Origin of the sequence: Streptomyces sp. NPDC101132, from assembly GCF_044759225.1 — a bacterium.
Lineage (GTDB): Bacteria > Actinomycetota > Actinomycetes > Streptomycetales > Streptomycetaceae > Streptomyces.
On record NZ_JBIVYX010000007.1, the window covers coordinates 57,672 to 112,809 of the forward strand.

At 74.8% G+C, this 55,138-nt stretch carries 50 protein-coding genes, 1 tRNA gene and 2 pseudogenes (2 of these 53 only partly in view); 18 read left to right on the forward strand and 35 right to left on the reverse strand.

What is annotated here, in order from left to right; genetic code table 11:
• From ACIQUR_RS17655 to ACIQUR_RS17665, 3 genes are all read left to right on the forward strand, one after another.
• On the forward strand, positions 1–33 hold the 3' end of the coding sequence (locus ACIQUR_RS17655; protein ID WP_403664965.1) for an ABC transporter ATP-binding protein. It extends 762 nt beyond the left edge of the window; the window shows 33 of its 795 coding nt (coding positions 763–795); the start codon falls outside the window, past its left edge; its stop codon occupies positions 31–33.
• Entirely contained in the window at positions 20–913 is an 894-nt protein-coding gene (locus ACIQUR_RS17660) for an ABC transporter permease (protein WP_403664967.1), read from the forward strand. Before ACIQUR_RS17655 ends, ACIQUR_RS17660 begins: the two co-directional genes overlap by 14 nt.
• A 148-nt stretch (positions 914–1,061) precedes the next feature.
• Positions 1,062–1,808: a sirohydrochlorin chelatase gene (locus ACIQUR_RS17665; RefSeq protein WP_403664969.1), complete on the forward strand. Its 747-nt coding sequence runs from the start codon at positions 1,062–1,064 to the stop codon at positions 1,806–1,808.
• 323 nt (positions 1,809–2,131) lie between these two features.
• On the opposite strand, the gene ACIQUR_RS17670 is transcribed toward ACIQUR_RS17665, so the two are convergent.
• Positions 2,132–3,133 carry a ketopantoate reductase family protein gene (locus tag ACIQUR_RS17670; RefSeq protein WP_403664971.1) on the reverse strand — a complete coding sequence of 334 codons (1,002 nt, stop codon included), beginning with the start codon at positions 3,131–3,133 and terminating at the stop codon, positions 2,132–2,134.
• Positions 3,134–3,177: 44 nt separating this feature from the next.
• Here ACIQUR_RS17670 and ACIQUR_RS17675 point away from each other — a divergent pair, with 44 nt between their 5' ends.
• Complete coding sequence (locus tag ACIQUR_RS17675; protein ID WP_403664973.1) at positions 3,178–4,023, forward strand: aldo/keto reductase; 846 nt, start codon at positions 3,178–3,180, stop codon at positions 4,021–4,023.
• Positions 4,024–4,119: 96 nt separating this feature from the next.
• Here the strand turns inward: ACIQUR_RS17675 and ACIQUR_RS17680 are convergent, their stop codons facing one another.
• Positions 4,120–4,665, reverse strand: coding sequence for a DUF1697 domain-containing protein (locus ACIQUR_RS17680; RefSeq protein WP_403664975.1), 546 nt, complete (start codon positions 4,663–4,665; stop codon positions 4,120–4,122).
• Positions 4,666–4,740: 75 nt separating this feature from the next.
• Here ACIQUR_RS17680 and ACIQUR_RS17685 point away from each other — a divergent pair, with 75 nt between their 5' ends.
• Entirely contained in the window at positions 4,741–5,592 is an 852-nt protein-coding gene (locus ACIQUR_RS17685; RefSeq protein WP_403664977.1) for a phosphotransferase, read from the forward strand.
• Between the two features lie 33 nt (positions 5,593–5,625).
• Here ACIQUR_RS17685 and ACIQUR_RS17690 read toward each other — a convergent pair.
• Positions 5,626–5,892: pseudogene (locus ACIQUR_RS17690) on the reverse strand (3'-5' exonuclease); the annotation flags it as partial.
• A 328-nt stretch (positions 5,893–6,220) separates the two neighbouring features.
• Here ACIQUR_RS17690 and ACIQUR_RS17695 point away from each other — a divergent pair.
• Positions 6,221–7,720: a S1 RNA-binding domain-containing protein gene (locus tag ACIQUR_RS17695; RefSeq protein ID WP_403664979.1), complete on the forward strand. Its 1,500-nt coding sequence runs from the start codon at positions 6,221–6,223 to the stop codon at positions 7,718–7,720.
• A gap of 9 nt (positions 7,721–7,729) precedes the next feature.
• Here the strand turns inward: ACIQUR_RS17695 and ACIQUR_RS17700 are convergent, their stop codons facing one another.
• The 5 genes and pseudogenes from ACIQUR_RS17700 to ACIQUR_RS17720 all read right to left on the reverse strand — a co-directional run bounded on the left by ACIQUR_RS17700 (position 7,730) and on the right by ACIQUR_RS17720 (position 12,688).
• On the reverse strand, positions 7,730–8,443 hold the full coding sequence (locus tag ACIQUR_RS17700; protein WP_403664981.1) for a 3'-5' exonuclease: 714 nt from the start codon (positions 8,441–8,443) through the stop codon (positions 7,730–7,732).
• A gap of 85 nt (positions 8,444–8,528) precedes the next feature.
• Positions 8,529–8,835, reverse strand: a pseudogene (locus ACIQUR_RS17705) (exonuclease domain-containing protein); the annotation flags it as partial.
• Between the two features lie 177 nt (positions 8,836–9,012).
• Positions 9,013–10,275, reverse strand: a complete 1,263-nt coding sequence (locus tag ACIQUR_RS17710; RefSeq protein ID WP_403664983.1) for an SAV2148 family HEPN domain-containing protein — start codon at positions 10,273–10,275, stop codon at positions 9,013–9,015.
• 107 nt (positions 10,276–10,382) lie between these two features.
• On the reverse strand, positions 10,383–11,711 hold the full coding sequence (locus ACIQUR_RS17715; protein ID WP_403664985.1) for a copper amine oxidase: 1,329 nt from the start codon (positions 11,709–11,711) through the stop codon (positions 10,383–10,385).
• Positions 11,712–11,863: 152 nt separating this feature from the next.
• Entirely contained in the window at positions 11,864–12,688 is an 825-nt protein-coding gene (locus ACIQUR_RS17720) for a Tat pathway signal sequence domain protein (protein WP_403664987.1), read from the reverse strand.
• A 137-nt stretch (positions 12,689–12,825) separates the two neighbouring features.
• Here ACIQUR_RS17720 and glgX point away from each other — a divergent pair, with 137 nt between their 5' ends.
• Positions 12,826–14,943: a glycogen debranching protein GlgX gene (glgX, locus tag ACIQUR_RS17725; protein WP_403664989.1), complete on the forward strand. Its 2,118-nt coding sequence runs from the start codon at positions 12,826–12,828 to the stop codon at positions 14,941–14,943.
• Here glgX and ACIQUR_RS17730 read toward each other — a convergent pair.
• Positions 14,928–16,382 (reverse strand): MFS transporter, encoded by a 1,455-nt coding sequence (locus ACIQUR_RS17730; RefSeq protein WP_403664991.1) that lies wholly within the window; start codon positions 16,380–16,382, stop codon positions 14,928–14,930. The two genes, glgX and ACIQUR_RS17730, sit on opposite strands and share 16 nt — an antisense overlap.
• 81 nt (positions 16,383–16,463) lie before the next feature.
• On the opposite strand from ACIQUR_RS17730, the gene treY reads away from it, so the two are divergent.
• Positions 16,464–18,752, forward strand: coding sequence for a malto-oligosyltrehalose synthase (gene treY / locus ACIQUR_RS17735; protein ID WP_403664993.1), 2,289 nt, complete (start codon positions 16,464–16,466; stop codon positions 18,750–18,752).
• A 385-nt stretch (positions 18,753–19,137) separates the two neighbouring features.
• On the opposite strand, the gene ACIQUR_RS17740 is transcribed toward treY, so the two are convergent.
• Positions 19,138–19,932 (reverse strand): nucleotidyltransferase domain-containing protein, encoded by a 795-nt coding sequence (locus tag ACIQUR_RS17740; RefSeq protein WP_403664995.1) that lies wholly within the window; start codon positions 19,930–19,932, stop codon positions 19,138–19,140.
• A gap of 151 nt (positions 19,933–20,083) precedes the next feature.
• On the opposite strand from ACIQUR_RS17740, the gene ACIQUR_RS17745 reads away from it, so the two are divergent.
• Positions 20,084–21,340 carry a M14 family zinc carboxypeptidase gene (locus ACIQUR_RS17745; protein ID WP_403664997.1) on the forward strand — a complete coding sequence of 419 codons (1,257 nt, stop codon included), beginning with the start codon at positions 20,084–20,086 and terminating at the stop codon, positions 21,338–21,340.
• An 8-nt stretch (positions 21,341–21,348) separates the two neighbouring features.
• Here the strand turns inward: ACIQUR_RS17745 and ACIQUR_RS17750 are convergent, their stop codons facing one another.
• Both ACIQUR_RS17750 and ACIQUR_RS17755 read right to left on the reverse strand, forming a co-directional pair.
• Entirely contained in the window at positions 21,349–21,921 is a 573-nt protein-coding gene (locus ACIQUR_RS17750; RefSeq protein WP_403664999.1) for a GNAT family N-acetyltransferase, read from the reverse strand.
• A 95-nt stretch (positions 21,922–22,016) separates the two neighbouring features.
• Positions 22,017–22,565 carry a DUF1707 and FHA domain-containing protein gene (locus ACIQUR_RS17755; RefSeq protein WP_403665000.1) on the reverse strand — a complete coding sequence of 183 codons (549 nt, stop codon included), beginning with the start codon at positions 22,563–22,565 and terminating at the stop codon, positions 22,017–22,019.
• A 108-nt stretch (positions 22,566–22,673) separates the two neighbouring features.
• Here ACIQUR_RS17755 and treZ point away from each other — a divergent pair, with 108 nt between their 5' ends.
• Entirely contained in the window at positions 22,674–24,419 is a 1,746-nt protein-coding gene (gene treZ, locus ACIQUR_RS17760; RefSeq protein WP_403665002.1) for a malto-oligosyltrehalose trehalohydrolase, read from the forward strand.
• 121 nt (positions 24,420–24,540) lie between these two features.
• Here treZ and ACIQUR_RS17765 read toward each other — a convergent pair whose 3' ends face one another.
• The 3 genes from ACIQUR_RS17765 to ACIQUR_RS17775 all read right to left on the reverse strand — a co-directional run bounded on the left by ACIQUR_RS17765 (position 24,541) and on the right by ACIQUR_RS17775 (position 27,221).
• A complete protein-coding gene (locus ACIQUR_RS17765) occupies positions 24,541–25,098 on the reverse strand; it encodes a GNAT family N-acetyltransferase (RefSeq protein WP_403665004.1) in 558 nt (185 codons plus the stop codon).
• A 103-nt stretch (positions 25,099–25,201) separates the two neighbouring features.
• A complete protein-coding gene (locus ACIQUR_RS17770; protein WP_403665006.1) occupies positions 25,202–26,341 on the reverse strand; it encodes a M24 family metallopeptidase in 1,140 nt (379 codons plus the stop codon).
• Positions 26,322–27,221 carry a LysR family transcriptional regulator gene (locus ACIQUR_RS17775; RefSeq protein ID WP_403665008.1) on the reverse strand — a complete coding sequence of 300 codons (900 nt, stop codon included), beginning with the start codon at positions 27,219–27,221 and terminating at the stop codon, positions 26,322–26,324. Before ACIQUR_RS17775 ends, ACIQUR_RS17770 begins: the two co-directional genes overlap by 20 nt.
• 99 nt (positions 27,222–27,320) lie before the next feature.
• Between ACIQUR_RS17775 and ACIQUR_RS17780 the strand changes: the two genes are divergently transcribed.
• Positions 27,321–28,052 (forward strand): hypothetical protein, encoded by a 732-nt coding sequence (locus tag ACIQUR_RS17780; protein ID WP_403665010.1) that lies wholly within the window; start codon positions 27,321–27,323, stop codon positions 28,050–28,052.
• 189 nt (positions 28,053–28,241) lie between these two features.
• A tRNA-His gene (locus tag ACIQUR_RS17785) sits at positions 28,242–28,314 on the forward strand.
• 55 nt (positions 28,315–28,369) lie between these two features.
• On the opposite strand, the gene ACIQUR_RS17790 is transcribed toward ACIQUR_RS17785, so the two are convergent.
• The 10 genes from ACIQUR_RS17790 to ACIQUR_RS17835 all read right to left on the reverse strand — a co-directional run bounded on the left by ACIQUR_RS17790 (position 28,370) and on the right by ACIQUR_RS17835 (position 38,925).
• A complete protein-coding gene (locus ACIQUR_RS17790; protein WP_403665012.1) occupies positions 28,370–29,128 on the reverse strand; it encodes an alpha/beta fold hydrolase in 759 nt (252 codons plus the stop codon).
• 157 nt (positions 29,129–29,285) lie between these two features.
• The gene (locus ACIQUR_RS17795) at positions 29,286–31,343 is read right to left on the reverse strand and encodes a phosphocholine-specific phospholipase C (RefSeq protein WP_403665014.1); all 2,058 of its coding nucleotides are present in this window, start codon (positions 31,341–31,343) and stop codon (positions 29,286–29,288) included.
• 387 nt (positions 31,344–31,730) lie between these two features.
• A complete protein-coding gene (locus ACIQUR_RS17800; protein ID WP_403665016.1) occupies positions 31,731–32,219 on the reverse strand; it encodes a S26 family signal peptidase in 489 nt (162 codons plus the stop codon).
• 587 nt (positions 32,220–32,806) lie between these two features.
• Positions 32,807–34,891: an ABC transporter ATP-binding protein gene (locus tag ACIQUR_RS17805; protein ID WP_403665018.1), complete on the reverse strand. Its 2,085-nt coding sequence runs from the start codon at positions 34,889–34,891 to the stop codon at positions 32,807–32,809.
• Positions 34,888–35,430, reverse strand: coding sequence for a TlpA family protein disulfide reductase (locus ACIQUR_RS17810; protein WP_403665020.1), 543 nt, complete (start codon positions 35,428–35,430; stop codon positions 34,888–34,890). The genes ACIQUR_RS17805 and ACIQUR_RS17810 overlap by 4 nt, the downstream gene beginning before the upstream one ends.
• A complete protein-coding gene (locus tag ACIQUR_RS17815) occupies positions 35,339–35,977 on the reverse strand; it encodes a MauE/DoxX family redox-associated membrane protein (protein ID WP_403665022.1) in 639 nt (212 codons plus the stop codon). Before ACIQUR_RS17815 ends, ACIQUR_RS17810 begins: the two co-directional genes overlap by 92 nt.
• 158 nt (positions 35,978–36,135) lie before the next feature.
• The gene (locus ACIQUR_RS17820) at positions 36,136–36,297 is read right to left on the reverse strand and encodes a hypothetical protein (protein ID WP_403665024.1); all 162 of its coding nucleotides are present in this window, start codon (positions 36,295–36,297) and stop codon (positions 36,136–36,138) included.
• Positions 36,298–36,380: 83 nt separating this feature from the next.
• Entirely contained in the window at positions 36,381–37,277 is an 897-nt protein-coding gene (locus ACIQUR_RS17825) for a helix-turn-helix domain-containing protein (RefSeq protein WP_403665026.1), read from the reverse strand.
• 591 nt (positions 37,278–37,868) lie between these two features.
• Positions 37,869–38,696 carry an SDR family NAD(P)-dependent oxidoreductase gene (locus ACIQUR_RS17830; protein WP_403665028.1) on the reverse strand — a complete coding sequence of 276 codons (828 nt, stop codon included), beginning with the start codon at positions 38,694–38,696 and terminating at the stop codon, positions 37,869–37,871.
• The gene (locus tag ACIQUR_RS17835) at positions 38,689–38,925 is read right to left on the reverse strand and encodes a hypothetical protein (RefSeq protein WP_403665030.1); all 237 of its coding nucleotides are present in this window, start codon (positions 38,923–38,925) and stop codon (positions 38,689–38,691) included. The genes ACIQUR_RS17830 and ACIQUR_RS17835 overlap by 8 nt, the downstream gene beginning before the upstream one ends.
• A gap of 341 nt (positions 38,926–39,266) precedes the next feature.
• On the opposite strand from ACIQUR_RS17835, the gene ACIQUR_RS17840 reads away from it, so the two are divergent.
• Positions 39,267–40,250, forward strand: coding sequence for a LuxR C-terminal-related transcriptional regulator (locus ACIQUR_RS17840; RefSeq protein WP_403665032.1), 984 nt, complete (start codon positions 39,267–39,269; stop codon positions 40,248–40,250).
• A gap of 256 nt (positions 40,251–40,506) precedes the next feature.
• Here ACIQUR_RS17840 and ACIQUR_RS17845 read toward each other — a convergent pair whose 3' ends face one another.
• Positions 40,507–42,078 carry a DUF2207 family protein gene (locus ACIQUR_RS17845; RefSeq protein WP_403665034.1) on the reverse strand — a complete coding sequence of 524 codons (1,572 nt, stop codon included), beginning with the start codon at positions 42,076–42,078 and terminating at the stop codon, positions 40,507–40,509.
• Positions 42,075–42,644, reverse strand: coding sequence for a LemA family protein (locus tag ACIQUR_RS17850; RefSeq protein WP_403665036.1), 570 nt, complete (start codon positions 42,642–42,644; stop codon positions 42,075–42,077). Before ACIQUR_RS17850 ends, ACIQUR_RS17845 begins: the two co-directional genes overlap by 4 nt.
• 217 nt (positions 42,645–42,861) lie before the next feature.
• On the opposite strand from ACIQUR_RS17850, the gene ACIQUR_RS17855 reads away from it, so the two are divergent.
• Positions 42,862–44,115, forward strand: a complete 1,254-nt coding sequence (locus ACIQUR_RS17855) for an ABC transporter substrate-binding protein (RefSeq protein ID WP_403665038.1) — start codon at positions 42,862–42,864, stop codon at positions 44,113–44,115.
• 73 nt (positions 44,116–44,188) lie between these two features.
• Here ACIQUR_RS17855 and ACIQUR_RS17860 read toward each other — a convergent pair whose 3' ends face one another.
• From ACIQUR_RS17860 to ACIQUR_RS17875, 4 genes are read right to left on the reverse strand one after another with little or no spacing between them, the layout of a single operon-like run.
• Positions 44,189–44,929: an ABC transporter ATP-binding protein gene (locus ACIQUR_RS17860; protein WP_403665040.1), complete on the reverse strand. Its 741-nt coding sequence runs from the start codon at positions 44,927–44,929 to the stop codon at positions 44,189–44,191.
• Positions 44,926–45,894 carry an ABC transporter ATP-binding protein gene (locus tag ACIQUR_RS17865; RefSeq protein ID WP_403665042.1) on the reverse strand — a complete coding sequence of 323 codons (969 nt, stop codon included), beginning with the start codon at positions 45,892–45,894 and terminating at the stop codon, positions 44,926–44,928. The genes ACIQUR_RS17860 and ACIQUR_RS17865 overlap by 4 nt, the downstream gene beginning before the upstream one ends.
• On the reverse strand, positions 45,884–46,876 hold the full coding sequence (locus tag ACIQUR_RS17870; RefSeq protein WP_403665044.1) for a branched-chain amino acid ABC transporter permease: 993 nt from the start codon (positions 46,874–46,876) through the stop codon (positions 45,884–45,886). The genes ACIQUR_RS17865 and ACIQUR_RS17870 overlap by 11 nt, the downstream gene beginning before the upstream one ends.
• A gap of 15 nt (positions 46,877–46,891) precedes the next feature.
• Positions 46,892–47,887 (reverse strand): branched-chain amino acid ABC transporter permease, encoded by a 996-nt coding sequence (locus ACIQUR_RS17875; protein ID WP_403665046.1) that lies wholly within the window; start codon positions 47,885–47,887, stop codon positions 46,892–46,894.
• Positions 47,888–48,007: 120 nt separating this feature from the next.
• Here ACIQUR_RS17875 and ACIQUR_RS17880 point away from each other — a divergent pair, with 120 nt between their 5' ends.
• On the forward strand, positions 48,008–49,291 hold the full coding sequence (locus tag ACIQUR_RS17880) for a VWA domain-containing protein (RefSeq protein ID WP_403665048.1): 1,284 nt from the start codon (positions 48,008–48,010) through the stop codon (positions 49,289–49,291).
• Positions 49,291–50,097 (forward strand): hypothetical protein, encoded by an 807-nt coding sequence (locus ACIQUR_RS17885; protein WP_403665050.1) that lies wholly within the window; start codon positions 49,291–49,293, stop codon positions 50,095–50,097. The genes ACIQUR_RS17880 and ACIQUR_RS17885 overlap by 1 nt, the downstream gene beginning before the upstream one ends.
• Before the next feature lie 87 nt (positions 50,098–50,184).
• On the opposite strand, the gene msrB is transcribed toward ACIQUR_RS17885, so the two are convergent.
• The 4 genes from msrB to ACIQUR_RS17905 form a co-directional block, all read right to left on the reverse strand.
• Positions 50,185–50,598 carry a peptide-methionine (R)-S-oxide reductase MsrB gene (gene msrB / locus ACIQUR_RS17890; RefSeq protein WP_403665051.1) on the reverse strand — a complete coding sequence of 138 codons (414 nt, stop codon included), beginning with the start codon at positions 50,596–50,598 and terminating at the stop codon, positions 50,185–50,187.
• A gap of 13 nt (positions 50,599–50,611) precedes the next feature.
• Positions 50,612–52,018, reverse strand: a complete 1,407-nt coding sequence (gene murC / locus ACIQUR_RS17895) for a UDP-N-acetylmuramate--L-alanine ligase (protein ID WP_403665053.1) — start codon at positions 52,016–52,018, stop codon at positions 50,612–50,614.
• 70 nt (positions 52,019–52,088) lie between these two features.
• Positions 52,089–52,556, reverse strand: a complete 468-nt coding sequence (locus ACIQUR_RS17900; protein ID WP_399952436.1) for an indole-3-glycerol phosphate synthase — start codon at positions 52,554–52,556, stop codon at positions 52,089–52,091.
• A 125-nt stretch (positions 52,557–52,681) separates the two neighbouring features.
• Complete coding sequence (locus tag ACIQUR_RS17905) at positions 52,682–53,509, reverse strand: pyrimidine reductase family protein (protein WP_403665055.1); 828 nt, start codon at positions 53,507–53,509, stop codon at positions 52,682–52,684.
• Positions 53,510–53,582: 73 nt separating this feature from the next.
• Here ACIQUR_RS17905 and zapE point away from each other — a divergent pair, with 73 nt between their 5' ends.
• Complete coding sequence (gene zapE, locus ACIQUR_RS17910) at positions 53,583–54,638, forward strand: cell division protein ZapE (RefSeq protein ID WP_403665550.1); 1,056 nt, start codon at positions 53,583–53,585, stop codon at positions 54,636–54,638.
• Between the two features lie 88 nt (positions 54,639–54,726).
• Positions 54,727–55,138, forward strand: the 5' portion of a protein-coding gene (locus ACIQUR_RS17915) for an OsmC family peroxiredoxin (protein WP_403665057.1). 17 nt of this gene lie beyond the right edge of the window; only the first 412 of its 429 coding nucleotides appear in the window; the start codon lies at positions 54,727–54,729; its stop codon lies beyond the right edge, outside the window.

The following is a 55,138-nucleotide window of genomic DNA, read 5'->3' on the forward strand; positions in this document are numbered from 1 at the left end:
CGTGGGGAGATCCGCCGCCATGGCCAGCACTGAGACCACCGAGAAGGCCCCGGCCAAGGCGGACGACCTGGCCGGCCTGGAGGCCGGCCTCGACGCCCTCGACGCCGTCGAGATCCGCCGCGCGCCGGTGCGCGAGGTGCTCGTCAAGAAGGTCCTGCCGCCGCTCGTCGCCGTCACCCTGGTCCTCGTCGTGTGGCAGGTCCTGGTCTCGGCGAAGGTCACCGACGAGACCAAGCTGCCCGCGCCGTCCGCGGTCTGGGACAGCCTGTCCGAGCTGTGGATCCAGGGCACCCTGCTGGAGGTCGTCTGGACCTCCGTCTCCCGTGGCCTGCTGGGCTTCCTGCTCGCCCTGGCCATCGGCACCCCGCTCGGCCTGCTGGTCGCCCGGGTGAAGGCCGTCCGCGCCGCGATCGGCCCGATCCTGTCCGGCCTGCAGTCCCTGCCGTCGGTGGCCTGGGTGCCGCCGGCCGTCCTCTGGTTCGGCCTCAACGACGCGATGATGTACACCGTCATCCTGCTGGGTGCCGTGCCGTCCATCGCCAACGGGCTGGTCTCGGGCGTGGACCAGGTGCCGCCGCTGTTCCTGCGGGCCGGCCGGACCCTGGGCGCCACCGGCTTCAAGGGCGTCTGGCACGTGGTCATGCCGGCCGCGCTGCCGGGCTACCTGGCGGGCCTGAAGCAGGGCTGGGCCTTCTCCTGGCGTTCGCTGATGGCGGCCGAGATCATCGCGTCCTCCCCCGACCTGGGCCTCGGCCTCGGCCAGCTGCTGGAGAACGGCCGCAACAACATCGACCTGCCCGGCGTGTTCCTGGCCATCCTGCTGATCCTGGTCGTCGGCATCGCCATCGACCTGCTGATCTTCAGCCCGGCCGAGCGGTACGTGCTGCGCAGCCGCGGCCTGCTGGTGAGGTGAACCCGCGGTGTACGACGTCTCCACCCTGCCCACGACACCGGGCGCGGCCGCCGCGTCCGTCGCTTCCGTCGCGTCAGCCGCGGCCCGGCCGGCGCCCGGTCCGACTCCGGGCCCGGCGGCCGTCGGTGCGGCGGCGGGCGGTCCTGCGGTGAGCGGTCCTGCGCTGCTGGTCATCGCCCACGGCAGCCGCGACCCGCGGCACGCGGCGACCGTGCACGCCCTCACCGGGCTCGTGCGGGAACTGCGGCCGGGGCTGCGGGTGGAGACGGCGTACCTGGACTTCAACGCGCCGTCCGTCCCCGGGGTGCTCGCCGCGCTGCACGCCTCGGGGGTACGGGAGGTCGTCGCCCTCCCGCTCCTCCTCACCCGCGCCTTCCACGCGAAGGCCGACATCCCGGCGGTGCTGGCCGAGGCCACGTCCCGGCTGCCGGGACTGGAGGTCCGGGTGGCGGACGTCCTGGGCCCCGACCCCCTGCTGCACGCCGCGCTCGAACGGCGGCTGTGGGAGGCGGGCCTCTCGCTGGCGGACCGCGCGACGACCGGTGTCGTCCTCGCGTCCGCCGGTTCCTCAGACCCGGAGGCGATCGCAGCGATCGCTGAAACCGCGCGGGAGTGGCGGCTCACCGGTTGGTGCGCCGTGCGGCCTGCGTTCGCCTCCGCGGCCCTGCCGACCACGGCGGAGGCCGTACGTGCGCTCCGCGCCGAGGGGGTACGGCGGGTCGTCGTCGCCCCGTACGTGATCGCCCCCGGCAAGCTGCCGGACCGGATCGCGGCGGGCGCCGCCGACGCGGACCTCCTGGCCCCGGTCCTGGGCGCCGCGCCGGAGCTGGCGGCGCTGATCCTCACCCGCCGTGACGCGTGCGCGGCCGCACCCCGAACAGCCCTCTCCGCCTGACCGAGCCCATACCGGGTACCGGCCCGTGCCGGTGCCGGTCCCATGCCGGGTGCGGGTCCCGTGCCGGGTGCGGGCCGTTGCCCTGCGGGGCTGTCCCCCGTACCCTCCCCCGGCTACCGCTGGGGGGACCCCCAGCCCCTCGAACGCCGGAGGGGCTTGATATGCCCCCGGGGCTGCTGCCAGCCTCGCCGGCGTTTGAGGCGCGGGGGCCGGGGCGGAGCGCCGCTTCGGGAAGGGGCGGGGTGGGGAAGCGGCTCCGCGCAGCGGCAACGACCCGCACCACCCCGGCGCCGCACCCGGCACGGGACCGGCACCCCCAACCGCTAGCGCCGCGCCGCGGCCTCGTCGGCCAGGGCCGTCAGGTCAGCGATCGGCATCGCCCCCGGCGGGAGCCCCTCGCGGGCGAAGATGTTCGCCGCGTGCCGCAACGTGTCGTTGACCGGCGTCGGCACCCCGTGCAGCCGGCCCAGCAGCGAGATCTCACCGTTCAGGTAGTCGGCCTCCACCGAGCCCGTCCCCCGCCGCAGGCTCTGCCAGGACGACCCGCCCCGCACGCCCGGCGGCGGCACGACCTTCCCCTCCCGCGCGGCGGTCTGCTCCGCGTCGCTCACCACCGGGATGCCCGCCGCGGCGAAGACGGCCCGCGCCTCCGCCACCGCCCGCGCGGCCAGCAGCGCCTTCGCCGGGTGCGGCTCCGGCCCGGCGGTGGCCTGGATGGCGTTGGCGACGTTGTGCAGCAGCTTGCCGTACTTCCAGCGCATCACGTCCTCGACGACCGGCGCCTCGAAGCCGGCCTTCTCCAGGTCCTCGGCGATCCGCCGGGCCCGCGCGTCGGCACCGGCCGGGTAGCGGCCCACGTGCAGCATCCCGGTGAGCGGCGCGCACAGCGCGTCCACCGCGCCCGGCTCCAGGAAGGAGGACGGCAGCCACACGCACACCCCGTACACCCGGTCGAAGCGGCGCAGTGCCAGCCGTTCGGCCTCGACGCCGTTCTGGGTGCACACCACCGGCAGCCGCTGCGCGGCGGTCCCGCCCCCGGCGACCTCGGCGGCCGCCCAGGTGTCCAGCGCGGCCACCGCGTCCTGCGTCTTCACCGCCAGCACCAGCACGTCGTCCGGCCGCAGCTCCCCCAGGTCGGCGGGCCCCTCGGCGACCGGCAGCCGGTGCACCACGGTGCCGTCGGCGGTGGTCAGCCGCAGGCCGTTGGCGCGCAGGGCCGCCGCGTGCGGGCCGCGCGCCACCAGCACGCTCTCGGTCCCGCTCTCCGCGAGCCGTCCGCCGATGGTGGCGCCGATCGCGCCCGCTCCGATGATGATGTAGCGCATGTGCCGAGCCTGGCACACGGAGGCCCCTGGGTTACGGTCGGGGCATGGTCGAGGCGACGTACTCCATCGGTGGCGACTTCACCGTCCGGCGGCTGGGTTTCGGTACGGGCGGGCTGGTCGGCCCCGGCTACTGGGGCCCGCGCGGTGAGCGGGCGGCGGCCCGCGCGCTGCTGCACACCGCGCTGGACCGGGGCGTGAACCTGATCGACACGGCGGACAACTACGGTCCCGACCTGGCCGAGGAGCTGATCGCGGAGGCCCTCCACCCCTACCCGGACGACCTGCTGGTCGCGACGAAGGGCGGGGTGGTGCGCACCGGTCCGGACACCTGGCACGTCGCCGGCCGGCCGGAGCAGCTGCGGGCGATGTGCGAGGCGAGCCTGCGGCGGCTGCGGACGGACCGGATCGGCCTGTACCAGCTGCACCGGCTGGACCCGGCCGTGCCGATGGCCGAACAGCTGGGCGCGCTGCTGGAGTTGCGGGCGGAGGGCAAGATCCGGCACATCGGCCTGGACACGGTCACCGCCGAGCAGCTGGAGGAGGCGCTGAAGTACGTGCCGGTGGCCTCCGTGCAGAACCGGTACAACCTGCTCGACCGTTCCTCGGAGGCGGTGCTGGAGCTGTGCGGGGAGCGCGGGATCGCCTTCCTGCCGTGGTTCCCGCTGGGCAACGGGGCGCTGACCCGGCGCGGCGCGGCGGCACTGTCGACGGTGGCGGCGGAGCACGGGGCGAGCACCGGGCAGATCGCGCTGGCCTGGCTGCTGCACCGGTCGCCGGTGCTGTGCCCGACGCCGGGGACCGGCTCCGCGGAGCACCTGGCGGAGAACCTGGACGCGGGGACGGTACGGCTCTCCGCGCGCGAGACGGAGCTGCTGGAGGCCCTGGTCTGAGCCCGCGGCGGGCCGGCTGCGGCCCGGCGGCGGTTCCGCGAGGCCGTCGGCCCCGCAGGCCCGTCAGCCCTTCGGCCCCGCGGGCCCGTCGCCCCGTCAGCCCTCCACCATCTCCAAGAGCTTGAGGACCGTGTTCCAGTTACGGGTGGTGACGTCGAGGCCCTTGAGCCGGGAGGGGCGCAGCACGGTCTCGGCCAGCTTGGAGCGGCCGAGGCCGTCCGGGGTGTGGAGGTAGATCACCCGGTCGCCGAGGGCGTACTCCTCCGGCAGCAGGGCGTCGGCGTCGATGTCGGCGAAGCGCGCCGGGTCGGGGTCGCCGGACAGCAGGGTGGCGTGCAGCTGCCTGCCCTCCAGCTCCGCGGCGGGGAAGGGGCAGGCGTCGGCGACGGCCCGCAGGCGGGCTCCGTCGAGGACGAGGCAGGGCACCGCGAAGCCGAACTCGGCCTCGATGGCCTCCTCCAGACCCCGTGCCACGGCCCCGGGATCGGCGAGGGTGCTGTCGAAGACGGCGTTGCCGCTCTGCACGTAGGTGCGGACCCCGGTGTGGCCGAGCTCCTCGATGAGGCCGCGCAGCCGGGCCATGGGCACCTTCCTGGCGCCGCCCACGTTGATGCCGCGCAGCAGCGCCACGTACGTCGTCATGCCCCGCACTCTAGCGAGGCGGCGCGGTGCGAGACTTGCCCGGTTCGACGGCGGTCATGGCGAAGGGGTACCCGGATGGACGAGGCGCGGGCCAGGGAGGTCCTCGGAGCGGCCGGCTTCGGCGGCGGCGCGGAGCTGCTGGCGCTCGGCGAGAACGCGGTGTTCGGCACCGGGGAGCTGGTGGTCAGGGTGGGCCGCGACCCCGGGCTGCTGCCGCGCGCCGAGCGGGAGCTGGCCGTCGCCGCGTGGCTGGCGGCCGCCGGGGTGCCGGCGGTACGGGCGGCCGAGCCGGCGGCGCGGCTGGTGGACGGCCATCCGCTGACCGTCTGGCACCGGCTGCCGGCGGCGGTGCGCCCGGCCGGCCCGGAGGACCTGGCGGCGCTGCTCCGCCGGGTGCACGCCCTGCCCGCCCCGGCCTTCACGCTGCCGGGCCGGGACCTGCTGGGCGGGGTGGAGCGGTGGCTGCGGCTGGCGGGCGACGCGGTGGACCCGGCGGACGCGGCCTTCCTGCGGGCACGGCGGGACGCGTTCGCCGCGGAGGCCGCCGCCCTGGTGCCGCACCTGCCGCGGGGCCCGATCCACGGCGACGCCCTGCCGCGCAACGTCCACGTGGGGCCGGACGGCCCGGTCCTGGTGGACCTGGAGACGTTCTCCCTGGACCTGCGCGAGCACGACCTGGTGGTGATGGCCCTGTCCCGCGACCGGTACGGGCTGCCGCCGGAGGCGTACGACGCGTTCTGCGCGGCCTACGGCTGGGACGTGCGCGACTGGCCGGGCTGCGCGGTGCTCCGGGGCGCCCGCGAGACGGCGAGCTGCGCGTGGGTGGCCCAGCACGCCCCGGCCAACCCGGCGGCCCTGGCGGAGTTCCGCCGCCGCGTCACCTCCCTCCGCGAAGCCGACCCCCACCTGCGCTGGCACCCCTTCTGACCGCCGGCGCCGGGCGGCGGCCGCCCGTCCCGCCTACGCCGGCACCGCGGCCCGGAGGGGCCAGGTGCCGTCGACCACCGCGTCCGGGGTGCCCTGGCGGCGGAGGTAGGCCTGGAAGTTGGCGGCCCAGGAGGCGTGCCAGGTGATCTGGCGGGCGTGCAGACCCTCCGGCGCGAGTTCCGCCACCCCCGGGTGGCGGGCGGCTATCGCGCGGGCCACCTCGACCGCGGCCAGGGCGTCGGCCGACGCGTCGTGGGCGCCGCGCAGGGTGACGCCGTAGACCGCGCAGACCGCCTCCAGCGTGCCCCTGAAAGCTGCCGAGCGCCGACTCCGCCAGGAGCACGCGCGCGAGGTGCGGGAGCTACGCTCCTCGATCAACGTCCTCGCACAGCAGGTACAGCTCCTCACACTGGAGAACCAGCGTCTCTTCGAGGCAGCCAACCGAAACGATCGCGTTACTCGCATCGATAGCCGCTGATCGATTCGGCCTGATGGAGCACGCTATCCCGCTTGCAGAAGGTGATCTCGATGGCCATCCTCGAAGGCGGCGATGCGCCGGCCCCGCCCTACGCTCCCGATCACGAGATCGGCCGCTGAGCGAGCATCGTCAACAACCACGGGGAGCAGCGTGCCGCCTTTCGTCTACCGGATCACGAAGTACGACCCTGCCGACCGCGACGAGCACGGCAGGTACATCGGCGCTGAGGACACAGCCAGCGACCACGGACCGGTCGAGGCTGCATATCTGCAAGCGGTTGCCGCCTTCGCTGAGGACACCGGCATCGACCACCTGGCCATTCGCGAGCCCGGGATCTCCGGCCTTGCCCACTTCGGCCTGGAGCCGACGATCGACGGCCACGGCCTTTCCGGGCTCTTCCCACCAGACCTGAGCGGGTTCCACGACGGTGCGGAGGTGCCCCTCTCCGTCGGCCTGGAGCTGGTCCGTGTCATGCTCCGCGACAACGGTGCCTGGTGCCGCCTGGCGGTGGAGGACAAGTTCGACGTGCAGGTCGGCTGGGACCAGTACGTCTACGTCAGCAGCGACAAGCCCTGCGAGCGCGCCGTTGCCCACGCCCAGGCTCTCGGTCTCTTCCCGGATCGGCTGGAGGCCTCGCCCTACGACACGGACTCCGAAGAGCCCGGCGTGCAGCGGCCCGCCGACGACGACTTCTGGGCCCGTCTGCGCTGGTCCATCGCCATGCGGCACGCAGCGATATTGGAGGAGGGGTACCTCCACAACGCCTCCCGCTGGCACCGCCTCACCGAAGACACACTCGATGCCATACGCGCCCGACTCACCCCGCGTGCCCAGTTGACCGTCTGGCCTGACCTGTCCACCGATGTTGACGCGGTCCTCGCCTCGCTTCTCGGCGAAGGTCCGGTGGAGTTCGTATGGGAGGACGAGAACGGGGCTCTCTCCAGCACCATGGTCGACGAGACTGACTACAAGGAACTAGCCGCCTGGGTGGCAGGCGCCCGTGCCGCCACGGCCCTGTCTTTGACCCTCGACGAACGCCACCCGCTGTTCACCGCGGTCCTGCCCGACAGCGACGGCGTCTTGCGCGCCCGGTGGAGGACCGAGCCGACGCCAAGTGACCGGAACTGGGCCTTTCTGAAGACTCTCCACCGCGGGCAGATCTGCACCGGCACGGTCACGGAGATCGCCAGCTTCGGTGTGACCTTTGTGGATATCGGCGGCTTCACCGCGATGATCAACATTCCCGAGCTGTCCTGGCGCCGTTTCGATCACCCCTCCGACGTCGTCAGTGTCGGCCAGGAGATCTCGGCCGAGATCCTCGACGTCGACCTCGTGAGGGAGCGCGTGTCGCTGTCCCTGAAGGCGTTGCAAGAGGACCCGATGCCGCAGTTCATTCAGCAGGTCGGCCAGATCACGAGCGGCGTCGTGACGAAACTCGTCCCGTTCGGAGCCTTCGTCCGTGTCGAAGACAGAGAGGACGGCCTCGAAGGCCTGGTGCACCTTTCCGAGCTGGCAGAAGGAGACGTGAACCGGCCCGAGGACGTAGTACAGGTCGGGGACACCCTCACCGTGAAGATTGTGGACGTCGACCTTCCACGGCGTCGGATCACCCTCTCCCACCTCCAGGCTCTCGCACCCGGAGAGGGCTGAACCGCGTGGTCATCGCCTCCGGGGAATGAGCGGCCAGGCCGGCTCGACGACTGCCTTCGGATCTGCAGTCCGTCGCAGATAGGCCTGCAAAGAGACCGACTGTTCAGCCGCCGCGCGCACCTGAAGGTCATGCAGGTCCGCCAATGGCATCAGGCCGACGGGCTGGTGCTTCTCACCCATGCGTCGCACCACGCGGGCGGCAGCCACAGCATCGGCCCTCGCGTTGTGCGCGTCGCCGAGCAACACACCGTAGTGAGCACACAACGCGTGGAGGGCTCGCTTGCCCTTCCGGTACTTGTCGACGTGCTTGTCGATCACCAGCGGATCGATGACGGGCGCAGGCACACTGCCCAGCCGCTCGCTGACCGACGCGACCCCGTAGCGCCGACACTCTCGGTCCAGCAGTGACAGGTCGTAGCGTGCGTTCATCACCACCAGCGGCGTCCCAAGACGCAGCCCCTTGGCGACGGCCTGCGCGATCTCCTCAACGGCGGAGGCAGCAGGTACCCCGTGCTCGCGAGCATGGGCCGTCGAGATGCCATGGATGCCCGATGCCTCTTCTGGTATCGCCACTCCTGGATTGAGCAGCCAGGTTCGTTCCTCTGCGACGGCTCCGTCCGGATCCAGCTGCACGACCGCCGCCGTCACGATGCGGTCGGTCTCGACGTCGGTGCCCGTGGTCTCCAGGTCGAAGGCCATCAACGGCCCACTGATCCAGCTCATCACGCGGCCCTCATTCCGGCGTGGACTGCCGGCCGGCGTCGCACCTCGCCGTGAGACGCCTGAGACGCGCCTGGCGTGCGGGGATAAAAGGCCGCGTTGTACGCGACCACCACCGCGCCGCGCCGCCACAGGTCCACCAGCGCGTCGGCGACCTCGTCGGCCACCTCGCGCGCCGGGCGCCCCTCGGCCGCGGCCCGCTCGGTGCTGATGCCGTGGATGGCCGCGGCCTGTTCGGGGATCGGTATCCCCGGGTCCGCCAGCCAGTTCCGCCGGCGCGTGACCGTGCCGTCCGTCACCTCGACCACCGCGGCCGTCACGATCCGCGCGTGCTGCGGATCCGTACCCGTCGTCTCCAGGTCGAATCCGGCCAGAACTCCCCCGTGCCAGGTCATCGTCCCCCCTCACTCATCGTGGCTCCACCCTGCCACGGGCCTCTGACACCGCCGACGAGGGGGCCGGGGGACGGGCCCGGGACGTGGCCGGGACAGGGGCGGGGACGGGGCCGGGACACGACCGGGGCGGGGCCGAGGGGCGGCGCACGTGCGGGCGGCCGGGCCCGCGCCGCCCGCTCAGGAGACCGGCCGGGAGTCCTGCCAGACCGACTCGAACTCCTCGCGGTACGTGGGGAACAGCCCGTGCTCCGCGTCCCGCGGCACCCCGCCCCGGGGGCCGCCGCGCAGCACCAGGACCGGCGCCTCCATGCCCCGGGCCCGCCGCAGGTAGGACTGGACGACCGCTATTCCGCCGGTGCCGCCCTCCCCGTCGACCAGGTAGGCGGTGAAGCGCGGGGTCTCGTCGAAGACGTGGATGGCGAAGTTCGAGGGGTCGCCGAGCCGGGCCCGCACCCGGCGGACGTGCAGGATGTTCATCTCGACGGAACGGCTCAGCTCGCCCTTGCGCAGGCCCAGCTCCCGCTCCCGCCGCTTGACCGCGCTGCTCGCCGGGTTCAGGAAGAGCAGCCGCACCCGGCAGCCCGCCTCCGCGAGCCGCACCAGCCGCCGGCCGGAGTAGTTCTGCACCAGCAGGTTCAGGCCTATCCCGATCGCGTCCAGCCGGCGCGCCCCGCCGAACAGGTCCTCCGCCGGCAGCTGCCGCTGGAGCCGGACGCGGTCGGGGTGGACGGAGACCACGTCGGCGTACCGGTCGCCGACCAGGTCCTCCACGGCGTCGATCGGCAGCCGGTCCGCGGAGGGGCTGCCCGCGCCGCCGCCGAGCACCTCCAGGAGCCGGGCGGAGGCGCGCTCGGCCTGGGACAGCACGGCCTGGGACAGCGCCCGGTTGCGGGACACGACGTTCCGCGTGACCTCCAGCTCGTCCAGGGCCAGCTCGACCTCGCGCCGGTCGTCGAAGTACGGCTCGAAGCACGGCCAGTGCTGCACCATCAGCTCGCGCAGCTGCGGGAGCGTCAGGAAGCTCAGCACGTTGTCGTCGGCCGGGTCCAGCAGGTATCCCTTGCGCCGGCTGACCTCGCGGACGGCCACCGCCCGGTGCACCCACTCCTGCCCGGCGGGCCCGGCCGCGGCGACGACCCAGTCGTCCTCCCCGTGGACGGGCTCGTAGATCGGGCGCAGCACGGCGCCGACGACCGCCCGCAGCCGCTGCTCGATCAGGTTGAGCCAGATGTAGGCCCGGCCCGCGCGCTGCGCGCGGGTCCGGACCTCGCTCCAGGCCTCGGCGCTCCAGTCCAGTTCGGCCCCGGTCCCCGGCCCCGGTCCGGCCTCCGCCGGTCTGGCCAGGGAGACCGCGGCGGACGGCACGCCTCCGGGGTCGTCCGTGGGGCCGCCCTCGTGACCCGCGTCACCAGGGGGAAGCTCCAGCCCTCCCGAGCTCACCCGTGCACCGCCTTCTGCTTCCGCCAAGCCGCTCCAACGATCAAGGAAGGGTACTCCCCGAGCGGCGGGCGGTGCAGCCGGATGGCCCCGGACCTTTCCCAACTCTCCTACTGGGGCCGTCCGTTCTGTCCGGTCAGGGCGGACGGAGTGAGCGGATTCATAGCGGTCACGTCACGCGGGCTGAGCTGGAAGCCCTGCCAGTGGACGGGCATCGGCTGCTGGTCCTCGTCGCGGGCGACGTGGTGGAAGCCGATGTTGACCCACGCGATGGGGTTCTTCAGCGTCTCGCCGTTGACCCAGGTGTCCACGCTCTTGCCCGCGCCGGGACCGCAGTTGCGGATGTTGTGGGTGGCGAACTGCTCGCAGGCCTTGTACTCGGTGAAGTAGACGTCGTGGCGGGTGTAGGGCCGTCCGGGGTACTTCGCGGTCGCGCCCGGCACGATCTCGTAGGAGCGGGCGTGCCCGTCCTTGTTCTTCCCGGTGGCGCTGACCATCCGCCACCAGCGCATGGCCTTGGCGTCGCCGGCGAGCTCCTTGGTGACCTGCTTGCGGGTGGTGCGGGTCTTGGGGGTGCTGCCGTCGGCGCTCGGAGTGACCTCGGAGTCGTACTGCTCGACCTTGCCGCCGGGGGTGCCGTCGAGGGCGAAGTTCAGCCGCCAGAAGATGTTGTGGCTGTGGCTGGTGGCGTAGGCCTTGGCGCCCTCCCCGATGGGCCAGCCGCGGCCGTCGCCGGCGTCGTAGTCGGCCGGGGAGAGGCTGCCGGTGGCGCCGACGTTGGCGCTGATCATGCCGTCGTCCTGGAAGCGCCACTCGGTGATGTACTCGTACCAGCCGACCTTGTTGACGGTGTAGACGAGCAGGTCCTTGCTCTGGGCCTGCCAGACCTGGCCGGGGGTGTCGCCCGCCATCCGGTACGCGTGCCCGCGGGCCCGGGTGGTGGCGCACAGGCCCCTCACGTCGGTCTGGGACTGGTCCCAGGAGTTGACGACCTTGACGGTCTTGATGCTGCCGCCGGGACACTCGTCCGGGGCCATCTCCTGGAGGCCGCCGCCGAAGCCGGCGCCGGTGAGGTCGTCGTACTCGGCCTTGCCGTCGTCGTACGGGACGTGGATCTGGCCGAGCTTGGCGGAGGTCAGCACCATGATCGGGTTCGGCTCGCCCTGGGGCTGGTACGAGATCTGGTCCAGGACGAGGCCCGCCTCGCTCTCGTACCGCCAGCACATCCGCCAGGTGGTGCCGCCGGTGAGGGTCTGTTCGATGCGGTAGGCCTCGCTGCAGTCGGGGGTCGCGGCGGCCCGGGCCGCGGGGGCCTTCGGGTTCGCGGGGGCCTTCGGGGCCGCGGCGACGGGTGCGGCGGCCGCGCCGCCGAGGAGGGCCGAGACGGCCAGGGCCACCGCGGCGCGCCGGCGGGCGCGGTGGGCTCGGTTCACGTGCATGGTGTGGAACTCCTGTGGCAGGAAAGAGCTGAAGGGCGGGTACGACTCACCGGGGCGGTGCCACCGGGAGGCGGGATCCGTCACGAGAACGCGGAAGGCCCGGGGTGACCCGGGACGGCGGGCCGGAGTCCGGCCGGTGGAGCGAAGGGGCCTCAGAGCTTGTGGACGGTGCGCGCGCTGAGGTCGACGACGAGGGACCGCACGTCGATCCAGGGGCCGTTCTTCACCTTGAGGAACAGCCGGACGCAGCGGTGCCTGCCGCACTCGCGGAGCTCCGCGGGGCCCGGGTTCTCCGCGTTGACGCGGTAGATCAGGGCGTTCTGGAGGGCGAGCTGCTCCGGCTTGGTCAGCGCCTTGCCGGTGGCGTCCCGGTAGTCCTTGCGCAGCCCGTCGCCCGCGGGGGCGGCGATCATCAGCCGGGTGGCCTCCACGGCCTCCTCGCGGGCCAGCGGCGGCTGGACCTCGCGCTGCTTCTCGGTGGCCTCGACCTTCCCCGTGTCGAGGTTGACCGTGTACGTGGTCAGCGTGTCGGTCTTGTAGTCGTACGAACTGAGCTGGGCGCGGCGCGGCGCCCCCTTGCGCCCGACGTCCTCGGGGCGGGTCTCGGCCAGGTCCGCGGTGAGCCACTGCGGGCCCCGGCCGCCCCGGGCGTCCTCACTCTGCTGCCCGGCGCCGCCGGCCGCGAGCGTGCGCAGCCGCGCGAGCTCGCCGTCGGTCAGCGGGTCGCGGCCGACGCCCTTCGCCCCCTCGCGCGCGGGTGCCTCGACGGTGCCCGGCCGGGCGCCGGGCTGCAGGCCGCCGTCCTTCCCGGACTCCCCCGCGGCCCCTGCCCCCACGGCGTTCCGCCCGCCCTCGGCGGTGTCCGCGGCCCCGGCCGCGCCCGGCAGGGTGATGCCGATCATCACGGCCGTCCCGGTGACCGCGACGGCCGCTCCCGCCACGAGCTTCCCCAGATGGCGGCGTACTGTTATGGGCACATTTCCCCCTTACATGCATACCTGGTATGCGTGGTCACCCGGTAGGACGGTCACAAGTCCCCGCGGGTTGCCCTGGTTTCGGGGAAGATCTGGCAGGGGCCATCCGGTCGCCGGATCAGAGTGGAAGAGTCGCATTGATGCAGGTCTGGCCAGGACAGGCGTATCCCCTGGGCGCGACGTACGACGGCGCCGGAACCAACTTCGCGGTGTACTCGGAGGCCGCCAGACGCATCGAGCTGTGCCTGCTGCACGACGACGGCTCGGAGACCGCGGTGGAGCTGCGCGAGACGGACGCCTTCGTCCGCCACGCCTACCTGCCCGGGATCATGCCGGGGCAGCGGTACGGCTTCCGGGTGCACGGCCCGTACGAGCCCGAGCGCGGACAGCGCTGCAACCCCTCGAAGCTGCTGCTGGACCCGTACGCGCGGGCCATCAGCGGCCGGATCGACTGGAACGAGGCGGTGTACGGCTACCACTTCGGCAAGCCGGACTCCCGCAACGACCTCGACTCCGCCCCGCACACCATGAGCTCCGTGGTGGTCAACCCCTACTTCGACTGGGGGAACGACCGGCCGCCGCGCATCGACTACCACCACACGGTGCTCTACGAGGCGCACGTGAAGGGCCTCACGATGCGCCACCCGGAGCTGCCGGACGAGCTGCGGGGCACGTACGCGGCGCTGGCGCACCCGGCGGTCATCGGGCACCTGACCAAGCTGGGCGTGACCGCGCTGGAGCTGATGCCGGTCCACCAGTTCGTCAACGACCACCGGCTGGTCGACGACGGGCTGAGCAACTACTGGGGCTACAACACCATCGGCTTCTTCGCCCCGCACAACGCCTACGCGTCCTGGGGCGACCGCGGGCAGCAGGTGCTGGAGTTCAAGTCGGCGGTCCGGGCCCTGCACGAGGCGGGCATCGAGGTGATCCTCGACGTGGTCTACAACCACACCGCCGAGGGCAACCACCTGGGGCCGACCCTGTCCTTCCGGGGGCTCGACAACGCCTCGTACTACCGACTGACCGGCGACGCCCGCTACTACATGGACACCACCGGGACCGGGAACTCGCTGCTGATGCGGTCCCCCCACGTGCTCCAGCTGATCATGGACTCGCTGCGGTACTGGGTGACCGAGATGCACGTGGACGGCTTCCGCTTCGACCTGGCGGCCACCCTGGCCCGCCAGTTCCACGAGGTGGACCGGCTGTCCTCGTTCTTCGACCTGGTGCAGCAGGACCCGGTGGTGAGCCAGGTGAAACTGATCGCCGAGCCCTGGGACCTGGGCGAGGGCGGCTACCAGGTGGGGAACTTCCCGCCGCTGTGGACCGAGTGGAACGGCAAGTACCGGGACACCGTGCGGGACCTCTGGCGCGGGCAGCCGCGCACCCTCGCCGAGTTCGCGGGAAGGCTCACCGGCTCGTCCGACCTGTACCAGGACGACGGGCGGCGCCCGCTGGCGTCGATCAACTTCCACACCTGCCACGACGGCTTCACCCTGCACGACCTGGTGTCGTACAACGACAAGCACAACGAGGCCAACCGCGAGGGGAACCGGGACGGCGAGGCGTACAACCGGTCCTGGAACTGCGGGGCGGAGGGGCCGACCGAGGACCCGGTGGTGCTGGAGCTGCGGGCCCGCCAGATGCGGAACTTCACCGCCACCCTGATGCTCTCCCAGGGCGTGCCGATGCTCAGCCACGGTGACGAGTTCGCGCGCTCCCAGGGCGGCAACAACAACACGTACTGCCAGGACAACGAGGTGTCCTGGGTGGCCTGGCCCGAGCCGGGCAAGCCGGCGCCGGGGCTGCTGGACTTCACCCGGGCCATGGTGCGGCTGCGGCGCGAGCACCCGGTGTTCCGGCGGCGCCGCTTCTTCCACGGCCGCCCGGTGGAGGGCACCCACGACGAGCTGTCGGACATCGCCTGGTTCACACCGGAGGGCGAGCAGATGAAGGCGCGGGACTGGCAGTCCCAGCACGCGCGGGCGATGGCGGTGTTCCTCAACGGAGAGGCGATCTCGGAGCCGGGGCCGCGCGGCGAGCGCATCACCGACGACTCGTTCCTGCTGCTGTTCAACGCGAGCCCGGACGAGCTGGAGTTCACCGTGCCGGCCGGGCACGGGGCCGAATGGTGGCTCATCGTCGACACCGCGCGCGAGGACGTGCTGTCACCCGGTACCGGCCCCAGCCTGGCGGCCGGCGACCGGGTGACGCTGACGGGACGGTCCCTCGCCGTGCTTCAGCGGCCGGCGTAGTCGGGGGCGGCCGGGCCGGCGGGGTCGGTGCCGGCATGGTCGGTGCCGGCGTAGTCGGGGGCGGGGGCGCCTGGGTCGGTGCCGGCGGGGTCGGTGCCGGTGCCGGCCGGGCCGGTGTCCGCGCGGGCGTCGGGCGCGGACGCCGCCTCGAGGTCCGGGCGGCGGGTCCGGGCCGGGACGAAGGCCCTGGCCCGGCCGGTGCCCGCGCCCGGCGCCGGCATCCGGGTGAACAGCGCGAGGCCCAGACAGCAGGCCGCCGCGGCCACGGCCACCGCGAAGGCCCCCGCGGGCCCGTACCGCTCCGCCAGCCGGCCCGACAGGGCCAGCGCGAGGGCCTGTCCGGCGACCAGGGAGCTGGCGGCGAAGGCCATCGCCTCGGCGAGCCGGGACGCGGGCACGTGACGCTCGGTCAGCGCGAACGCGGTGATCAGGTGGGGTGCGTACGCGGCGCCGAGCACGGTCACGACCACGTACAGCCCGGCCAGCGAGCCGGTGAACAGCAGCGGTACGGACAGCCCCAGCGCGGCGGCGGTGGCCAGGCGCCAGCGCAGCCGCAGGCCGAAGCGCGCGGGTACGGCGCCCAGCGCGAGCCCGACGCACGCGCTGACCACGCCCATCGCCGCGTACACCAGCCCGGCCTGCCCCGGCACGCCGAGGCGGGCGGTGAGCGCCGCGATGCCGGCCTGGCAGGCGCCGAACATCGCGCCCTGGAGGAAGAGCGAGCTCCGCAGCGCGTACACGAGGCCCGGCGGGCGCCCGGTGTCCCGGGCCCGCCGGACCCCGTCACCGCGGCCCCCGGCCCCGCGGCCCCCGTCCCCGCGGCTCCCGGCCGTGACGGCGGCGGTCGGGTGCAGGGCGAAGGCGGTGCCGAAGAGGGCGACCAGGGCGGCGGCCCCGCCGAGGGCGACGGCCGGGTGGGCGACGAGCGCGGCCAGCCCCACCAGGGCCGGGCCGATGACGAAGGAGACCTCGTCCAGGGTGCCTTCGAGGGAGTGCACGGCACCCACCACGGGCGAGCCGGCCCCGGCGCGGTGCGCGAGGGCCACCGACCGGGTGCGGGCCAGCGGCCCGACGAGCGGTACGGACGCGCCGGTGAGGGCCCCGACCGCCGCGAGCGGGACGGTGGCGAGGCCCGTCAGGGCGCCGGCCACGAGGGCGGCGGTGGCCACGGCGTTCACCCCGGCCGCCGCGAGCACCACCGGCCGCTGGCCGTGCCGGTCGGCGAGGCGGCCGAGCAGCGGCCCGCAGACCACCTGTCCGGCGGAGAGCGTGCCGCCGACCACCCCGGCCGTCGCGAGCGAGCCGCTGGTCTCCGCGACCAGCAGCACGCTGCCGAACTGGGACATGGCCACGGGCAGTCGGGCGAGGAAGGAGACGAAGGGGAGGAGGGGCCCGGTCAGGGCGATGACTTTTCGGTAGGTGTCGATGGTTCCAACCACCTACCGACGGTAACCAAGCGCAGTCACCCGGATGCACTGGGCAATGGCACGGAATCGCGAAGGGTGGGTACGTACGTTCTCATGACCCAGCAGTACCCGAACCGCGCTGCGGCGCCCACCGCCACCTACCGGCTGCAACTCCAGCCGGATTTCCCCTTCGACGCGGCCCGTGCCGCCGTACCCTACCTCGCCTCGCTGGGCGTCTCCCACCTGCACCTGTCACCCGTGCTGGAGGCGGTGCCGGGGTCCGCGCACGGCTACGACGTGGTCGACCACACGCGGGTGCGGGAGGAGCTGGGCGGGGAGGCCGGGCTGCGCGCGCTCGCGCACGCCGCGCGGCGGCACGGCATGGGGCTGGTCCTGGACATCGTGCCGAACCACATGGCCGTGCCGGCCCCGGCCCGGCTGAACCGGCCCCTGTGGGAGGTGCTGAGGGAGGGTCAGGAGTCGCCGTACGCGCGCTGGTTCGACATCGACTGGGAGGCGGGCGGGGGCCGGCTGCTGCTGCCGGTGCTCGGCGACGACCTGGGCCGCGACGCGCTGGAGGTGTCGGACGGGGTGCTGCGGTACGGGCCGCACGCGTTCCCCCTGCGCGCGGGCACCGCCGGCCTGCCGCTGCCCGAGCTGCTGGCCGCCCAGTGGTACCGGCTCGGCTGGTGGCGGCTGGCCCGCACCGACCTCAACTACCGCCGGTTCTTCACGATCTCGGAGCTGATCGGGGTGCGGGTGGAGGACCCGGCGGTGTTCCGGGCCACCCACGACAAGGTGCTGGAGCTGGTGCGCGACGGGGTGGCCCAGGGGCTGCGGATCGACCACCCCGACGGGCTGGCGGACCCCGAGGCGTACCTGCGGCGGCTGGCGGAGGAGACCGGGGACCGGGCGTGGACCGTGGTCGAGAAGATCCTGGCCCGCACGGAACGGCTGCCGGCCCGCTGGCCGGTCGCGGGCACCACCGGGTACGACGCGCTGTACCGGCTGGACGGGCTGCTGACGGATCCCGTGGGCGCGGCCGGACTGGCGGAGCTGTACGCCGAGTTCACCGGGCTCGCCGGGGCGGAGGGCGGTGCGTGGGGGGCCACGGCCCGGCAGGCGGTGCGGGAGCTGCTGCGGCACGACCTGGTGGCCGAGGTGGAGACGCTGGTGCGGATGGCGGTCCGGAGCCGCGCGGCGGACGCGGGGGCCGTCCGCGAGGCCGTGCGCGAGCTGCTGGCGGCGGTGCCGGTGTACCGGCCGTACCCGCGGGACGGGGGCGCGGCGGTGGTACCGGAGCCGGGGGCGCTGCGCGGCGATCCGGGGGCCCTGGCGCTCGTACGGGAGCTGGCCCTGGGCGGGGACCCGGCCTTCGAGGCGCGGTTCGCCCAGACCTCGGCGGCGCTGCGGGCCAAGTCGCTGGAGGACCGGGCGTTCTACCGGTACGCGCCGCTGCTGTCGGCCACCGAGGTGGGCGGGGACCCGGGGCGGCCGGCGGTGCCGGTCGGGGAGTTCCACGCGTACGCCGCCGGGCTCGCCCGGGACTGGCCGGACACCGGGACGGTGCTCTCCACGCACGACACGAAGCGCAGCGGCGACGTGCGGGCCCGGATCGCGGTGCTGTCGCAGTGCCCCGGGCGGTGGGCGGAGGTGCTGGGGCGGCTGCCGGACGGGCCGGACCGGCAGGTGGTGTGGGTGGCGGCGCAGACGGTGTTCGGCCTGGGCGAGCGGGAGCCGGAGCGGGTCGCGCGGGCGCTGGGCAAGGCGGTGAAGGAGGCTTCGCTGCGGACCAGTTGGACGGATCCGGATCCCGAGTACGAGGCCGCGGTGGAGGAGTGGGCGGCCGGCGCGGACCTCTCGCCGGTGCTGGAGCTGGCCGCCGAACTCGCCCCGCACGCCCGGGCGAACGTCCTCTCGGCGACGCTGCTGCACCTCACGATGCCGGGCGTCCCGGAGGTCTACCAGGGCTGCGAGAGGGACTACCGGGCACTGGTCGACCCGGACAACCGGGCCCCCTTCGCCCCGCCCCGGGGCACGCTCCCGGCCGGGCCGCCCGGCGGGGACGAGAAGCTCGCGCTCACCCGCGCCGCGCTGCTGCTGCGCCGGGCGCGGCCCGCCGCCTTCGGCGCGCAGGGGGGCTACGAACCGCTCGCGGTGCGGGGGCCCGCCGCCGGGCACTGCGTGGCGTTCTGCCGGGGCGGCGAGGCGGTGACGGTGGCCACCCGGCTCTCGCTCCGCCTCGCGGAGGCGGGTGGCTGGCGGGACACCGAGGTCCGGCTCCCGCCGGGCCGCTGGGCGGCCGTGTTCCCCTCGCCCGAGCCCCCGCTCTCCGGCGGCTGGCAGCCCGTGACCCGCCTCCTCACCGGAGCCCCGGCCACGCTGCTGGCGCGGGAGTCCTGAGTCGGGGGGAGGGGCGGGACATCTGCCGGCCCCGCCCTTTCCGGGTTCTGCCGGGGTGGGCGTCGTGGACGAACCGGATGCAGTGGGTGAACTGGTGGAGCGTGTCGGCGATCGGCGACGCGCCCTGCGCAGGAACTGCCTCGGGGTACCGCCCGGCCCCGCCGGCGCTTGAGGCGGGGGGACGGGCGGAGCTCGGGGGGACGGGGTCCGGAGCGGAGCCCCGGTGAACGGGAGAAGGGCGGGGTGGGGGCCGCCCCGCAGGGCCGGGACCCGCAGCAGGGGCGGGCCGTTGCCGGCGGACGCCCCCGCCCGGTGGGGCTCCGGGCGGCGGGGAGGCCGGGACGCGGCAGGCCGGGCGGCGGACGGGCGGTCCGGAGGGGGAAGGTCAGGCCAGGGCCGTGTCCAGGAGGGACGTGGCCGCGTCCACGGCGGCGGTCAGGGCGTCCGGGTCCGGGGTCGGCGGGAGGGTGGTCAGGACGGCGTCGATGCCGCGCAGGCCGGCCCGTTCCAGCAACCGCTTCTCGTTCGTCACCCACTCGCCGCGCGCCGCCAGCACCGCGTGCGCCCCCTGGCAGGCGGCCGTGGCGATCGCCCCGGCCGTCTCCGTGGCCCCGCCCCGCGCGGCGAAGGCGGCCCGCGCGTAGCCGAGGGTGGCCCGCGCGTCGCCCGCCCAGCGCTCGGCCGCGCTGCGCCGCAGCGCCTCCGGGTACGCGGGCTTGGGCAGTTCCCCGCGCAGCGCCCGGTTCACGGCCAGCTCGGCCACCACCAGGTACGTGGGGATGCCGGCCAGGTGGAACATCAGCCGCTCCACCGCGAACCGCCCCTCGCGCGCCTCGGCGAGGTGGTGCTCGACCTCGTCGAGGTCCCGGTAGTGGACGTCGATGCGCCGGCCGTCCACCTCCAGCCAGGCGCCGCCGTTGAACACGCCGCCGCCCCAGCCGCCGAGTTCGGACACGTGGCCCGGCCAGCCGAGGGCCCGTACGTCCTCGGGCGAGAAGGCGCCGCGGTAGTAGACGGCGAAGTCCCAGTCGCTGTCCGGGCCGTGCGTGCCGGAGGCGCGGGATCCGCCGAGGGCCACGGCGACCACGCCGGGGATGCCGGCGAGCCACCCGGCCACGTGGTCGGGGAACGACTCGTCGTCGTGGACGTGTCCGGACGGGGACGCGGTGTTACTGATCATGGTCGGAGCCTAGTCCGCCGCCGCGGGGGCCGCGCCGCCGTTCGGGGGACCGCCGGTTCCGGGACCGCAGGCCCGGGCCCCGCCCGCCACCGCACCCAAATCGGTACCGGGACCGCGGTACACGGGACACTGGGCGGGCACAGCTACTGGGGTGACCCTTTTCCGTGACACGTGCTATCCCACCGCCGGCGAACTGGCCGTGACCGCCCGGGTGCTCGCGGACGAGCACCCGGAACTGGCCCGGCTGCGCCAGGTCGGCAGCTCCCGGGCCGGCCGCCCCCTGTGGCTGCTGTCCGCGGGCGAGCGTACGGGCCCCCGGGACGCCCTCGTCGTCGCCGGGGCGCACGCCAACGAGCCGGTGGGCGGGGCGACCGTGCTCGCGCTGGCCCGCCGGGTGCTCCGCGAGCCGGCCCTGCGCGCCGTCGGCTCCTGGCACTTCCTGCTGTGCGCCGACCCGGACGGCGCGGCCCTGCACCGGACGCCGCGGCCCTACACGCTGCTCGACTACCACCGCAACTTCTTCCGGCCGCCCGGCCCCGAACAGCCCGAGTGGGCGCCCTCTTTACTGCCCCCGGACCGGCTGCCGCCCGAGACCCGGGTCCTGCTCGACGTGATCGACGAGGTGCGGCCGCTGCTCCAGGTGTCCCTGCACGGAACCGACCTCGGCGGCAGCTGGGTGCAGCTCACCCGGGACATACCGGGCCTGGCGGAGCCGTTCGGGAAGTCGGCGGCCGAGCTGCGCATCCCGGTGGAGACCAGCGCCTCGGACGCGGCCGGCTGGCCCTCCCCCGGGCCCGGGATCTTCGTGATGCCGGATCCGGGCGGCGCGGACGCGGAGGTGTTCCACCCCGAGGACACCCGGCTGTCGACCTGGTACCACGTGCACCGCCACGCGGGGACGACCGCGATCGTCGAGGTCCCGATGTGGGCCAGCGACCTGGTGGACGACCCGGCCCCGCACCCCGATCCGCGGGGCGCCATGCGCGTGCTGGCGGCGCGGCTCACCGAGGACGCGCGGCGGGTGGCGGAGGTGCTGGCCGCCGCCCGGCCCGGGCTGCCCCGGGAGGAATCGCCGCTGCTGCGCGCCGTCGACTGGACCCTGGCGCTGATCCCCGCGCTCACGGAGCAGTGGCGGGACGGGGCGCCGCCGGAGGCGACGGCCGCGTACGTGGGCAGCGTCGACGCCTTCGCGTGGCGGCTGGCACTGCGGGCGGCCGCGATGCTGCTGCGGGTGCTGCGGACCGCCGGGCACCCTGCCGCGCCGGGGCTGGACCGGCTGGTCACGGGCTGGTGCGCGGAGTTCGGGGCCCGGTTCGAGGCACGCTGGGTGCCGGTGGCCACGCAGGTCGAGCACCAGGCGCGGACGGCGGTGGCGGCGTACCGGAAGCTGGCGGTGGCGTCCGGCTGAGCGGGGTGTCACCGCCCGGGATGCCAGGTGTACCGCTGCTTGGGCCGGGAACGGGCGCCGAGGCGGTCGTAGAACGCGATCGCCCCGGCGTTCCACTCGGGCGTCTGCCACTGCACCTCGGCCAGGCCGAGGGACCGGGCGTGGTCGCGTACGGCCGCCATCAGCGCGGCACCCAGGCCCCGGCCGCGGGCGGCCCCGGTGAGGTAGAGGCAGTCCAGGTGGAGGTACCGGGCGCCGTCCCAGAAGGCGAACTCGGTGGACAGCGCGGCGTATCCGAGGAGTTCGCCGTCGGTGTCCTCGGCCACCAGGACGGCCAGGCCGGGGTCGCGCTCCGCGCCGAAGAGGAGCGGGCGCAGGCGGTCGGCGAGGCCCGGGGCGGGCGGGTCGGCCCGCTCGTACGCGGCGTGTTCGCGGATCAGCCCGACGATCCGGGGGAGGTCGGCGGCGACGGCGGGCCGGACCGGGGGGACGGGGCCGGTCGCGGGGGCGGGGGTGGTGCCCGGCGTGATGCCCGGGTCCGGCGTGGCGGTGGGGCCGGGTGCGGTCGCGGGGTCGGGTGCGGCGGCGGGGTGCTCGGTCATGCCCGCCATCCTGCGCGGCCGGGCCCGCGGGCCGTCGGCCGGGTCCCCCGTCGCCGTCGCCGTCACCGGGGCCGGTCCCGGCCCCGGTGGGCGGCTCAGTCCGTCGAGAGCCGGAAGGACATGCTGCCGAAGCCCACCTGGTCGCCGTCGCGGACCACCGTCGAACCGGTGACGCGGCGGCCGTTGACCGTGGTGCCGTTGGTGGAGCCGAGGTCGTGCAGCACCCACAGGCCGTCCCGCATGCTCAGCTCGGCGTGGACGCGGGAGACCGTGTCGTGGCTGAGGCGCAGCCCGTTGCCGGGATCGCGTCCGATCCGCAGCGCGTGCGAGCCCGGCCGGGGCAGCAGCAGCTTGGGCAGCTTCTCCTTCTGCCAGGCGCGGCGGACGTCCACCGTGACGGCCGAGAGCCGGCTCACCCAGCCGAACAGCCGCTTGCTCCACGGGTTTTCGGTGGCCAGGTCGGCGGTGAGGGCGCGCAGCTCCTCGGAGCGGCGCGCGACGAGGGCGAGTTCCATGCGGCGCAGGAAGGTGTCGTGGGACAGCTTGCCCTGGGCGGCTCCCTCGCGGAGCAGGCCGAGGGCGCGGTCCCGCTCGGCGTCGGACAGCCGCGCGGGGTAGGTCTGGAACTCGAAACTCGACGTCACAGGGTGATTGTCGGCCCGTCAGTGCCGGAGTGTCCAGAAGAGCGCCGTCCGGGCGGGGATGATGGACGCGGGCATGTTGGCACCGTCGGCTACGAGGGGACCGGTCCATTGCGGTTCGAGGTGTGGGCACCAGAGGCGGAACGCGTCGCGCTGCGGCTGGACGGGGGCACGCGCCCGATGGCGCGCGATCCGCGGCGGGCGGGCTGGTGGGTGGCGGAGGCGCCCGCCGCCGACGGGGACCGGTACGGGTTCCTGCTGGACGGCGACGAGGTGGTGCGGCCGGACCCGCGGGGGCGGCGGCTGCCGGACGGGCCCGACGGGCAGAGCGCGGTGGTGGAGACGGCCCGCTTCGAGATCGGTGCCATGTCACACGTGACCGTGTTGCAGGACGCGGTGCTGTACGAGCTGCACGTCGGCACCTTCACCCCCGAAGGCACCTTCGACGCGGCCGCGGAGCGGCTGGGGCACCTCGTGGAGCTCGGGGTGACCCACGTGTCCCTCATGCCGGTCTGCCCGTTCCCGGGACGGCACGGCTGGGGGTACGACGGGGTGGCGCCCTGGGCGGTGCACGAGCCGTACGGCGGGCCGGCGGGGCTGGCCCGGTTCGTGGACGCGGCGCACGCGCGGGGCCTCGGCGTGGTGCTGGACGTGGTCCACAACCACCTGGGCCCGTTGGGGAACCACCTGCCCGCGTTCGGCCCGTACTTCACCGACCGGCACGCCACCCCCTGGGGTGCGGCGGTGAACCTGGACGCGCCCGGATCCGACGAGGTGCGGGCGTACCTGACCGAGAGCGCGCTGGCCTGGCTGCGCGACTACGGGATCGACGGACTGCGGCTGGACGCGGTGCACGCCCTGGCGGACGACCGGGCGCTGACGTTCCTGGAGGAGCTGGCCGGGGCGGTGGACGCGCTGGCCGCCGAACTGGGCCGCCCGCTCTTCCTGATCGCCGAGTCCGACCGCTGCGACCCGCGGACCACCACGCCCCGCTCCTCGGGCGGCCTGGGCCTGCACGCACAGTGGAACGACGACTTCCACCACGCCTTGCACACCACCCTCACCGGCGAGTCCCACGGCTACTACGAGGACTTCGCGCGGGCCCCGCTCGCCGCGCTGGCCAAGACGATGACCCGGGCGTTCTTCCACGACGGCACCCACTCGTCGTTCCGCGGCCGGCGGCACGGGCGGCCGGTGGACCGCCGCCGCACCCCCGCGCACCGGTTCCTGGGGTACGCGCAGACCCACGACCAGATCGGCAACCGGGCGCTGGGCGACCGGCTGGCGGCGAGCCTCTCCCCCGGCCTGCTGGCGTGCGCGGCGGCGGTGACGCTGACCGGGCCGTTCGTGCCGATGCTGTTCATGGGCGAGGAGTGGGGGGCCACGACGCCCTGGCAGTACTTCACCGACCACCCCGATCCGGCGCTGGCCGAGGCGGTGCGGACCGGCCGCCGCCGGGAGTTCGCGGCGCACGGCTGGGCCGCGGCCGACGTGCCGGACCCGCAGGACCCGGCGACCCGGAACCGGTCGGTGCTGGACTGGCAGGAGCCGGGCAACTCCCCGCACGACCGGCTGCTGGACTGGCACCGCACCCTGGTCGCGCTCCGGCGGCGCCAGCCGGACCTGCGGGACCCCGACCTGGCGGCGGTCCGGGTGGCCTTCGACGAGGAGCGGCGCTGGCTGACGTACCGCCGGGGCGACGTCAGGGTGGCGGTGAACTTCTCGCCGCACCCGGTGACCATCGCGCTGGGGCACAACGGCGTGCGGGTGCTGGCCGCCTGGCAGCCGACGGACCCGCCGGGCGCGGACGGCCGGCTCCACCTGCCGGGCGAGTCGGCGGTGGTGCTGGGGCCCTGACCCGGGGGCCCGACGGACCGGCCCGCGGCCGGGCCGGGGCCGGGCCGGGGCCGGCCAGGTCGGGAGCCGGCCCGGCCAGGTCGGGCCGGAGCCCTGCCGGGTCGGGCGGGGGCCCGCCGGCTCAGGCCGGGGCCCGGCGGCGGGCCGGGGCGGCCGGGGCGGCGGGGGCCGGGACGGCCCGGGGGTGCCGGGCGCGGTGCAGCTCGTAGTACTTGAGCTGGTCGTCCTCGGCGACCAGGCGCAGGCCCACCGCCGTCATCACCCGCTGCGATGCGACGTTGTCGTGTGACGTGTCACCGCGCACGCTGTGCGCCCCCAGCTCCCACGCCAGGTCCACCAGCGCCCGCAGCGCCTCCGTCGCGTACCCCTGCCCGCGGGCCGAGGGGATCAGCCCGTACCCGATGGTGACCCCGCCCTCCTCGTCGGCCGGGCCGTGGAAGCCCAGTCCGCCGATCGCGGCCCCGTCCGAGCGGCGCCGGATCTCGTACGCGCCGAACGCCCCGGGGTCACCGGACTCCGCGCACGTGGTCAGGAAGTTGCGCGCGCCCACCAGGTCGACCTCCGCCGGGTAGCCGGCCGCCCAGCGGTCCGCCGGGAGCGGTGCGCGCGCCAGGAGCCGCTCCGCGTCGGCGGCGCTCATCGGATGCAGGACCAGTCGTGCGGTTACCACGTCACCCATGACAAGGCTGACTATCACATCGCCCCGGGGTTCGCCTACGACCCGTCAGTTTCCCGTCGCGCTTTTGACGCACGGCGTCCGCCGGCCGCCCCGGGCCGCGGCCTCAGCCGACCACGGCCATCTCGCGCGGCGCGTTGTTCAGGCGGCGCCCGCCGTCCTCCGTCACGGTCACGATGTCCTCGATCCGCACCCCGAACCGCCCGGGCAGGTAGATGCCCGGCTCGATCGAGAAGCACATCCCCGGCACCAGCGGCCGTTCCTCGCCCTCCACCATGTACGGCGGCTCGTGCGTGGTGACGCCGATGCCGTGCCCGGTGCGGTGGATGAACTGCTCGCCGTAGCCCGCGTCGGTGATCACCTTCCGGGCTGCCCGGTCGACGTCCTGGCAGCCGATCCCGGGCCGGACCGCCTCGAAGGCGGCCTGCTGCGCCTCGCGCACCACGTCGTGCACCTGCCGCTCGGCCGCCGACGGCTCCCCGACGTGCACGGTCCGGGAGATGTCGGAGCCGTAGCCGTGCTTGAGGCCGCCGAAGTCCAGGACGACCATGTCGCCCTCGGCGATGACCCGCTCGCCCGCCTCGTGGTGCGGGTTGGCGCCGTTGGGACCGGACCCGACCACGGTGAAGTCGACCTGGGAGTGGCCGTGGCGGCGCAGCAGCCGGGCGAGGTCGGCGGCCACCTCGCTCTCCCGCCGCCCCGCGAAGCGCACGCCGAGGACCTCCGCGTACGCCGCGTCGGCGGCCTCGCCCGCGGCGGCGAGCCGGGCCAGCTCCCGCTCGTCCTTCACGGCCCGCAGCATGGGCAGCACGTCGGTGACCGCCGAGTAGGTCGTGCCGGGCAACTCCCGCTGGAGGCCGAGCAGGTGCATGGCCCAGGCGTTGTCGCTGACCGCGAAGTGCCCGTCGACGTCGAGGCTGGGGGCGGCCGCGGCGTAGGGGCTGCTGCCGTCGGACCAGTCGCGCAGGGTCAGCGCGGGCGCGCCCGGCGCGGCCTGGGCGTCGGGGGCCTCCAGGGCGGGCACCACGAGCACCGGGTCCTGGCCGGCGGCCAGCACGAGCAGGGTGAGCCGCTCCGTCTCGATGGGCTGGTAGCCGGTGAGGTGGGTGAGGTCGGGGCCCGGCGCGATCAGCAGTCCGGCGAGGCCTGCGTCGGCGGCGGCCGCCGCGGCGCGTTCCATCCGGGCGGCGTAGTCGGCCGCGGTGAAGGGGGCGGGCTCGGGGTGCTCACGGTGCGGACTCGTCATGGTCATCATCCTGGCGCCCCGTCAGGCGGCCCGCCAGCGCAGCGGCGGCTCCCTCCAGGGTGCCGGAGGAGAGGAGCTCCGTACGGTGCACCAGGCGCGGGGCGGCGAGGGGTACGGCGCGTCCCGCGGGGCAGCCGCGGGCGACCCGGTCGGGCAGCAGGGCGAGGCCGTGGCCGGCCGCCGCGAGGGCGCAGAGGGTGTGGACGTCGGTGCCCTCGTAGCGCAGGGCGGGGGTGAGGCCGCCGGGGCGGGCGCCGGCGGCCGCGGCGAGGGCGTCGAGGGGGAAGCCGGCGCCGGGCGCGTCGAGCCAGCGCGCGTCGGCCAGGTCGGCCAGGCGCAGGGCGGTCCGGTGGGCGAGGGGGTGCCGGTCGGGCAGCAGGACGGCGAGGGGGCCCTCGTCGGCGCCGACGACGCCCAGGGGTGCGACGTCGGGCAGCCGGAGGGGGTCGTCCGGGGCGGCGACGCCGTCGACGAGGGCAAGGTCGCAGGCGCCGGTGGCGACGGCGGCGGGGATCTCCTCGCGGGGCAGGACGCGCAGGGTGACGCCGGTCGGGGGCAGTGCGGCGAGGGCGGCCGGGCCGAGGGCGAGGGGGCTGGCGGCGAGGGTCAGCTCGTCGGGCGGGGCGGCGGCGAGCCGGGCGATGTCGGCCCGGGCGGCGTCCAGGCGGAGCAGGAGGGGCCCGGCGTGTTCGAGGAGCCGTTCGCCGGCCCGGGTGGGCGCGACGGGCCGGCGGGTGAGCAGGACGGTCCCGAGGTCGCCCTCCAGTGCGGCGATCTGCTGGGAGACGGCGGACTGGGTGTAGCCGAGGGTGTGGCCGGCCGCGGAGAAGGAGGCGAGCCGGGCCACGGTGACGAAGGTGCGCAGGAGGTGCGGGTCCATGGGCCCCAGGATGGGCCATGATCACCATTAGTGTTGCTGATGCGCGGTGCAGGAATGATCGTTGGCGCTGAACGGCTCCGGCGTCCCAGGATGGTCCGCATGACGATCGCTCGTATCGCCCTCGTGGGCGACCGCTCCCCTCATGTGACCTCTCACGTCCGCGTTCCCGGACTGCTCGCCGCGCTCGCCGAGCGGGACCGGCTGGTGCTGGACGCGTACTGGATCCCGACCGCCGACGCGGAGGCGGAGGCCGCCTCCGGCGCGCTGGCCGGGTTCGACGCCGTCTGGGTGCTGCCCGGCAGCCCGTACGCCAGCGAGGCGGGTGCCGTCGCGGCGGTCCGTACCGCCCGCGAGGCGGGCATCCCCTTCCTGGGCACCTGCGGCGGCTTCCAGCACGCGCTGCTGGAGTACGCGCGGAACGTGTGCGGGCTGGCCGCGGCCGCCCACGCCGAGAACGACCCGGAAGCCGAGGACCCGCTGATCGCGCCGCTGGCCTGCTCGCTGGTGGGGCACGAGGGGGTGGTCCGGGTGGTGCCGGGCAGCCTGGCCGAGTCGGTGCTGGGCGCGGAGCGTTCGGTGGAGCGGTACCACTGCAACTACGGGCCGGATCCACTGCACCTGCCGGCGCTCCAGGCGCACGGGCTGGTCCTGTCGGGTCGGGACGAGGACGGGCAGGTGCGGATCGCCGAGCTGCCGGGGCACCCGTTCTACCTGGCCACCCTGTTCCAGCCGGAGCTCCACGGGGACGGGAGCCGGCCGCACCCGGTGGTGCGGGCGCTGGCCGCGGCGGCGGTGGAGCACGCCCGGGCCCGTGCGGGCGCCGGCGTCTAGGACGTACCCGGGCCCGGCCGGACCGCGGCCGGCCGGCGCTCCACGGGGGTGGGCGGCGGCCGGCGCGCCCCGGCCCGGGCCGCGGTACGGGCCGGGGCCGGCGTTGCGCCGTACGGGTGGCGCGGAGGCGGTCCGCTGATCGGCTATGCTGTGCGTGCACATCGAACGGGTGGTCCGCCGCCCGTCGTGGTGGGTGTAGCTCAGCTGGTAGAGCACCTGGTTGTGGTCCAGGTGGCCGCGGGTTCGAGTCCCGTCACTCACCCTGTGTCCTGTGGGGCGTACGAGTTTCTCGTACGCCCCACAGGCGTTTCCGCGGGTCAGGCGGGGCGCAGGAACGCCTCGACCTCCGTGGCCAGGGCCACCGGGGTCTCGTGCATCGGGTAGTGGCCGGCGCCCGGGACGACGCGGATCTCGCAGTTCGGGTACCAGACCTGCCAGGTGGCCCGCATCACGTCCTCGGTGAGCGCGAGGTCGTACTGGCCGACGAGGACCAGCACGGGGACGGTGCTGCCCTTCACGGCCGTGGACAGGTCGAGGGTCTGCCAGCTGGTGAGGTAGCCGCCGAAGGCCTCGGGGCGGGAGACCTCCAGGGAGTGCCGGACCATGCGGTCCAGCCAGTGGCGGCTCGCCCGGTTGCCGGTGACCAGGTCGAGGATGGCCAGCCGCTTGGCCGGGTCGTCGGCGGCGCCGTGGAAGAGGGCGTGCGTGGCGTCGTCCATCTCGTACGGGGCGGCCGGCACCGGCGCGAGGCCGACCAGCCGCTCGACCCGCTCGGGCGCGCGGACCAGCACCTGCTGGACGGCCTTGCCGCCCATGGAGTGACCGACCAGGGAGAAGGTGGTCCAGCCGAGCTCGTCCGCGAGGGCGAGCACGTCGTCGGCGATCTCCGGCAGGGTGTAGCGGCCGGTCTCGTCCTTGCGCAGCCCGTAGCCGCGGTAGTCGGGGAAGGCGTACGTGAAGGTGTCCGGGTCGAGGTAGTCGAGCACGGAACCCCAGTTGGCCGAGGTGCCGAACCAGTCGTGCAGCACGATGACGTGGTTCGGCCCGGTCCCGACGGTCCGGTGGGCGATGGCCATACGGTCTCCTCGCGGTGGCGTGGCGTGGCGTGGCGTGGCGGGGTGCGCGGGCGCACTGACGCCGTATGGTCTGCCCACCGGACCGGGGATCACACCGGCCGGTGCGGCCGCCGGGTCACGTGGCGGCGGTGCCGGGTCACGCGGTGGCCGTTGCGGGTCACGCGGTGGCGATGCCGGGGTCGCTGACGCCGGAGGCGCCGGTCTCCACGTGTCCCGCGAGGCGGCGCAGGAAGGTGCTGTCGCCGTCGGAGACGACCGTCAGGTCGTACCAGCTGCGGCCGGCCCGCAGGTCGATGCTCTGCGTGAGCGTCGCGCCGGGGCGGACGGTGAAGGTCTGCGCGGCGCCGCCGTACGCGTTGGTGACCGTGAGGTGGACCTCCGCCGCGCCCGCGTTGGTGAAGGTGAGGTCGATGTTGCCGGTGGTGGAGTTGTGGCGGGCGGTGACCTCGGGGCCGGCGGTCTTGCCGGGGTTGCGGAAGCGGCGCAGGAAGCCGTTCGGGCCGTGCACGGTGAGGTCCGTCAGGCCCTTGGAGTACTTGCTGTTCCAGCTGTCCGCGACGGTCTTGCCGGCCTCCGCGGTGTACGTCCAGGGGGCGTCGGTGCGGTTGGCGGAGGTCACGTAGAACTGCGCGCCGGCCTGCGGGCCGCCGCTGAAGGTCAGCTGGTACTTGCCGGTGCTCGGGGCGGCCAGGCCGTCCACGTACGGCGCGTACCGGAGCGGGCGGGTGGGCTTGGAGCCGGGCTCCTGCTTCGGCATGGTGCCGACCGCCGGGGCGGGGGCGAGGAAGTCGGGGTGGCGGTCGCGGTCCGGCGGGTGGTAGCCGGCGGTCGGCGGCAGCACCGCGGCGCTGCTGTCCGCGCGGCTGAAGTCGAAGGCCGAGGTCAGGTCGCCGCAGACGGCGCGGCGCCAGGGCGAGATGTTGGTCTCCTTCACCCCGAAGCGGCGCTCCATGAACTGCAGGATCGAGGTGTGGTCGAAGGTCTCGGAGCAGGTGTAACCGCCGGTGCTCCACGGCGAGACGACCAGCATCGGGACGCGCGGGCCGAGGCCGTAGGGGCCGGCGACGTACCCCGTCCTGCCGGGGAAGTAGTCGAGGGCGGTGGGGGCCGTGGACAGGCCCTCGGCCGCGGATCCGGGGGCGTACGGGGGCACGACGTGGTCGAAGAAGCCGTCGTTCTCGTCGTACGTGATGAACAGTGCGGTACGGGCCCACACGTCGGGGTTGGAGGTGAGCGCGTCCAGCACCTGCGCGATGTACCAGGCGCCGTAGTTCGAGGGCCAGTTGGAGTGCTCGGAGAAGGCCTCGGGGGCGGCGATCCAGGAGACCTGGGGCAGCCGGCCGGCCTGCACGTCGGCGCGGAGGAGGTCGAACAGGCCGTCGCCCGCCTTGGCGTTGGTGCCGGTGCGGGCCTTGTCGTAGAGCGGGTTGCCGGGCTGGGCGTTGCGGTAGGTGTTGAAGTACAGCAGGGAGTTGTCGCCGTAGTTGCCGCGGTAGGCGTCGTTGATCCAGCCCCAGCTGCCGGCGGCGTTCAGGCCGTCGCCGATGTCCTGGTAGATCCGCCAGGAGATCCCGGCCTCCTGGAGGCGCTCGGGGTAGGTCTTCCAGCCGTAGCCGGCCTCGGCGTTGTTGAGGACCGGGCCGCCGCCGGTGCCGTCGTTGCCGGTGTACCCGGTCCACATGTAGTAGCGGTTCGGGTCGGTCGAGCCGATGAACGAGCAGTGGTACGCGTCGCAGAGGGTGAACGCGTCGGCCAGCGCGTAGTGGAACGGGATGTCGTTCCGGGTCAGGTACGCCATCGTGGTCGCCGTCTTGGCGGGCACCCACTGGTCGTACTTGCCCTTGTTGAAGGCCTTCTGGCCGTCGGCCCAGTCATGGTTGAGGCCCTGGAGGAACTCCATGCCGAGGTCCTCGCCCGCCGGGCGGAAGGGCAGGATCTCCTTCTTGCCGTCCGACTGGTTCCAGACGGGCTTGCCGCTGGGCAGGGTCACCGGGCGCGGGTCACCGAAGCCGCGTACGCCCTTCATCGACCCGAAGTAGTGGTCGAAGGAACGATTCTCCTGCATCAGGACCACGATGTGCTCGACGTCCTGGAGCGTACCGGTGGTGCCCTGGGCGGGGATGGACGCGGCCCGGGCGATGCTGTCGGACAGCATGGTCAGCGCGGCGGCGCCACCGGCCATCTGCATGAACCGGCGTCGGTTGAGTTCTGCCATCGGGGTGTCGACCTCTGGGGTGTGAGGGGGAGGCAAGGGGCGCCCCTAGAACAGCGCTCAAGGGGTACCGCCCGGAGACTCCCCCGTGACGCCCCGCGGTACGCCAGGCGAACGCCTCCCCCCGTTCACACCGGTCACGGCCACACCGTGGCGGGTGTGAAACCGGGGAGGGGGGTGGGGTGGTGGGGTGAGGGAGGGGCCGGGGCGCGGGGGCCCGGGGCGGGGGTCGGGGATCCGGTCGAGGCACGATGGCCGCGACACGGGGGGCGGGGATCCGGGGCGCGGTGCCCGGATCGGCTGACCCATGGTCCCCGCGGCGGCGCCGGGGCAACCGACCGCCCGGGCGGCCCGATCGCCGGGGCAGCTCGACCGCCAGGCCGGGGCAGCTCAGCGGTGGCGCCGGGGCGGGCGGCGGGCCACGCCCAGGACGGCGTCGGTGCGGAAGTAGCCGGCCTGGCGGGAGTCGACGCTGGCGGCGGGGTTGTCGCCGAGCAGCACGAGGTGTCCGGGCGGCACGGTGTCCTCCGGGACGTCGGCGAGGGCGGGTACGGCGGCCCGGGGCACTGGGTCGCCGGGGACGGCGGCCACCCGCTTGATGATCCGGACCGGCGCGCCCCCGAGGGTGCCCTGGGTCAGCACCACGGCCACCCCCGGCCGCGGCGCGGACCAACGGCGCACCAGCACCCGGTCGCCGTCGTGGAAGGCCGGCTCCATGCTGGCCCCGCGCACGGTGACCAGGACGAACGCCCGCGCGGGCAGCGCCGCGAGCGTGAGCAGCCCGGCCCCCGCGGCAACGTAGGAGGCCGCCCCGTACGCCCCGACGGCGAGCAGCACCCCGGCCGCGGCCCAGCCGGCGGCCGCGAGGAGGGGCAGCACGGGGAGCCGCCGGGAGGCCCGGCGCCCGGGCGGGGGCCCGGGGTGCGCGGGGCGGTCTCCCGGCGCTCCCGCAGTCGACGCCGGGGCCGGCGGCGGCCCCTGGTGCACCGTCAGCTTCCCCTGGGGGCAGCATGGTTGGGCGCCCCTGGGCCCGGGAATCGGCTGGACCGCAGCCGGCCGGAACCCAGGCGCCTCCGGGACGCCGCGGTGGCCGGACGCACCGGACCGGCCGGACCGGCTCGGGGCCGGGCGTGCCGGAGGCGGAGGGACGGGGCCGGCCGCCGGCGGCGGGGCGGGGCCACGGCGCGACCCGCCCAGCGCGTCGGCGGGACCACCCCCGTGCGGTGCGGGCCCGTGCGCTGCGGTCCCGCCCGGGCCAGGCCCGTCCAGGGCAGACCCGTCCAGGGCAGACCCGTCCAGGGCAGACCCGTCCACACCAAGCCCCAACACTGCGGTCGTGCCCGGGCCAGGCCCGTCCAGGGCAGGCCCGAGCCCCGCGGTCCCGCCCGGGGCAGGCTCATGCAGGGGAGGCCGGTGCGTTGCGGGGCCGTGCGCTGCGGGGTCGTGCGGGGCGGGTTCGTGGGCGGTCATGCGGCGTCCCCCGGAGGGAGGGGCAGAGCGGGGGCCGGGAGCTGGGGGGCGTCGCGGTAGCCGGCCGCCTGGAGGGCGAACAGGCGGGCGTACGCACCGCCGGTGGCGGTGAGGGCGCGGTGGTCGCCGCGCTCCACGATCCGGCCGCCGTCCAGGACGACGATCAGGTCGGCGTCCCGCACCGCGCCCAGGCGGTGCGAGATCAGCAGGCTGGTGCGGCCCCGGCGGTGCCGGCGCAGGGCGGTGTGGATCTCGTGCTCGGCGGCGGCGTCCAGCCCCGCCGAGGGCTCGTCGAGCACCATCAGGTCGCAGCGCTCGCGCAGCAGGGCCCGCGCCAGGGCGAGCCGTTGCCACTGCCCGCCGGACAGCTCGACGCCCGCGGCCGGGTCGGGGGGCGGCCCGCCCGGCAGGACCGCCACGTCCTCGTACGGGTCCTGCGTGCCGCCCGCGGGGGTGTCCTCGCGGCCGGCCGCCGGCGCTCCGCCCGGAGCGGCGGCCAGGGCGTCCCCCGCCGTGTCCCGGGTGCCCCCGGAGGCGTACGGGACGTCCTCGGGGGCGGCTGTCCGGCCCTCCCCCGGCGCCTCCGGCGGGCCCTCCGGGCCCGGGCTCGGGAAGAACAGGCGCGTCAGCAACGTGTCGTAGCCCTGCGGGAGTTCGCGGATCCGGCGGTCGATGCCGGCGCGACGGGCGGCGGCGCGGATGCGGGCCGGGTCGTCGAGGGCGTCGAGGTCGCCGAGCGCGATGTTCTCGGCCGCCGTCAGGTCGTACGTCATGTAGTCCTGGAACACGGCGCCGATCCTCCGGCGCAGCGCGGCCGGATCGAGGTCCCGCAGGTCCGTGCCGTCCCACAGGATCGCGCCCCGGGTCGGGTCGTACATCCGGCACAGGAGTTTGACCAGGGTCGACTTGCCCGCGCCGTTGAGCCCGACCAGGGCCAGGGAACGCCCGTACGGGATGGTCAGACTGACCCCCCTGAGGACCCACGGGTGCCCGTCGGAGTAGCGGAACCAGACATCCCGCAGCTCGATCCCCCGCCGCAGCGGCTCCGGTGCGGCGGCGCGGGCGGGCACCGGCAGGTCCGGGCCCGCGGTGGTGACGGCCAGGTAGTGGTCGAACATCAGCAGTGCCTGGTGGGTCCGGGCGATCTCCCCGGCCAGCGCGGTCAGCGCGCCCTGGACCCCGGCGAGCGCGGCGATGAAGACGGTGATGTCGCCGACGGACAGGGCGCCGGTACGGGCGGCCCCCACGGCCCACAGCAGCCCGCCGCCCGCGACCGCGGCCGTCAGGAGGCCGAGGCCGGACTGGACGGCCAGGTCCCGCCGGTCCACGGCCCGCTGGGCGGCGTTGGCGGAACGGCGCTCGGCGCGCATCCGGGCGCGCAGGAAGGGCCCGGTGCCGAACAGCCGTACCTCCTTGGCCGCGTCGACGGTGGTGAGGAGGTCCGCGTAGAACAGCTCGCGCCGCTCGGCCGGGCCGATGTCCCAGAACATCCGGGCGCGGCGGCGGGCCAGGGACAGCTGGGCGAGCAGCACGGGCAGCCCGGCACCGAGGACCAGCGCGGTCATCACGGGGCTGACGACGAGCAGCGAGCCGAGGAAGCCGGTGATGGTGAGGGCGGCCGAGACGATGCCGAGGAGGCCGTCGACGGACTGGTTCGGGGTCATCCGGCCGGCCTGCTGGGCCAGCCGCAGCCGGTCGAGGAAGCGCGGGTCCTCGAAGCGGGCGAGGCCGGTGAACTCCTGGACGGCACCGAACAGCCGGTCCTGTGCCAGGAGCTGGACGGCGCGGTCGGTCTCGGCGCGGAGGTAGCGGGTGGCCTGCGGGGCGAGGGCGGTGAGCAGGCCGACGGCGGCGAGGGCCGCGCCGTGGCCGAGGAGCGTACGGGCCGGCGCGCCCGCCGCCATGCCGTCCAGCACGGCCTTGGTGAACCAGGCGGCGGCCACCGGCAGCGCGGCCGCGGCCAGGGACACGGCGACGAACACGGCGAGCGCCCCGGGCGCGGCCCGCCGGGCCAGCGCCCCGGCCGCCGCCAGGCGGCGCGAGGTGGTCCGCAGCCGGGAGACGGCGGGGGCGGTGGTCATGCCGCGGCCTGCGGGACGCGGCCGAGGTCCACCTGGTCCGCGGTGACGAGGACCCGGCCGTCGGCGGCGGGGGCCACCCGCAGGACCGTCGGGTAGGCGGTGGCGTTGAAGGCGGCGCCGACCGGTCCGTCGGCCTCCTCGACGACCACCCGGGCGACCGGGGCGAGGGCCTCGGTGAACGCGGCGGCCGCCTCGGGCGTCCCGACCACGGTGGCGAGGACCGCGTCCCGGCCGCCGGGCAGGGTGCGCGCGTGCGCGACGAAGGCGGGCAGCTTCTTGCGGCAGGGGCCGCAGGTGGGCGAGAAGAAGGCGACGAGGGTGTCGTCGTTGAGGTCGTCGCGGCCGATCGGCACGCCGTCGACGGTGGTGGCGGTGAAGGCGCCGACCTCCTCCCCCACGGCCAGGGCGGGGGTGCCGGAACCGAGTTCGGCGAGCAGTGCCCCCTGGTCACGCAACCGCTTGATCACGCCCAGGGTGAGGACCAGGTCCAGGGCGCACAGCGCTCCGACGAGCAGCAGGGCCGCGATCACGAACGGCATGGGGTGTCTCCTGTGGGCTGAAGAGCTGGACGATGTCGTCGAGGGCCGCGACGAGCACGGCGGCCAGCACGCCGGCCGCCGCGGCGAGGGCGGCGCCGCCGGGGTGCGCGGGTCCGGCCGGCCGGACGGCGAGGACGGCTCCGGTCACCGCGAGGGCCGCGAGCAGGGTGTTGCGTACGAGGTGACGGGCGCCCAGCGGGGTGACCGACGGGCCGAAGCACCGGCACGGCGGGGCCGCACCGCGGTGCAGGGCGAGCGCGATGGAGAGGCCGAACACGGCCGGCAGGGCGGCGGCGGCCAGGAACCCGGCCGCGGGGAACGCGGGGCCGGGAAGGAGCAGCAGCACGGGAATCGCGAATTCCGCGAGGATCACCGCGGCCGCGACCGCCGGAATTCCGCGACGGGGCGCCAGGGGCATCGCGGCGACGGATTCCGTGAATTCCAGGAAGGATTTCCGGAGGGATTTCCGGCCGAAGGCCTTGCTCACCGCGGAGGCCAGGAAGAGGAATCCGACGAGGCAGCGGATTCCCAGGGCCAGGTACACCATGGGGTCTCCCGATCGGGGCGACGGGCAGCGGACGGCGCGGGTGGCGCGCGTGGCGCGGACAGACCGGCGCGGCCGTGCGCGCGGGCGGGCGGTACGAGGGGCGCCCGCCGCAGCGGGCGGGGCGCCCCCCTCTCGTCACCCGGCCGCTACCGCGCCGGTCAGCCGCAGTACAGGTCCGCGGTGCAGGTGTTGACGGAGCAGGACTTGCCGCCGCACTGCCAGCAGGACGGCCACCACTTCCAGCCGCAGGCCTCGGCGTCGACGGCCGGGACGAGGCGCTCCAGCAGGCCGGCGCCGAATTCCTCGAGCTTCTTCAGCATGGGGTTCTCCTTGGTCGAAGGACGCGTGATGTGACGTGACGTGTTTCGTGTTCCGTGTTTCTTCCTTCTGCCGTCCGGCGCGTTCACCGGACTGATGAACAGTCTGCGGCCGGCACCCGCAGCCACTCTTGTAGGAATTCCGCCTCCTCGTGTTCCCTGCGGAATCCGTCGGCGTCCCATTCGGCGAGGAACCGGCGGGGCGTGTGGCCGGTCATCGCCTTGAACTCGCGGGCGAAATGGGCCTGGTCGTGGAAGCCGGCGGCCACGGCCACGGTGGCCACCGGCTCGCCCGCGCCGAGCAGCCGGACGGCCTCCCGCAGCCGGAGCACCCGGGCCACCGCCTTGGGGGTGAGCCCGACCTGCGCCTGGAAGCGGCGCCCCAACTGGCTGCGGCACCAGCCGGCTTCGCGGGCCAGCTCGGCCACCGGCAGCGTGCCGCGCGAGCGGACCAGGGCCCGCCAGGCCCGCAGGACCGGCGGGGCGGGCTCCGGCCGGCCCGGCAGGAGCCGGGACAGGGCCTCGTCGAGCAGCGCACAGGAGCCCGCCCAGTGGGGGGCGTCCGCGAGAACGGCCGTGAGGCGCCCGGCCAGCGGGCCGAGCAGTTCCCCGGCGGGCACGACCCGCCCGGCCAGCCGGTCCATCGGCCCGCCGGTCAGGGCGTGCGCGGCCCAGGGCGCGAGCAGCACGCGCACACCCCGGGCGCCCGCACCGTACCGGAGGGTGAGGCTCTCGGTGCGGGGCCCGGCGAGCAGCGGGGCGCCGGCCGGCATCCGGGCGGCGGGGGCGGACGGTTCGAGCCGGCCCTCCAGCGGCAGGACCAGCGAGACGGCGGTGGTGGGCAGGTGGAGGCGCTCGCGCGGGGCGGAGCCGGGGCGGTGGAAGCCCTCGTAGCCCCAGACCCCCTCCCGCAGCCCGGTACACGGACGCGCGGACGTCAACTGCTGTCGCGCGGCCTGGGCACACGACGGGTACGACGACATGGATCCCTCTCGGCGTGGGTGACGGGTGGGCGGTGGTGGGGCGTGGGTGCGGGGTCCGGGGCGGTCCGTACGGGCGCAGGTACGGGGGCGGCACGCCGTGCGCGTGGCAGGCCGTACCGGCGCGACGCGGATGGGTGGCGGCGCCGGTGCGGAGACGGCACGTGCGTACGTGGCGGTACGTCCTACCGGTGCGGGTGCGCGGTCGGGCGCGGGGGCGTCGTCGGGGGCGGGTGGGGCGGTGACGGGACGGACCGTGTCCGTACGGGCGCGGGTGCGGGTGCAGGCGCGTGGCGGAAACAGCACGGGATGCGGGGCGGTATGTCCGACCGGTACGGGTGCGGTGTCGCGCGGCGTCGTCGGGGGGCGGGTCGGGGGGCGACGGTGCGGGGCGTGTCTCGTACGGGCGACCGGCCCGGGTTGGCGGTGCGGGCACATGTGCCCTACCGGCGCCGGTACTTGGCGGGTGACCGGCCCGGGCGGTGCGTGGTGTACGTGCCCGGTGCGTCCCGGTCGTCGTACGGACACCGCTCGCTGCGGGGGCGGGGGCCCTGCATGCCGGGCAGGGCGGCCCGGCGGTCGCGGTGGGACGGTTCAGCCGCCGGCCCGGGATCCCGCGAGGCCCGTGAGGTCCGGGCCGTCGGTGCCGCGGGAGCGGCGGGTTCCGGCGGCGCCACGGGGGCGGCCGGCCCCCCGCGTTCCGTCGGTCCCTGCGCCACCGCCGGCACCGGCGGTCCGGCCGGCCGCGCCTCGTACGGTCAGCACCTGGCCGGTGAGGCCGGGCGGCTGGGCGAGGGCGAGGAAGCGGAGCGCGGCGGCGGTCCTGGCCGGGCCGGCGGTGCCGTCGGGGACCACGGCGTTGACCGTGAGCCGGTCGGCGGGCCACTGGGCGGCCCAGCCGGCCACCAGCGCGGCGAGCGCGGCCGCCGCCGCCCGCGACGCGGGGTGGAGCGGACCGCCCCGGCGCCCCGGTGGCTCGGCGGCGGCCAGCAGCACGATCCGCCCGGGGCGGGCGGACCCCAGCATGAGGCCGGCGGCGGCGGTGGCGAGACGGTGGCTGCCGGTGACGCCGGAGTCCAGCACCCGGTGCCAGGGGTCCTCGTCGCCGGCCTCCGGCGCGGCGACGGCGGTGCCGATCACCACGTCCGGCGGGCCGAGTTCACGTGCGGCCTCGGCCAGCGCCCGCGGGAGCGCCTCCCGGTCGGCCGGGTCGGCCGCGTACGGCAGGACGTACCGGCCGGGGCCCGCGAGTTCCCTCGCGCACCGGGCGGCGCGGTCGGCGGTGGGCGCGACCACGGCCAGCGTGCGGCCCTCGGCGGCGAGCATCGCCCGCAGCAGCCGGCCCGCGTGGTCGCCGTCGGCACCGTCGCCGACCGCGAGCAGGATCACCCGGTCCGGGGTGCCTGGTGGAAGGTCATACAAGGGTGCTCCGCCCGGCGACGGGCTTCGGCACGGGCCAGGTGAAGTCGTCGGGCTCCTGATCGGGAAGCACAGCGGCAACAACGGTCCGCGCGACGGCCGCGCCGGCCGGCACGGGAACGGCGGCGGCGGTGGCCGGGGCGGTTGTCGCCGCGCCCCCGACGGCGAGCACCGCCGCCCCGGTACAGGAGGCCAGCAGGCGGGCGGCGCGGGTGCGGGTGCGGATGGTCATGGGGTTCCCTCCGTTGATGACGGGTGGTCAATTTCCGTCGCAATCCGAGGAAAACACCACCGCACGCCCGCCCGACAGCCCTTCCGCCCGGCAGCCCCCTGCATGGCAACCACATGCCAACCGGGAACCCGCGGCCACCCCGGACCCCCGCGACCTGCGGGAACGCCCTGTCCGGCCGCCGGGACACGAACCCCCGTGTCCCGGACGGCACCGGGCGGCTTGATCGGGACCCCCGGGAGGTCGGTGCTACGTACACTCGGGTCCGGCCGCGCTCGGCCGCCCCCACGGGACGGCGCGGGGCCGCGCCACGACCCGCCCGCTCCGGGGGAAGGGAGCCCGTCATGGCCGAGCAGCCCACGCTGGACACCGACGACCTCGCCGTCTACCGCGCCATCCTGCTGCACCAGGAGCACGACGGCGAACGGCTGGCGGAGCGGCTGGAGTTGCCGAGAGAGCGGGTCGCGGCGGCCGTGGACAAGCTGATCTCGCTCGCGATGCTGCGGCCGTCCTGGGACCGGCCGGGACTGGTCCGGGCGGTCAGCCCGGAGATCGGGTTGCAGCTGCTGCTCCAGCGGGAGCAGCAGGAACTGGCGCTCCGTCAGGACCGCATCGACCAGACCAGGGCCGCGCTGAACCAGCTGTCCACGGAGTACGCCTCGTACGAGGACGGCCCCGGCCCGGACGGCGCCGAACTCCTCCACGGCATGGACCAGATCCGCACCCGGCTGGAGGCCCTGGCGAGCCAGTGCGCGGAGGAGGTGCTGTCGTTCCTGCCCGGCGGGGCGCTGCCGACGGTCGCCATCCAGGCCGGGCAGCCGCTCAACGAGCAGGCCATGCTGCGCGGGGTGCGGTTCCGCAGCGCGTACCTCCAGAGCATCACCAAGGACCGGGCGACGTACGAGTACGTGCGGCGGGTGCAGGCGTACGGCAGCGAGGTGCGGCTCGCGCCCAGCCTGCCGATGCGGTTGCTGATCGTGGACCGGCGGATCGCCGTGATCCCGGGCGACCCGGCCGGGGCCGAGCCGACGGCGCTGGTGCTGCGGAGCGCGCCGGTGCTGCGGGCGCTGCACGAGCTGTTCGAGGCGTACTGGAAGGACGCGGTGCCGCTGGACGGGGCGCCGCCCGGGGGCGACGGCGGGATCAGCCCTCAGGAGCGGGAGGTGCTGCGGATGCTGGCCAACGGCGACAAGGACGAGGCCGTGGCCCGGGCGCTGGGGATCTCGGTGCGGACGGAGCGGCGGATGGTGGCGGACCTGCTGGCGCGGGTGGACGCGTCCAGCCGGCTGGAGCTGGGGGTGAAGGCGGCCCGGCTGGGCTGGGTCTGAGCGTCCGGCGCCGGTGCGGACGTCTCCCGGCGGGTACGTCGCCATGCCACACCGCCATGGCACCCGCCGTACGGCGGGCTCGGCCCGGCGAACGAGGCGGGGGCCGGTGAACGCCCCGGCCCGGCGAACGACTCGGGCCGGCGGACGACGCGGCCCGGCGAACGAGGCGGGGCGCCGGCGGACGACGCGGGCCGGAACGACGCGGGCGGTGGCCCGCGACGGGCCAGGCCCGTCGCCGGTCACCGCCCGCCCCCGTTCAGGCCCCCGCGGGCTCCAGCCGGTGTTCCGAGCCCACGTCCAGCACCTGCACCGTGCGGACGCGACGGGTGCCGCGCTCCACGGTGAGGCGGACCTCCGAGCCGGTGGAGTAGTGGGTGGGCGCCGGCCCGTCCAGGGCCCAGGCCACCGTACGGTCGGCCGTGCCCTCGTCGAGGGCGAGGAGGAGCGGGGCCCGCCCGTCGCGCCGGGTCTCCACCCGCAGCACCTCGCCGGTCAGCGTGCGCGGCCCGATCCGGCCCAGGACGAGCTGGACGACGTACCAGGCGGTCAGCGCCCCGAAGACCGCGACGACCGCGGCCTCGCCCGGCAGCAGGCCGGGCCGGTCGAAGGCGTCGGCGCCCCAGCCGCGCAGGCTGGCGAAGTTGCCCGGCATCAGCGCGAGGAAGGCGGCCAGCGGGGTCCACTTGCGGAACCTGCCCGCGACCAGCACCGCCAGGACCGCGATCAGCACCCAGCCGGCGCTGAGCAGCAGCCCCGGCCGGCGCAGCGAGTGCTCGGCGTCCGGGCCGGTGGTGACGGCCCAGGCGGGCTCGCGGAGGGTGGCGAACAGCAAGAGGCCCACGGCCACGGTCGCGGCGGCCGCGGCCAGCCGGAGCAGGCGCGCGGGGCCGGCGCCGAAGCCCGGCAGCAGCCGCGGGTAGCGGATGCGGACCTCGCGCCAGGTGCCGCCGTACGCGGACCAGACCCGGCGGCGGCTGCCGGTGCCGAAGTCGAGCAGCTGGTTGATCCGGGTGGTGACGCCGAGGGCGGCCCCGTACGACAGGTAGCGGTCCCACACGGCCACGGCGGCGGGCGGCAGCTTCGCGAATTCCTCGTGCGCGTGCAGCCAGGCGCGTACGCCGGCCCAGTGCCCGGCCCGGTCGAGGCCGGCCTCGGTGGCGCGCTCGCCGGTGGCCTTGGCGACCAGCCAGGTCAGCGGGCCGATGACCAGGGAGGCCACGGTGACCGCGGGCAGCAGCCGGCCGGTGCTCAGGACGGCGACGGCGTAGAGGGCGGTGGGCACCAGGGTGCCCGCCATCAGGACGGCGTTCAGGCCGGGGCCGAACCGGGGCCGGGACAGGCCCAGCCGCCGGGCCTCGGCGACGACCTCCTGGCGCAGGCCGCGGTTCCAGGCGGCGGCGCGCTCGCGGCCGCGGAAGGTGACGGCGCCGAGCGGTGCGCCGTCGGTGCCGGCCCGCTCGGCGACGCGGGCGAGCACCCGGCGCTCGTACGGGCGGAGTTCCTCCGCCGATCCGGCCGCGCCCGTGGCCCCGGGGCCGGGGACGTGCACGGTGGTGTGCGCGGCCCGGTCGCCGTTCTGCCGCAGTTCGACCAGGCCCCGGTGGGCCAGGTCGAGCAGGGTGGCCTCGGCGGCGTGGTCGACGGAGCGCCAGTGGTTGGCGAGCAGGCTGACGACGGCCGGCGGCTCGGGGTCCTCGCCGAACTCCTGGGTGGCCGGCCCGGTGTGGGGCGCGCCGTTGCGGGTGGCGACCAGCGCGAGGGCGAAGCCCACGAGCCAGAGCGCCAGGGCGGCGCTGGCCGCCCAGACGAGCTGCTGGGTCCAGGTCATCGGAAGCGCACCTGAACGGCCTCGCGGGCGCCCTCCTCGGCCTCGAAGAACTCGCCGCGGCGGTGCCCTCCGAGCCCGGCGACGAGGCTGCCGGGGAAGCTCTCCTGGGCGGTGTTGTAGCTCTGCACGGCGCTGTTGTAGAACTGCCGCGCGTACGCGATCTTGTCTTCGGTGCCGGTGAGTTCGCGCTGGAGCCTGAGGAAGGAGTCGCCGGCGGCGAGCTCCGGGTAGGCCTCGGCGACGGCGAGCAGTCCGCCCAGCTTCGCGGTCAGCAGGTTCTCGGCCTGCGCCCGGGCGGCGGTGTCCAGGCCGCCGGCGGTGGCGGCGCCGCGGGCGGCGGTCACCGCCTCCAGGGTGCCGCGCTCGTGCTCGGCGTACCGTGCGACGGTCGCGACCAGGTTCGGGATCAGATCGTGGCGGCGCTTGAGCTGCACGTCGATCTGCGCCCACGAGGCGCTCGTCTGGTTCCGCAGCGCGACCAGCCGGTTGTACGTCATGACCAGCCAGACCAGCGCGCCCAGGACGACTACCGCCCCGATCGCGCCGACGACACCCATGGTGCCCATCCCCCACCCCGCCCCACTCTTGCGACCACCGTTCGGTACGACCCGCTCGTGCGCAGGTCACCGCGCATCGTAGACCCCCGTACGGCCGAGCGACGAAGGCATATTCGACCTACGCTGGGGCAGAGGGCAGGCAGAGGTCAGGCGCGCGGGACCCGTCTGCCGGACCTGTCGGCAGCGCCTGCGGCCCGTGGCCTGCCTCCGCTGAGAGGAGGCGGTCATGAGAGCGTCTGCACGGCGGTCCGCGATCTTCACGGGAGCGGCGGCGCTGCTGCTCACCGCGGCGACGGCGGGCACCGGTTCCGCGGCTCCTTCGAAGGACGAGGACGGAGTGCTCAAGCTCGGTTACGTCCTGCCCGAGACCGGACAGCTGTCCTTCCTCGGCCCGCCGATGATCGAGTCGACGAACTTCGCGATCAAGACGATCAACGACGCGGGCGGTGTGCTCGGCAAGCCGATCCCGGCCGTGGTGTCGGGCGACGAGGCCGGCCAGGAGGCGGTCGCGACCCAGTCGGCGGACCGGGTGCTGGCCGCGGGCGTGGACGCCGTCATCGGCGCCGCCGCCTCGGGCATGTCCCTGTCCTTCATCGACCGGGTGACCGGGTCCGGCGTGGTCCAGTGCTCGGGCTCGAACACCGCGCCGACCTTCACCGACTACGACGACGACGGCTACTACTTCCGTACGGCGCCCAGCGACGCCCTCCAGGGCCCGGTGCTCGCCGAGGTGATCCAGGGCGACGGCCACGAGCGGGTGGCGCTGGTCGCCCGGGCCGACGACTACGGACGCGGCCTGCTGAAGTCCACCCAGGACGCGCTGAAGGACGGCGGCGCGGAGATCGCGCTGGCCGAGACGTACGACCCCAAGGCCACCAACTTCGACCAGGTCGTGCAGAAGGTGAAGAACTCCTCGCCGGACGCCGTCGTGGTGATCTCCTTCGAGGAGGGCACCCAGATCCTCCAGGGCCTGATCGAGGCGGGTCTCGGCCCGTCCGAGAAGGGGTTGTACGGGACCGACGGCCTGCGCAGCGAGGAGCTGCCCAAGCTGGTCTCCCCGTCCGATCCGGGCGCGCTGGCCGGCATGAAGGGCACCGCGCCGGCGTCGGCGGCCAACGAGCAGTACGTGAAGGACCTGAAGGCGTTCGCGCCGGACCTGAAGGTGCTGCAGTTCGCGCCGCAGACCTTCGACTGCGTGACGACCATCGCGCTGGCCGCGGAGAAGGCGAAGTCGGACGACCCCGGGAACTTCGCCAAGGAGATGGTGAACGTCACCCGGGACGGCGAGAAGTGCGACTCGTTCGCCGCCTGCAAGGAGCTGCTGGCGGACGGCAAGGACATCGACTACGACGGCGTCAGCGGCCCGCTGGACTTCACCGACGCCGGCGAGCCGGGCATCGCCACCATCGAGGTCTACTCGTACACCCCGCAGGGCACGCTCCAGACCCTGCGCACCGAGGAGAGCGGCGGCGGCGCGTGACGGCGTGAGTGGCGGAGACGGGGGACGGGCGACGGGCCCGCGCCGGGCGGCACCGGCCGGGTGACCCGGCGCGTCACCGGACGCGGGCCAGCGTGCCCAGGTACAGCTCGATGACCTTCTCGTCGTGCAGCAGTTCCAGGCCGCCGCCGGTGTAGGCGTTGCGGCCCTGGTCGAGTACGTAGCCGCGGTCGCAGATCTGCAGGCAGCGGCGGGCGTTCTGCTCGACCATCAGGACGGCGACGCCCGCGTGGTTGATCTCCTTGACGCGCTCGAAGACCTGGTCCTGGTAGAGCGGCGAGAGGCCGGCCGACGGCTCGTCGAGGAGCAGCACGCCGGGCTCCGTCATCAGGGCGCGGGCCATCGCGAGCATCTGCCGCTCGCCGCCCGACATGGCGCCCGCCTTCTGGCTCCGGCGGGCCGCCAGCACCGGGAAGATCTCCTCGACGGCCTCGGCCCGCTCGGCGAAGGCGGCGGGGCGCAGGTAGACGCCCATCCGGAGGTTCTCCTCGACCGTGAGGGCGGGGAAGACGTTCTGGAGCTGGGGCACGTAGCCGACGCCGCGCCGGACCATCTCGTGGGCCGGCCGGTTGGTGACGTCCTCGCCGTACAGGCGTACCGTCCCGGCGCGCACGCGCAGCAGGCCGAAGACGGTCTTGGCCAGGGTGGACTTGCCGGCGCCGTTGGGGCCGATCACCCCGACCAGCTCGCCGTCGCGGACCTCGACGCTGCAGCCGCGCAGCACGTCGACGCCCGGCAGGTAGCCGGCCGTCACGGCGTCGGCGGCCAGCACCGGCGGGGGGCCGTTGGTGGTCATGGCCGGTCTCCTTCCGGGGGGCCGGGGGGTACGTCGTCCCGGGGGCCGTGCGGGGGCGCTTCGCGCGGGTCGGGCGGGTCCGGCGGGCCGGGCCGGTCGGGCGGGGCCGCTTCGGACGGCTCGGGCGGGGGCGCTTCGCGCGGGTCGGGCGGTTCGTCGTGGCGGCGGCCGAGGTAGGCGTCGACCACGGCGGGGTTGCGGCCGATGCCGGCGGGCGGTCCCTCGGCCACCAGGCGGCCGTCGGCCATGACCGCGACCCAGTCGCTGATGCCCATCACCACGTCCATGTCGTGCTCGACGAAGCAGACGGTCATCCCCTCGTCCCGCAGCCGGGTGACGTGCCCGAGCAGCGACTGGGTCAGCGCCGGGTTGACGCCGGCCATCGGCTCGTCGAGCAGCAGCAGCACCGGGTCGGCCATCAGGGCGCGGGCCATCTCCAGGAGCTTGCGCTGGCCGCCGGAGAGGGTGCCGGCGAGTTCGTCGCGGAGCCGGGTGAGCCGGAAGCGTTCCAGCAGTTCGTCGGCGCGTCGGGTACGGGCCCGCTCCTGCGGCCGCCAGAGCGGGGGCAGCAGCGCCGGCAGCAGCCGTTCGCCGCGCTGGCCGCCGGCCGCGAGCAGCACGTTCTCCAGCACGGTGAGGCGGGCCAGGGTGCGGGTGAGCTGGAAGGTGCGGACCATGCCCATCCGGGCCACCTGGTGGGCGCGGCGCCCCTGGACGGGCCGGCCGTCGAAGGTCCAGCTGCCGGAGTCGGCCCGGTCGAAGCCGCTGACCACGTTGAACAGCGTGGACTTGCCGGCGCCGTTCGGCCCGATGAGGGCGGTGATGGTGCCGCGCTGCACCTCCAGGTGGTCGACGCGTACGGCGGTCAGCCCGCCGAAGGAGCGGGTGATCCCGTCCAGGACGAGCAGCGGGTCCGGCTTGGCGGCGCCGGGTTCCGGGGGGACGGCGGAGAGGTCAGCGTTCACCGATCAGCATCTCCTTCCGGCTGCCGAGGATGCCCTGCGGCCGGAACGCGACCAGCAGCATCAGGGCCACTCCCACCAGGGCGAAGCGGACGGCGCCGATCTCGGAGGTGCTGATGACGTCGGGGGACACGTACCCCGCGTCGATGGCCTGCCGGAGCGCGCTGTCGAGGAAGGTCAGCACGAACCAGAACAGCACCGAGCCGACCACCGGCCCCAGGATCCGCCCGGCGCCGCCCAGCACGAGCAGGGTGTACAGGAAGAACGTCACGGCCGGGTCGTAGCTGTCCGGGCTCACCGACTGCACCTGGACGGCCTGGAGCATGCCGGCGACGGCGCCGATCACGCCGCCGAGCACGAGGCTGGTCATCTTGTACGCGTAGACGTTCTTGCCGAGGCTGCGCAGGGCCGTCTCGTCCTCGCGGACGCCCCGGATCACCCTGCCCCAGGGGCTGTGGACGAGCAGGGCCATCAGGAGGCCGGTGAGGGCCACCAGGCCCCAGCCGACGATCAGCACCCACACGTCGCGGGCGCCGAAGGTCACCTTGCCGATGCCGTAGCTGCCGGGGTCGATGGGGCTGAGGTCGTAGAAGTCGCCGGCGAAGCGCTGGAGCCCGTACACGCCGCCGGTGGTCGGCTCGGCCCAGCTGGACCGGTAGAACAGCCGGAGGGTCTCCCCCGCGGCGATGGTGGTGATGGCCAGGTAGTCGGCGCGCAGCCGGAGGGTGGGCAGGCCGAGCAGCAGGGCGAGGACGACGGCGGAGGCGAGGCCGACGAAGACGCCGGCCCACAGCGGGCCGCCCCAGGTGGCGACGGTGATGGCGAGGCCGTAGCCGCCGACGAGCATGAAGCCGACCTGGCCGAAGTTGAGCAGGCCGGTGTAGCCGAAGTGCAGGTTCAGGCCCATCGCGGCGAGCGCGTACACGGCGGCGATGGGGCCGATGCCGGAGCGGATGGCGTCGGAGATCACGACCGACCAGTCCACGGTGCCACCACCCCCTCATCCGACGCGTTCGGCGCGGCCGAGGATGCCCTGGGGCCGCACGAGGAGGACGACGATCAGGGTCAGCAGCGCCCAGGCGTACTGGAGGTCGGCGGGGAACCACAGGGTGGACACCTGGGCGACGACGCCGATGACGAGGCTGCCGACCATGGCGCCGTAGGCGGAGCCGAGGCCGCCGAGGATGATGCCGGCGAACATCAGCAGCAGCAGTTTGAAGCCCATGTCCCAGGTGACGATCTCGACCAGGCCGAAGAAGACGCCGCCGAGGGCGGCGAGCCCGCCGCCGAGCATCCACACCACGCTGACGACGCGCTTGACGTCGATGCCGGAGGCCTCGGCGAGGTCGCGGTTGTCGGAGACGGCGCGGATGGCGGTGCCGACGCGGGTCTTCTGGAGCAGGGCGGCGACGCCGAGGAGCACGGCCACCGAGAGCAGGGTGACCGTGAGGTCGCGGGGGGTGATGCCGACGGGCCCCAGGTCGTACGCCTCCTGGATGTCGTACTGGGCGTAGGAGCCGGGGCGGGTGCCGTAGAAGAGCAGCACCAGGTGGCGCAGGAACAGGGACAGCCCGATGGTGACGATGAACAGGTTGATCAGCCCGGTGCCGCGGGCGCGCAGGGGGCGCCAGACCGTCCGGTCGACGGCGGCGCCGAGGAGGACGCCGACGGCCACGGCGGCGAGGGTGGCGGGGACCAGGTGCCAGTGGGGACCGGCCGCGGAGGCGTTCAGGAAGAAGGCCGCGGTGGCGCCGATGGTCACGAACTCGCCGTGCGCGAAGTTGATCAGGTGGATGGTGCCGAAGATCAGGGACAGGCCGACGGCGCAGATGGCGATGATCACGCCGAACTGGATGCCGTCGAGCAGCGCTTGCAGGGCGCGCGCGGCGAAGCCGGGCCCGTGCGGCACCTCCTCGCCCTGCGCGGCCGCGGACCCGGCGGCCGGAACGAGGAGCGTCAGGGCGAGTGCCGGGGGGAACAGCCGCTGGTGGCGCACGGTGCTTCCGGGGGTCTCGGGCCGGCCCGGGCGCGGACGGCCCTGTGTCCTTCAGTTTAGGCGCAGGGGGCCTGAGGTGGCCCGTTTGGAGCAGCGCGGGGTGATCAATAGGATCCGCCGGTGATCACAATGCAACGGTCGGCGGCGGCTCTGCTCGGCACCCTGCTCGCCGCCTTCCTCACCATGGGACTTCAGCCGGGTACGGCACGCGCGGACGGGCCCGTGGGCGGCCCGGCTCCGAAGGTGGAGCTGGTGCTCGACGTGAGCGGCTCGATGCGCGCCCGGGACATCGACGGCGGTTCGCGCATGGCCGCGGCGAAGCAGGCGTTCAACGAGGTGCTCGACGCGACCCCGCAGGAGGTCGAGCTGGGCATCAGGACGCTGGGCGCGACGTACCGCGGCAACGACCGGCAGGAGGGCTGCAAGGACACCCAGCAGCTGTACGCGGTCGGCCCGTTGGACCGTACGGAGGCCAAGACGGCGGTGGCGACGCTGGCGCCCACCGGCTGGACCCCGATCGGCCCGGCGCTGCTGAAGGCGGCCGAGGACCTGAAGGGCGGCGAGGGCTCCCGCCGGATCGTGCTGATCAGCGACGGGGAGGACACCTGCGCGCCGCTGGACCCGTGCGAGGTGGCCCGGGACATCTCGGCGCGCGGCATCCACATCACCATCGACACCCTGGGCCTGGTGCCGGACGCGAAGACGCAGGCGCAGCTGAGCTGCATCGCGGAGGCGACCGGCGGTACCTACACGTCGGTCCGGCACAAGAAGGAACTGTCGGACCGGGTGGGTCAGTTGGTGGAACGGGCGGCGAAGCCGCAGGTGACGCCGGTGGCCGTGGAGGGCGCGGCGGAGTGCGCGAAGGCGCCGGTGCTGACCTCGGGGATCTACACCGACCGCGAGGAGTTCGGCACCCACCGCTGGTACCGGGTGCAGGTGCGGCCCGGGCAGGAGCTGCGCGCCTCGGTGAGCGTGGGCGCGGACCGCGACGTGGCCCGGGACTACGGGGTGCTGCTGAAGGCCCTGACCGTGCACGGCCGGGAGATCGTCCGCGGCCAGGAGACGGGTGACGGCCGGACGGACGTGCTGTCGACCGGGCTGCGCTACCCGCGCCCCGAGGCGGACGGCTCCGACGAGGGCCCGGAGGCCGTGGCCGAGGAGACGGTGTGCCTGCGCCTGAGCAACTCCTTCGCGGCGGCCCCCGGTGTGAAGACCACGCCCGGGCTGCCCGTGGAGCTGACGGTGGACCTGGTGGACGGTCCTGACGAGGCCTCGGACGTGGCCGCCTTCGGGCTGGGCCGCGGCTGGTGGCTGCTGGTGACGCTGGTGCTCTTCGGGTTCCTCGGCGGCCTCGTTTGGGGCTGGATCACCCGCTGGCGCGTGACGGTCTGGAGGACCAACTGATGGGGATCACACGCCTGGTGGCGTCCGGGGCGACGGTGGCCGCGCTGGTGCTCGGCCCGGTGACGGCGGCCGCGGCGGACGGTTCGCCGTCCCCTTCCGCGAGTGAGGGGGCGACGTCCGGCCCGACGGAGGCGGGCACGTCGTTCCGTACCGCCGTGGAGGTGGAGCCGGGGCGGCGGGGCACGGCCCAGGCCTCGGCGGGCGACTACCTGTACTGGTCGTTCGCGGCGGACGCCGGGCAGCGGCCCACGGTCACGGCCCGGGTCTCGGGCGGCTCGGGTTCGCGCTGGCAGCTGGACGTGTACGACGGCCTGCGCCGCCGGCAGTCCTGCGTGTACGGGGCGGCCGCCCGCACCACGGAGTCCGGGTCCGGCGACACGGAGCTGGCCTGCACGCTGCGCACGGTGCGGGCGTGGGCGGAGCCGTGGGCGAACGACCCGCTGCCGGGCACGTACTACGTCCGGCTGACCGCGGTGGCCCCGACCAAGGCGGACCTCGGCGTGCCGGTGCAGACCGAGGTGCTGGTGACGGCCGCCGAGGCGGGCGGCGCGGCGGCGGTGGACGGCACGCTGGCGGTGCCGCTGGTGCCGGGGGTCGCGAACGAGCCGCCGGCGGGCACCACGGCCGAGTACCGGGTGGCGAAGCTGTTCTCGGGCGAGCCGGCCGACGGCTGGGCCTCGGGCTGGTGGACGGACCGCTGGCTGTGGACCGCGGCCGGCGGTGTCCTGGCCGCGGTGGCCGGCGTCTTCGGCTACCGCCTCACCAGGGGCTCGGGCCGCCCGTCCCACCTCCCGCCGGCCGCCTGACGCGCGCCCGGCACGACGACGCCCCCGGCCCGCCGCGTTCGCGGCGGGCCGGGGGCGTCCGGTGTTCCGTGGCGGGCCCTCCGCGCCTCAGCCGGCGTCGGAGTCCGGGTTGAGGCGGAGGGAGATCGAGTTGATGCAGTAGCGCTGGTCGGTGGGGGTGGGGTAGCCCTCTCCCTCGAAGACGTGGCCCAGGTGGGAGCCGCAGCGGGCGCAGCGGACCTCCGTGCGGATCATGCCGTGCGAGGTGTCGGCCAGCAGTTCGACCGCGTCGGAGTCCTTCGGGTCGAAGAAGGACGGCCAGCCGCAGTGGGACTCGAACTTCTCCGTGGAGCGGAAGAGCTCCGCCCCGCAGGCCCGGCAGGCGTAGACGCCGGGCGTCTTGGTGTCGGTGTACTCACCGCGGAAGGCCGGCTCGGTGCCGCCCAGCCGCAGCACCTGGTATTCGGACGGGGTGAGCTCGGCCTGCCACTGCTCGTCCGGCTTCTCCACCTCGTACGGCATGACGTGCGCTCCCTCAGTTCGCCAGGCGGGCCAGGCCGTCCAGGATGGCCGGCCCCAGGTCGGTCACATCGCCCGCACCCATGGTGAGAACGAGGTCGCCCGGCTTCGCCATTCCCGCGATGACCTCGGGCACGGCGTTCTTGTCGTGCTGGGCGGTCACGTCGGCGCCCGCCGCGCGGGCCGCGTCGATGATCAGGTCGCTGGTGACGCCCGGGACGGGGTCCTCGCGGGCCGGGTAGATGTCCAGGACCACGGAGGAGTCGGCGAGGGCGAGGGCCTGTCCCATCTCCTTGCCCAGCTCCTGGGTGCGCGAGAAGAGGTGCGGCTGGAAGACCACCAGGATGCGGGAGTCGCCGGCGGCGCCGCGGATGGCCTCCAGGTCGGCGGTCATCTCGGTGGGGTGGTGCGCGTACGAGTCGATGACCTGGACGCCCGCGGCCTCGCCCTTGAGCTGGAGGCGGCGCTTGACGCCGGTGTACTTGCCGAGCGCGGAGGCCAGGTCGTCGGCCGGGATGCCGAGGGCGATGCCCGCGGCGAGGGCGGCGACGGCGTTGTGCGCGTAGTGCCGGCCGGGGACGGAGACCGTGAAGGTCAGCGGACGGCCGTCCAGGACCACGGTGACCTCGCTGGACAGGCCGCGGGGGGTGATAGCGGTGATCCGCACGTCGGCCGTCTCGGACTCGCCGTAGGTGACCACGGTGAGGCCCTTGGTGCCGGAGACCCGGCCGGCGATCTCGACGGCGCCCGCCTGGTCGGCGGAGACGACCAGGGTGCCGCCGGGGACGACCTTGCCGACGAAGGTCTCGAAGGAGGCGTAGATCTCCTCCATCGAGGCGTAGTTCGCGTGGTGGTCCAGCTCGGCGTTGAGGATGATCGCCACGTGCGGGTCGTACTTGTGGAAGCTGCGGTCGCTCTCGTCCGCCTCGGCCACGAAGATGTCGCCCTCGCCGTGCTGGGCGTTGGAGCCGGGCGCGTCGAGGTCGCCGCCGATGGCGTACGAGGGGTCCAGGCCCAGCGCGCCGAGGGAGACGGCCAGCATGGAGGTGGTGGTGGTCTTGCCGTGCGTTCCCGCGACGGCGATCGCGCGCAGCCCGTCCATCAGGGAGGCCAGCGCGTCGGAGCGGTGCACCACGGGGATGCCCAGCTCGGCGGCGCGGGCCAGCTCGGGGTTGTCGGCGCGGATGGCGCTGGAGACGACGACGCAGGTGGCGTCGGGGGCGAGGTGGCCGGCCGCGTGCCCGATGTGGACCGTGGCGCCCAGGGCGCGCAGCGCCTCGGCGGTGGCGGACTCCTTGGCGTCGCTGCCGGCCACCGTGGCGCCGCGCTGGGCGAGGATCTTCGCGATGCCGGACATGCCGGCGCCGCCGATGCCGATGAAGTGGGGCCGTTCCATGGCGGTCGGCAGGCCGGGCGGCGTCATACGGGATCTCCCCAGGTGCGGTGCGTGCGGTGCGGTACGTACGGGTCGGCGCGGGGCGCCGCCCGCCAGCTTATTCGTTGTGGGCGAAGAGCTTGAGCACCGGAACGCCGACCTTGTGGCGTGCCCGGGAGGCCCAGTCGCGGTGGAAGAACTCCTCCACGAAGTGCGGCGCGGTCAGGACGATCACCTCGTCGGCGCCGGTCTCCTCGACCACGGACTGCAGCTTGTCCAGCGGATGGTCCTCGACGATCTGCCCGACGGCCTCGCTGCCCTTGTCCCGCAGGGCCTGGAGCGAGTGCGCGAGGGCCTTCTCGGCCGGGCCCCTGGCCTGGTCGCCCTCGGGCTCGTCGCCCTCCTTGATGGCCTCGGGCAGCTCGCCGAGGGCGACGTCGTCGATGGCGCGCAGCAGCCGGTCCTGGTCGCCCCGGGGCTGCATGAGCACGACGAACGAGACCGGGTCGTCTCCGTGCAGGGTGGTGACGAAGTCCACGTCTACGGGTGTCAGAGGCTTCTCGATCATCAAAACGCTCGTGAACACGGACGCCCTCTCCTTCATGGGCCGTGGCGGCCCCTGCGGAAACCATCCTGCCCCGCTGTGGCACGGGGCTGCGCAGGTAAGTGTGCCCAGCCGAAGCTAAGCGGAACGACAAATTCCGATCTCACTCAGATCCGACGGTAGCGGGTGAAAAGGAACCCGGCCTCCTCCAGCAGCGCGGCGAGTTCGAGCCGGTGCGGCACGGCGACGGACGGTCCCGAGGAGATGCGCTGGGCGTCACCCGCCGTGAGCGTCGGGGACACGGTCAGGCACAGCTCGTCCAGCACCCCGGCCGCCACGAACTGGCCCAGCAGCCGGGGCCCGCCCTCGGTCAGCTGGCGCCGCAGCCCGCGCTCCGCCAGCACGGCCACCGCCCGGGCCGGGTCCACGCCCGCCCCCTCCCCGGCGAACAGCACCTCGGCCCCCGCCCCGCGGGCCTCCGCCACCCGGTCGGCCGGTGCCCCCGCGCCGGTCAGCACCAGGGTGGGCACCAGCGGCGAGCTGAACAGGGGCAGCGAGAAGTCCAGCTCCAGGCTCGCGCTGATCACCGCGATGGCCGGGGCCGGGCCCTGGCCGGCGGCGGCCCGGCGGCCGGCGAAGGCCTCCCGGGCGCGGGCGGGCCGGTACCCCTCCAGCCGAACCGTTTCCGCCCCGACCACCACCACGTCCGCGAGGGCCCGCAGCATGCCGAAGACCCGCATGTCGGTGTCGCTGGAGATGGGCTGGGAGCGGCCCTCGTGCTGGGCGGCGCCGTCCAGGCTGGAGACCATGTTGGCCCGCAGCCAGTGCGCGGGCGCCCCGGACAGGCCCCCCGCCGCCGATGCCGCGCCCGGGGCTCCCGCAGCGGCCTCGCCCGCCAGGACGGGGTACGCGTAGGCGTCCGCCAGCTCGTCGAGCCCCCACTCCCGGTCGCTGGTCTCGGCTGTCTGATCGGTCACAGGGAACAGGCGTCGCATGCGGTGCAGTGTGTCACGCCCCGTAGAGTTGAGTGCTGTGTCGACCTCCCTCTCCGCGACCGGGCGGAGTCAGATAGCCGAGGCGGGCCCGCAGTCCCTCTGCGCCCGCGAGCCGCACGTGCCCGCCGAGCGGCTGGTCGCCGAAATGGTGCCGCCGCCGCGCTTCGACTCCGTGCGCTTCTCGACGTACAACCCGGACCCGAACCAGCCCAGCCAGGCGCAGGCCGTCACCGTGCTCGACGCCTTCGCCGCCGGTCTGGGCGGGGCGCACGCCTCCGGCGGCGGCAAGCGGCGCTGGTTCGCCCGCAAGCCCGCCGCCCCCGCCGGCCCCCGCGGCGTCTACCTCGACGGCGGCTACGGCGTCGGCAAGACGCACCTGCTGGCCTCCCTGTGGCACGCCACCCCGGCCGCACCGGAGTACAAGGCCTTCGGCACCTTCGTGGAGCTGACGAACCTGGTCGGCGCGCTGGGCTTCCAGCAGACCGTGCGCACGCTCAGCGGGCACCGGCTCCTGTGCATCGACGAGTTCGAGCTCGACGACCCGGGCGACACGGTGCTGGTCTCCACCCTCCTCGGCAAGCTGGTCGAGGCGGGCGTGGCGCTCGCCGCGACCTCGAACACGCTGCCGGGCAAGCTGGGCGAGGGCCGGTTCGCCGCGGCCGACTTCCTGCGCGAGATCCAGGGGCTGTCGGCGCACTTCCGGCCGCTGCGCATCGACGGCGAGGACTACCGCCACCGCGGCCTCCCGGAGGCGCCGGCCCCGTACTCCGACGAGCAGGTCGCCAAGGCGGCGTACGCGACCGAGGGCGCGAGCCTGGACGACTTCCCGCACCTGCTGGAGCACCTGGCGCGGGTGCACCCCAGCCGGTACGGCGCGCTCACCGAGGACATAGCCGCAGTCTGCCTCACGGACGTGCAGCCGGTGCCCGACCAGTCGACGGCGCTGCGCCTGGTGGTGCTGGCGGACCGGCTCTACGACCGCGAGATACCGGTCCTGGCCTCGGGCGTGCCGTTCGACCGCCTGTTCAGCGAGGAGATGCTGGCCGGCGGGTACCGCAAGAAGTACTTCCGGGCCATATCCCGGCTCACCGCGCTGGCGCGCGACGCGAAGGGGCTCGTCTCCCCGTAAAGCGGCCGCGATCCCAGTAGGTTTGGCCCGGTCGGGACCGAATGGCCCCGGCCGTACAGCCTTGTCTGCCTGAAGGGATGCAAGCACCATGGCCGCCACGCGTCACGCACACGCCGTCTGGGAAGGCGATCTGCTCAAGGGCAAGGGCGAAGTCTCGCTCGACTCCTCGGGCCTCGGCACCTACCCGGTCTCCTGGCCCGCCCGCACCGACGAGGAGGCGAACGGCCGGACCAGCCCGGAGGAGCTCCTCAGCGCCGCGCACTCCGCCTGCTACAACATGGCCTTCTCCAACATCCTGGCCAAGGGCGGTACGCCGCCCACGAAGCTGACGACGAAGGCGGCCGCCACCTTCGTGCCCGGCCAGGGCATCACCGGCATCCACCTGACCGTCGAGGGCGAGGTGCCCGGCATCGACGCGGACGCCTTCGCCGCCGCGGCCGAGGACGCCAAGAAGAACTGCCCGGTCAGCCAGGCGCTGGCGGGTACGACCATCACGCTCG

What these genes read in the sequence shown, in the direction of transcription:
- ACIQUR_RS17905 (WP_403665055.1), bottom strand. Translation starts at nt 53,509, where the DNA reads ATGCGACGCCTGTTCCCTGTGACCGATCAGACAGCCGAGACCAGCGAC.
- glgX (WP_403664989.1), top strand. Translation starts at nt 12,826, where the DNA reads ATGCAGGTCTGGCCAGGACAGGCGTATCCCCTGGGCGCGACGTACGAC.
- ACIQUR_RS17795 (WP_403665014.1), bottom strand. Translation starts at nt 31,343, where the DNA reads ATGGCAGAACTCAACCGACGCCGGTTCATGCAGATGGCCGGTGGCGCC.
- ACIQUR_RS17820 (WP_403665024.1), bottom strand. Translation starts at nt 36,297, where the DNA reads ATGCTGAAGAAGCTCGAGGAATTCGGCGCCGGCCTGCTGGAGCGCCTC.
- ACIQUR_RS17815 (WP_403665022.1), bottom strand. Translation starts at nt 35,977, where the DNA reads ATGGTGTACCTGGCCCTGGGAATCCGCTGCCTCGTCGGATTCCTCTTC.
- ACIQUR_RS17845 (WP_403665034.1), bottom strand. Translation starts at nt 42,078, where the DNA reads ATGACCTGGACCCAGCAGCTCGTCTGGGCGGCCAGCGCCGCCCTGGCG.
- ACIQUR_RS17670 (WP_403664971.1), bottom strand. Translation starts at nt 3,133, where the DNA reads ATGCGCTACATCATCATCGGAGCGGGCGCGATCGGCGCCACCATCGGC.
- ACIQUR_RS17790 (WP_403665012.1), bottom strand. Translation starts at nt 29,128, where the DNA reads ATGGCCATCGCCCACCGGACCGTCGGGACCGGGCCGAACCACGTCATC.
- ACIQUR_RS17850 (WP_403665036.1), bottom strand. Translation starts at nt 42,644, where the DNA reads ATGGGCACCATGGGTGTCGTCGGCGCGATCGGGGCGGTAGTCGTCCTG.
- ACIQUR_RS17775 (WP_403665008.1), bottom strand. Translation starts at nt 27,221, where the DNA reads ATGGACCCGCACCTCCTGCGCACCTTCGTCACCGTGGCCCGGCTCGCC.
- treY (WP_403664993.1), top strand. Translation starts at nt 16,464, where the DNA reads ATGACCCAGCAGTACCCGAACCGCGCTGCGGCGCCCACCGCCACCTAC.
- ACIQUR_RS17885 (WP_403665050.1), top strand. Translation starts at nt 49,291, where the DNA reads ATGGGGATCACACGCCTGGTGGCGTCCGGGGCGACGGTGGCCGCGCTG.
- ACIQUR_RS17765 (WP_403665004.1), bottom strand. Translation starts at nt 25,098, where the DNA reads ATGGGTGACGTGGTAACCGCACGACTGGTCCTGCATCCGATGAGCGCC.
- ACIQUR_RS17750 (WP_403664999.1), bottom strand. Translation starts at nt 21,921, where the DNA reads ATGACCGAGCACCCCGCCGCCGCACCCGACCCCGCGACCGCACCCGGC.
- ACIQUR_RS17685 (WP_403664977.1), top strand. Translation starts at nt 4,741, where the DNA reads ATGGACGAGGCGCGGGCCAGGGAGGTCCTCGGAGCGGCCGGCTTCGGC.
- ACIQUR_RS17835 (WP_403665030.1), bottom strand. Translation starts at nt 38,925, where the DNA reads ATGACCATCCGCACCCGCACCCGCGCCGCCCGCCTGCTGGCCTCCTGT.
- ACIQUR_RS17700 (WP_403664981.1), bottom strand. Translation starts at nt 8,443, where the DNA reads ATGAGCTGGATCAGTGGGCCGTTGATGGCCTTCGACCTGGAGACCACG.
- ACIQUR_RS17840 (WP_403665032.1), top strand. Translation starts at nt 39,267, where the DNA reads ATGGCCGAGCAGCCCACGCTGGACACCGACGACCTCGCCGTCTACCGC.
- ACIQUR_RS17770 (WP_403665006.1), bottom strand. Translation starts at nt 26,341, where the DNA reads ATGACGAGTCCGCACCGTGAGCACCCCGAGCCCGCCCCCTTCACCGCG.
- ACIQUR_RS17855 (WP_403665038.1), top strand. Translation starts at nt 42,862, where the DNA reads ATGAGAGCGTCTGCACGGCGGTCCGCGATCTTCACGGGAGCGGCGGCG.
- ACIQUR_RS17860 (WP_403665040.1), bottom strand. Translation starts at nt 44,929, where the DNA reads ATGACCACCAACGGCCCCCCGCCGGTGCTGGCCGCCGACGCCGTGACG.
- ACIQUR_RS17660 (WP_403664967.1), top strand. Translation starts at nt 20, where the DNA reads ATGGCCAGCACTGAGACCACCGAGAAGGCCCCGGCCAAGGCGGACGAC.
- ACIQUR_RS17805 (WP_403665018.1), bottom strand. Translation starts at nt 34,891, where the DNA reads ATGACCACCGCCCCCGCCGTCTCCCGGCTGCGGACCACCTCGCGCCGC.
- murC (WP_403665053.1), bottom strand. Translation starts at nt 52,018, where the DNA reads ATGACGCCGCCCGGCCTGCCGACCGCCATGGAACGGCCCCACTTCATC.
- ACIQUR_RS17675 (WP_403664973.1), top strand. Translation starts at nt 3,178, where the DNA reads ATGGTCGAGGCGACGTACTCCATCGGTGGCGACTTCACCGTCCGGCGG.
- msrB (WP_403665051.1), bottom strand. Translation starts at nt 50,598, where the DNA reads ATGCCGTACGAGGTGGAGAAGCCGGACGAGCAGTGGCAGGCCGAGCTC.
- ACIQUR_RS17680 (WP_403664975.1), bottom strand. Translation starts at nt 4,665, where the DNA reads ATGACGACGTACGTGGCGCTGCTGCGCGGCATCAACGTGGGCGGCGCC.
- ACIQUR_RS17740 (WP_403664995.1), bottom strand. Translation starts at nt 19,932, where the DNA reads ATGATCAGTAACACCGCGTCCCCGTCCGGACACGTCCACGACGACGAG.
- ACIQUR_RS17715 (WP_403664985.1), bottom strand. Translation starts at nt 11,711, where the DNA reads ATGCACGTGAACCGAGCCCACCGCGCCCGCCGGCGCGCCGCGGTGGCC.
- ACIQUR_RS17825 (WP_403665026.1), bottom strand. Translation starts at nt 37,277, where the DNA reads ATGTCGTCGTACCCGTCGTGTGCCCAGGCCGCGCGACAGCAGTTGACG.
- ACIQUR_RS17780 (WP_403665010.1), top strand. Translation starts at nt 27,321, where the DNA reads ATGACGATCGCTCGTATCGCCCTCGTGGGCGACCGCTCCCCTCATGTG.
- ACIQUR_RS17810 (WP_403665020.1), bottom strand. Translation starts at nt 35,430, where the DNA reads ATGCCGTTCGTGATCGCGGCCCTGCTGCTCGTCGGAGCGCTGTGCGCC.